A 57,671-nucleotide genomic window follows, 5' to 3' on the forward strand; every position below is an offset into this window, starting at 1 on the left:
GGCGCGTCCGCGGCGGGCGGCCCGCCGCCGCAATCGCCGCCGCGGCCGGACGCCGCCTGCGGCGTGCTGCTCGCGCTCGCGTACCCCGACCGCATCGCGCAGCGGCGCGGCGACGGCCGCTTCCTGCTCCGCAACGGGCGGGGCGCCGCCGTGCAGGAGCTGCAGCCGCTGTCGGCCGCGGCGTACCTCGCCGTCGCCGAGCTGGAGGACAGCGGCAGCGACGGCCGCGTTCAGCTCGCCGCGCCGCTCGGCTTGGACGAGCTGGAGACATATTTCGGCGACCAGCTGCTCGTCGAGGCGGAAGCGAGATGGGATCGCCAGGCGGAAGCCGTGCGGGCCCGCCGACGGGTTCGGCTCGGGGCGCTCGTGCTGAAGGAAACGCAGTGGGCCGACCCCGACCCGGCGCTCGTGCAGGCGGCGCTGCTCGGCGGCATCGCGGAACAAGGGCTCGGGCTGCTGCCGTGGTCCAAGGCGGAGAAGCAGCTGCGGGACCGGATGAACTTGATGCACGCGCATAATCCGGAATGGCCTGACGTGTCCGACGAAGCGCTGCTCGCGGCGCTGCCCGAGTGGCTCGGCCCTTACGTCGGCGGCATGCGCGGCCGGGGCGATCTGGCGCGGCTCGATATGGTCGCGATTCTGGAGTCGCTGCTGTCCTGGCAGGACCGCCAGCGGCTGGAGAAGGAAGTGCCGACGCATCTGACCGTGCCGAGCGGCTCGCGCGTTCCGGTCGACTACGCGGATCCGGCTTCCCCCGTGCTGGCGGTCCGCCTGCAGGAGCTGTTCGGACTGCGGGAGACACCGCGCATCGCCGGGGGCAAGCTGCCCGTCACGATTCACCTCCTGTCGCCGGCGCATCGGCCGGTGCAGGTCACGCAGGATCTGGCCAGCTTCTGGGAACACGCGTACTTCGAGGTGAAGAAGGACCTCAAGGGGCGGTACCCCAAGCATTACTGGCCGGACGACCCGCTCGAAGCGCCGGCAACCAGCCGGGCCAAGCCGCGTCCGCCGCGTTGAGCCTGCCATTATTATCGGCCTCGTACGTAACGGCGAGGTGCCGCGGCGTTCGGTGCCTTCGCAGCCGACCGCGCTTGAGGCGCGCCGCTCGACGGCGCCGCCCGGAACAGGCGGCCCGCGATTTGAGCCCCGCCAAGCTAAAGGAGAATGGCTATCCATGCCGACGATTGAAACGATCGCCGCGCTCTACTTGCTGATTATCAACCTCTATGCGTTCGCGCTCATGCGCATCGACAAAATCAGGGCGGTCAAGGACCGCCGGCACCGCATCCCGGAGCGCAGGCTGCTCGGAACGAGCGCGGCCGGCGGCGCGCTCGGCGCGTTCGCGGCCATGCGATTGTTCCGGCACAAGACGAAGCATGCCGCCTTCGCCGCGGGCATTCCGGCCATGCTGCTTGCCCAGATCGCCATCATCGTTTGGCTGGAGACGTTGTAAGCCGGCCTTTCGGGGATGCCCGCGCGGAAGGCACGCGGCCGAAGAACCGTTCACGGCCGAGCGGCTCGCGCCTAATCCGCAGGCGGAATGGCATCGATTGACAGTTCTTCGCCGCTTATGCTATATTGGGCAATGCTCCTAACGGACGCACCGATCACATTTCTTATACGAACAGACCGAGCCGCATGCGAATGCGGCTTTCGCCGCCTTCATGTTCGAGTTCCGCTGCCGGAATGCTCGAACCGGAGGCCGGCGCCGGCCGCGTCGTTCGCATCGGCATGCGTCGAAGAGGGAGGTAACTGACTTGACCGTTCAAAGTGCCTTTCAAGAAGAGGCGAAGCGCATTGACGAAGTGTTGGCCGACATCCGCAAGCAGCTGCGCGAGATCGGGCCGCGCTATACCGGCAACGATTTTACGGAGCAAATGCTCGAACAGCAGCGCGAGCAGCGGGAGCAGCGGCTGAACGTCGCGGAGCGCGAGCCGTATTTCGGACGAATCGATTTCCAGGAAGCCGCGAAGCCCGCGCCGAAACCGCTTTATATCGGCAAGGCCGGGGTGGCCGACCAGCGGACCAACGATGTGCTGGTCGTCGACTGGCGCGCGCCGGTCGCGAGCTTGTTTTACGCTTTCAGCGGCGGCGAGGCGCCTATCTCCTATGAGTCGCCGGACGGCGAGGTGGAAGGCACCGTCCACCTGAAGCGCAACCTGCTCGTGCGCGAAGGGAAGCTCGAGCGCGTCGTCGACAGCTACGTCCGGGGACAGGAGGACGAGAGCGTCACCGACGAATTTTTGCTGTACCGGCTGGGCGAGAACAAGGACAACAAGCTGCGCGACATCGTCTCGACCATCCAGCAGGAGCAGGACCGCATCATCCGGACGGACAAGAACAAAGCCGTCTTCATCCAAGGGGTGGCGGGGAGCGGAAAAACGACCGTCGCGCTGCACCGGCTCGCCTACCTGCTGTACCGGTACGCGGGCACCGTTCGCGCGGACCGCATGGTCATTTTCGCGCCGAACCGGATGTTTCTCGATTATATTTCCGGCGTGCTGCCGGAGCTCGGCGTCGGCGACATTTTGCAGACGACGTTCGCGGATTGGGCGCTCGATCAGCTGGGGCAGGCGGTCCGGCTCGACGAGGCGTATGACCCGATGGCGTACTGGTTCGAGCAGCCGCGCACGCGCGAGGAGCTGCTCGCGTCGACCGGGCGCATCAAGGGAAGCCTCGCGTTCAAGGCGCTCGTCGACGCGAAGCTGGCGCTGACAGAGGCGTCGCTCATGCCGAACGAACCGTTCGAGCCGATGGCCGGGTGGCGCGTGACGCCGGCGATGATTGCCGAGTGGCTCGCGACCGACGACGTCGGAGAGCCGTACATGAAGCGCCGCGCCCGGCTCGTCAGCCGTCTGAAGCGCTGGCTGGAATCCGAATGGAAGGCGCGCCGCCAGACGGATGCCAAGCTGAAGACCAAGCTGAACGCGAAGCTGAACGCTTATGCCAAAAAAATCCCGGCGCCGACGGCGGCCCAGCTGTACGCGGCGCTGCTCGCCGAGCCCGCTGCCCAGTCGCTGCTGCCGGCCAAAAGCGCCCCCGCGACGATCAAGCAGCTGAAGGCCGCGCTGATCCGGCCGGAGGACCTGGCGCCGCTCGTCTATATTCAGGTGCGGCTGAACGGCTTCGAAGGGTCGCCGTACGATCATATCGTCATCGACGAAGCGCAGGACTACTCGCCGTTCCAGCTGGAAGCGCTGCGGCTGTGCCAGCGCCAGCCGTCCATGACGGTGCTCGGCGATCTGCAGCAGGGCATTCACGGCTACGCCGGCATTCACGGCTGGGCGGAGCTGACGTCGCTGTTCCCCGAGGCGGATACCGGCTACTTCGAGCTGGACCGCAGCTACCGTTCGACGATGGAGATCATCGAGTTCGCCAATCGCGTCCTCGGCGGCATGGGCGACGGCGTGAAGCCGGCCGTGCCGGTGTTCCGGAGCGGCGAGGCGGTGGACGTCATCCGGGCCGCTACCGACGAACGGCGCCTCGACGACGTCGCGGAGACAATTATGGACTGGCGGCAGAGCGGCGAATACCGCACGATCGCCGTGCTCGGCCGCAACATCGCTTCGTGCGAAAGCATCGCGGAACGCCTGCGCGAGGCCGGCATCGAGGCGGCGCTCGTGCAGAGCAAGCAGGAAGCTTACGGCGGCGGGCTGACCGTCGTGCCGGCGTACTTGGCCAAAGGGCTCGAGTTCGACGCCGTGCTCGTGGCCGACGCCGACGGCGTCAGCTACGGCGGCAACGACGCCAAGCTGCTGTACGTCGCCTGCACCCGCGCGCTGCATAAGCTGAAGCTGCTCTACTGCGGCGAGCTGACGCCGCTGGTCGCCGAGCCGGCGGCGGTGTGACGTTCTGTTAGCGAACCATCCGTCTGCGCGCGCAGACGGATTTTTTGATAGGCGGCGCGAGCGTGTTCGGCGGCGTCGCGGGCGTCGCGAAGCGAGCTGCGAACGACGCCGCCGGGCTGCGTTGTTACTTCTGCGCATTATGGGCCAGCGCCAAGGCTTGCCGTCGCATCCGGTCACGACAGGGCGCGCCGTTTATGCTATGCTAGACGTTCGAGCGCCGCTCTCGGCGGGCTCGCAGCATTTCGCAAAAAGGAGCTCGAAGACCGGCATGGATTTTATCGTGGACTATTTATCGTTCTTCGTCATTCAAGGAGAAGGCGGCGACAACAACGCAGCCAAGTCGTTTACCCATTATCAGACGATGGACCGGGAGGACTACGCGGACAGCGAGCTGAAGTCGTTCTTAGACGGCGAGTTCGCGCGAATCGTGAAGCGCAAGGCGGAGCGCCACCCGAGCACGGACGCCGCGCCGACCAAGATCGGCCGGTTCATCGTAGAGCCGGGCTACGAGCTCGACAGCAACCCCAATTACAATATGTTTCAGCGGCTGCGCAACGCGGCGGACGCGACGGAGTTTCACGGCAGCGCCGACGAGCTCGTGCGCCTGTACATGGACGCCGCCGCCGTGCGCGGAGGCGCGTTCATCGTCGTGCACGCCACGCCGAACCGGTATACGGACCAGCCGATCCTGTTCGTGCTGAAGTGCGATTTCGAGCCGAAGATTGCCCGCATCACCGACGAGCGCAATCTGATCTCCCGCGTGGAGATGGCCATCAGCGCCCGCAACATGAAGTCGATCCAATACCCGTACATGCCGGAGGAAGGGATGCTCGAGTATTGGGAGCTGAAAATCCACCAGGCGTCGCACGCGCGCTACTTCGAGGATTTCCTCCGGTTCGTCAGCTACGAGAAGGCGATGCCCGAGCTCATGAACGAGCAGGTGCTGACGATGGTGCACGAATACATGGAGGACAAGTGGCAGGGCCGCGAAAGCGAGGAGCGCGAGCAGGAGGCGCATCAGTTCGAGGCCTGGGCGGCAAGCGAGAAGCGGGAGCTGCAGGAAGCCTGGTCGCACGATCAGGTGGTCGCCGCGGCGGATAGGCTCGTGGAGCAGCAGCCGAACCTGACCGTGGCGTTCAAGCTCGGCGACGTCTCGGTGAAAGGGCCGCTGGCGGAATTCGGCCGATCGGTTCATTTCGCGACGTACAACGGCCGTTACGTGGCGCTGCTCGAAGGCGATTTCTTCCAGTTCGACCGCAGCGTGTCGCCGGTCGAGCTGCTGACGCCGCCGGATCTGCTCGAGGTGCTGGAGGTCGTCGGCCGAGGCAAGGAGAAGGACGGCGAGCCAAGCGGCAACGGCAGCGGCAGCCCAAGCGGCAACGGCAACCCGAACGGCAACGGCAGCCCGAGCGATAATCTGCCGTATTGATCGCCTGCGCGCCGGGAGAGGAGAGGTTCGATATGCGCGCTAGAAACACGCGGGCGCGGGCCGGCTATGCCTGCGCGACGGCTGCCGTCGTCCTGCTCGGCCTTGCCTCCAGGCGGTATGCCGGCGCGCTGCCGGCTTGGCTGGCGGCTCACGCGGGGGACGCGCTTTGGGCGGCGATGGTTTATGTCGGCTTCCGGACGCTCCGCCCGGGCTGCAAGGCCGGGAGCGCTGCCTGGACCGCGCTCGCGGCGCTGCTGTTCTGTTACGCCGACGAGTTCGGCCAGCTGTACCGGGCGGCTTGGCTCGACCGGCTGCGGGAGACGACGCTGGGCGGACTCGCGCTCGGCCATGGCTTCCTGGCCGTCGACCTGCTGCGTTACGCGGCCGGCGTCGGCCTCGCCTGGCTGGCGGACCGGACGCTGCGCGCGCGCGGCCGCTGGACGTGAACGCGGCGTGCCGACCGGGCGGACATCCGCTTGACTTCGGCGAGTCGATTGTCTATGATTTACAATAACTTGGAAAATCCGCAAAGGCGAAGAAGAGAAAGAGTACCCGCATGCCGTCTGTCGACAGAGAACCCCGGGAGCTGAGAAGGGGCGAAGACGATCCGGGGAACATGGTCTCCGAGCCGCGCACCGAAGCCGTCCGCCGGACGTAGGCTGCGCCGGGTTCCGCACCCGTTACCGTGCTGGGTACGCGCCGCAGGCGCCGTACCCGCAGAGGCGAATGCCGCGAGGCATTGGCGAATTTGGGTGGTACCGCGCGAGCATGCAGCTCCCGTCCCTTGGGGACGGGGGCTTTTTTGGCATTTCGGAGCCGAACGGCGGCGGAGCAAGCTCCGAATCATCGAAGGAGGGGATCGAAATGGCAACGATATTCATCGGCGGCGCGTGGCCGTACGCGAACGGCTCGCTGCATCTCGGACGGCTGGCCAGCGTGCTGCCGGGCGATGTGCTGGCGCGGTATTTTCGGCTGAAGGGCGGCCGCGTGCTGTACGTGTCCGGCAGCGATTGCCACGGAACGCCCGTGGAGGTGCAGGCGATCCGGGAGGGCGTCGAACCCGGCGACATCGCGGACCGCTATCATGCGGAATTCGCGGAATGCTTCGCGCGGCTCGGGTTCTCGTACGACCTGTATACGCGCACGGATCAGCCCGTGCATCGGCGCGTCGTGCAGGAGCTGTTCGGCAAGCTGCTGGCGAACGGGCGGCTGTACAAGAAATCCGCGATGCAGACGTACTGCGAGACGGACCGGCGTTTCCTGCCCGACCGGTACGTCGAGGGAACATGCCCCGTCTGCGGGAACCGGGCGCGCGGCGATCAATGCGACTATTGCTCGACCTTGCTCGATCCGTCCGATCTGCTCGACCGGACTTGCAAGCTGTGCGGCAATCCGCCCGTCGAGCGGGAGACCGACCATTATTATTTGGCGCTGTCGCGGTTCCAGGAGGCGCTCGCTGCCTATGCGGCGCGATCCGAAGGCTGGAAGGACAACGCCGTGCAGCAGACGAAGCGGTATTTGGAGGAAGGCCTTCAGGACCGCGCCGCGACCCGGGATCTCGCCTGGGGCATCGACGTGCCGCTGGACGGCTTCGAGGGCAAAAAAATTTACGTCTGGATCGAAGCCGTAATCGGGTATCTGTCCGCGAGCCGGCAGTGGAGCGAGGAAACGGGCGGCGGCTGGGAGCCGTTCTGGCTGGACGGGCAAGACCCGATAACGGCGTATTACGTCCACGGGAAGGATAACATTCCATTCCACACGCTCATCTGGCCGGCGCTGCTGATGGGCGCGGGCGGCCTGCATCTGCCGGACCGCATCGTGTCGAGCGAGTACATGACGCTGGAAGGGAAGAAATTCTCGACCAGCAACAATTGGGCGGTGTGGGTGCCGGATGTGCTGAGCCGGTATCAGCCGGATTCGGTGCGGTATTTCCTGCTCGCGAACGGCCCGGAGAAGCGCGACGCCGATTTCTCGTGGCGGGAGTTCATCCACAGCCATAACGGCGAGCTGCTGGGGGCGTTCGGCAATTTCGTCAACCGTACGCTGGCGTTCGTGGCCAAATCGTTCGACGGCCGCATCCCGGACGGCCGCCTCGACCCTGAATGGGCGGACGTCATCGCGCGGCTGTACGCGGACGCGGGAGCGCTGATCGAGGAGGGCCGGTTCAAAGAGGCGCTGGAGTCGATCTTCGCGTTCATCCGCAGCGCCAACAAGTATTACGACGAGCGGAAGCCGTGGGCGCAGATCAAGACGAGCCGCGAGGATTGCGGCGAGACGCTGCACGCCTGCACGCAGATGATCGTCAACCTGTCCCGGCTGCTGGAGCCGTTCCTGCCGTTCGCCTGCGGCAAGATCCGCGGCTTCCTCGCGCTGGACACGCCGGCCTGGCACCCGGCGTCCGTGCCGGCCGGCCGCCCGGTCGAAAGACTGGAGCTGTTGTTCGAGCGGATCGACCCGAGCAGGATCGAGGAAGAGACCGAGCGGCTGGAACGGAACATGAAGGAAGGGTGAGGGCGGTCTTCGGCTGCCCGAGCGCGCAGCGGCCGAAGCGATCCGTCCGCGCGGCTCGACCATCCGCCGCTACCGGCGTCGTCCGCGCCCCGTGTTCATATTCCGTTCACGAACTGGTCCTATAGTGAATGTGCAAGGACCGCCATAGGCAGGTCCGACCAAGATTACGAGCGGAGATGATGGCCATGACGACATTGCTGGTCGTAGACGACGATCCCCATATTCGCGAGCTCGTGCGGCTGTTCCTCGTCCGCGAGGGCTTTCAAGTCGTCGAGGCGGAGGACGGCGAGGAAGCGCTCCGCATGCTGGAGACGGCCCAGCCGCAGCTCGCGATTCTCGACGTGATGATGCCGAACATGGACGGCTGGGAGCTGTGCCGGGAGCTTCGGCGGAATACGGAGCTGCCGGTCCTCATGCTGACGGCCAAAGGCGAGACGAGCCAGAAAATCAAAGGCTTCGAGCTCGGCGCGGACGATTACCTCGTCAAGCCGTTCGAGCCGCTCGAGCTCGTGGCGCGCGTAAGGGCCTTGCTGAAGCGCTACCGGATCGCCACCTCGCAGAGCGTGCAGGCGGGCAAGGTCTCGCTGAACCGGGAGACGTACGCGGTGACGGTCGGCGACGAGACGGTGTCGCTCCCGCTCAAGGAGTTTGAGCTGCTGTTCAAGCTGGCGAGCTACCCGGGTAAGACGTTTTCCCGCGAGCAGCTGATCGAGCAGCTGTGGGGCTTCGATTACGAGGGCGACGAGCGCACGGTCGACGTCCATATCAAGCGGCTGCGCGAAAAATTCCCCGAGGAGCGGTGCAATTTCCGCATCCGGACGATCCGGGGACTCGGCTACCGGCTGGAGGTGTGACGCCCGTGGATCCTACTAACAACGATCGTACTGCCGGCGGGAAGCGGGGCGCTGCCCCATCCGGCCCTTCGTCCGGCGCGAAGCGAAGCGCCAAATCCGGCTTCAACTCCCGAGAGAACTCGAAAGCAGCGGGCGCCCGGCCTGGTTACGCATCCCGGCCGCCGATCTGGCGGCAAGCCTTGAAGGTTATCGCGGGCATTCTGCTCATGAACCTGTTGACTTACACCTGCTTCGCCGCGTCGTACACCGTCATTGGTTTCGTCAAGGAGCGCCGCGGGTACGCGGCCGTGACGGAACGGCTGGCGCAGGACGGCCGCCTGATCGGTGCCGCGCTGGCGGGCCGCCCGCCCGCGGAGCGGCGCCCGGCGCTGGAGGCGGCCGCGCGGGAACGGGGTTATGCCGTCGTGCTGGCGGATGCGTCCGGCGAGCGGATCGCGGCGTCCGGCGGCGGTTCGGGCGCTTCCGCCGACCCGGTCCTGAGCCCGGCCAGCCTCCAATCGGTGCTGGCCGGAGACACGATGGAGCGGGTCGAGCGGAAATATCCGTTCTCCAAAGGCACCGCGACGGCGGCCGTGCCGGTCTCGCTCGGCGGCAAGCCGTACGCGCTCTTCCTGGAGCAGCCCGCGCCGAGCTTATACCACGATTTCTGGCAGCAGGTCATGACGGTATTCTTCGGCTTCCTGCTCATGTTCGTGCTCATGCTGCTCATCGGACGGCCGTGGCGGGTGCAGGGCGGCTTCTCCGTTTATATATCGGCGATCCGCCGGATGTCCAAAGGCGACTTCACGGTGTCGATCGACAAGGCCGACCGGATGCGCGGGCATTTAGGGGAGCTGGCGACGAGCATCAACGACATGGCGGCCGAATTGAATCAAATGGAGCAAATGCGCCAGGCGTTCATCTCGAACGTGTCGCACGAAATCCAATCGCCGCTCACCTCGATCCGCGGCTTCGCCCTTGCGCTGCAGCAGGAGGGGCTGGACGAACGGCAGCGCCAGCATTACGCCGGCATCATCGAAGCGGAGAGCGTACGCATGTCCCGGCTCAGCGACAACCTGATGAAGCTGACGGCGCTGGAGGCGGATCAGCAGCTGCTGCATCCGAGGACGTACCGGCTGGACCAGCAGCTGCGGTCGACGATTCTAGCCTGCGAGCCCCTTTGGTCGGAGAAGGATATCTTCATGGACGTCAATCTCGACGAGCGGGTACCGGTGACCGGCGACGAGGAGCTGCTGTCCCAGGTGTGGATGAATCTCTTGACGAACAGCTTGAAGTTCACGGCGGAGGGCGGCACCGTGTCCGTGGAGGCGAAGCGCACCGCCGGCGGCGCGGTCATCTGCGTGTCGGACAACGGCATCGGCATTTCTGAAGAGGATCTGCCGCATATATTCGAACGGTTCTTCAAGGCCGACAGGTCCCGGACACGCCGGCTGAACGGCAGCGGCAGCGGGCTCGGGCTGTCCATCGTCAAGGTGATCGTCGACCTGCACGGCGGCGAGGTGAAAGCAAGCAGCAAGCTAGGCCTGGGGACGACCATTACCGTAACACTGCCGGACCCCTCCTCCGCGGACCGCGAGGCTCAGCCGCCCGCGCAGCAGACGCGTACGTCTTAGGCGGCCGGCAAGCGGCTTGGGATCGTTCGAAAGATCGCACGCTGCGGGCGGGCATGCGCGTCTTGCCTGCGTTTCCTGTCCGCATCTTGCTTATCGCAACCAAGGCCGTCCCGAACCGGGACGGCCTCTTCGCCGCGTTTGGACTCATGCCGCACGCGACTGTTTACAGCTTCGCGCTTCCAAGCAACAGCATGTCCGGTCTGGCTTTAACGCTTTTTTAAAATGTGTTCGCTTGTCGGCGGCCTAGGCGGTACCTACAATAAATAACAATCATTTAATAATCCCAATCTCGAAATAATAGTAATGGTATAAGAAATGATTATGATTGCGAACGTTCGACCGGACGGCCGGCAAGCGAGGGGACAGGCAGAATGAACTTATACGGATTGATCGTCTTTCACCATGTGGCAGCTTCGGGCAGCGTCACGAAGGCGGCTGAAGCGCTCGGCATCAGCCAGCCGGCGGTGACGGCGCATGTGCGGAATATGTCGGCCGAGCTCGGCCTGACGCTGCTTGCGCCGAAGGGCCGGGGGATATTTCTGACGGAAGCGGGCGAGCGGCTCGCGGCGCATGCGGCCCGCTTATACGCGCTGCAGCACGAGATCGCGCGCGACATGGACGCCTACGTTGCGGGAGCCGCCGGCGATCTGCGCTTGGCCGCGACCCCGCTGCCGGCCAGCTTCCTGCTGCCAGAGCTGCTGGCCGCGTACCGCGGCGCGAATCCCGGCGTCGCGATCGCGCTGCGAACGCTGGGCGCGGACGATGCGCTCGCAGCGCTGCAGCATTACGACGCGGACGCCGCTTTCGTCAGCGGCGGCAGCCGCAGCCACCCGGGCCTCGCCGGCAAGGTGCTGCGCGAGGACGAGCTGTGGTTCGTCGCCGCGCCGCATCACCCGCTGGCTGGCCGGCGTGTCCCATTCCGGACGATAGCGGCCGAGCCGTTCGTCCTGCGGGAAGCAGGCTGCGATGCGCGCGAGCAGCTCTTCGTCCTGTGCGAAGCGCGGGGCGTGCCCGTGCCGGAGGCGGCCATTCAGGTCAGCGGCTCCCATGAAGCGCTTCATGCGGCGGCCGCCGGAATCGGACTCGCGCTCCTGTCCGCGCTCGAAGCCCGCAAGGCGGTCGCCCGGGGCGAGCTGGCCCGCGTGAAGGCCGAAGGCGTCGAGCTTCGCAGCCCCGTCATGCTGTACACGCGGGCGGAGGAGGAATTGCCGCCGCAGGCAGCGCGTTTCCTCGGTCTGCTGAAGGACGATCCGTCCAGCCGGCCGGCTTGACGCGCGGGGGAAGTGGCATATTCGTTCAGACTATGCTATAACAATAAGACGGCAAACCGGAACAGGTTGACGGACGCCGTCCGAGTACACGATTTTCGACTAGTTTTCGCCGATTCGCCGGGCGTTATGCGCTCGAACCGTCCTTATGCCTTGGTCCCCGTTTGGGGCAATCAAGCAGGCCGCCCAACAACATTCGCGCGGCTGCGCGCGTTCCCGTTACATGAACCTCTTCGCGGCGGCGCACCCTATAGGGCGTGTCAATCAACTTTAACGAAGAGGCAGGGATCGCATTCGACCATGGCGAAACTATTGTATATTACAGCGCATCCGCACGATCATTCCAAGTCGTTCAGCATGGCAGTGGGACAGGCCTTCATCGACGCGTACAAGGACGCCCATCCGCAGGATGAAATCAAGCATTTGGACTTATACAACATCCAGATTCCGCATATCGACGCCGACGTCTTCAGCGGTTGGGGCAAGCTTCGGGAAGGGAGCGAGTTCACAGCGCTGTCCGCCGGCGAACAGGCGAAGGTCGCGCGTCTGAACGAGCTGGTGGACGAATTCGTGGCCGGCGACAAGTACGTCTTCGTCTCGCCGATGTGGAACTTCTCGTACCCGCCGATTCTCAAAGCTTACATCGACGCGATCTGCGTCGCCGGCAAAACGTTCAAGTATACGTCGGAAGGCCCTGTGGGGCTGCTGCCGGACAAAGCCGCGATTCATATTCAAGCGAGCGGCGGTATATATTCAGAAGGTCCGGCCATGGGCATGGAGAGCGGACACCGCCACCTGAAGAGCATCATGTCCTTCTTGGGCGTGACGGACTTCAAGGGCATTTTCTGCGAAGGCATGGCGGCGATGGCGGACAAGGCCGAGCAGATCAAGGCCAAAGCGATCGAAGAAGCCAAGCAGGCGGCCAAAACATTCGGATATAGCAAAGTCAACGCATAACCATACACGGTGCACCGGCTCCCCTTCGATTCCGTCGTTCGCGCGAACGGCGGTTGAAGGGGAGCCGCATGTCTACATAATGATTGTGGCATTCATGGGGAAAGGGTGATGAAGGTGAGCGAGAGAGAGCCCGATTGGGCGGCCGAGCAGCTGCGCGTCGACGAGGTCGTCCGGCAGGTCGACCGGAGCATCGAAGCGCTGGAGCTGCAAACGTCCGATACGCACCTGGAAATGGTCGATATCCGCAAAAACTTCTGGGACGACGTGACCGTCAATTTCGAGGACTCGGCCGAGATGGCCGAGACGTTCGCGAGCTTGAAGCAGCAGGCGGAAATCCTCTCCGAGCGGGAACGCACGCATGGTCAAGCCGCCCGGCAGCTACAGACGCTGCGCAAGCTCAAGTCCTCGCCCTATTTCGGACGCATCGACTTTCTGGAGAACGGCGAGACGCAATCGGATCAGGTCTATCTCGGCATCGCCTCGCTGCGCGACCGGGCGGACGAAAACTATCTGATCTATGACTGGCGGGCGCCGATCGCGAGCTTATACTATGATTATCCGCCGGGGCCGGCCGAGCTGAAGACACCGTCCGGCGTCATCGCGGGCGAGCTGCTGCTGAAGCGTCAATTCGTCGTCCGGGAGGGCGATATCGTCAGCATGTTCGATACCGGCGTCACGATCGGCGATGAACTGCTGCAGGAGGTGCTCGGCCGTCAGTCGGACGCGCAGATGCGGAGCATCGTCGGGACGATCCAGCGGGAGCAGAACCGCATCATTCGCAACGAGCGGAGCCGCCTGCTTATCGTGCAGGGGGCCGCGGGAAGCGGGAAGACGTCCGCTGCGCTGCAGCGCGTCGCTTACCTGCTTTACCGCTTCAGGGGGACGCTGAACGCGGATCAGATCGTGCTGTTCTCGCCGAACCCGATGTTCAACAGCTACGTCTCGACGGTGCTGCCCGAGCTCGGCGAGGAGAACATGCAGCAGACGACGTTCCAGGACTACCTCGCGGCGCGCCTCGGCCATTCCTTCAAGCTGGAAAATCCGTACGCGCAGCTCGAATACGCTTTGCGCGCCGAGCTCGAGCCCGGTTACGCCTCCAGGATGGAAGGAATCCGCTATAAAGCGACGACGGGCTTCGTGCGGTTGATCGACGGCTTCCTGGGCGTGCTCGGCCGGGAAGGGCTCGTATTCCGCGACGTCCGGTTCCGCGAAGAGACGCTCGTGTCCGGCAGCGAGATCGGCGCACACTTCTATGGCCTGGACCGTTCGATCTCCGTACCGAACCGGGTGCGCCTGACGGCGGATTGGCTGCTGCGCTTATTGAAGGAACGCCAGAAGTCGGCGCTGTCGGAGCCATGGGTCGACGGTGCGTTCGAGCTTCTGGACAAGGAAACGTACCTGAAAGCCTACCAGACGCTGCGCCGCCAAAACCGGCAGCTGAAGGACGAATCCTTCGACGACTTCGACCGGGAGCGCGAGCTGCTCGGGCAATACGTCGTCATGGAGGCCGTCAAGCCGACGCGTTCGCGCATCAAGAAACTGACGTTCGTCGACGTGCGCTCGACGTTCCTGAAGCTCTTCCTCGATTCGGAGATGGCTGCGGCCGCGGCCGCTCAGGCTGGCATCGAGCTGCCCGAGCAGTGGGAAGCGATCTGCAAGGACACGATCGACCGGCTGCTCGTCAAGAAAATGGCTTACGAGGACGCGACGCCGTTCCTGTACGTCGTGGAGCGCATCCGCGGCTTCCAGACCAATACGTCGGTCCGGCACGTGCTGATCGACGAGGCGCAGGATTATACGGCGTTCCAATTCGCCTACCTGCAGCGGCTGTTCCCGTTCAGCCGGATTACGGCGCTCGGCGATTTGAACCAATCGATTCAGGCGCACGCCGCCGAAGAGGCGAGCACCGGCTTCACCGCGTTGGCGTCGCTCTACGCATCGGAAGAGACGGAGACGATCGTGCTGCGGCAGAGCTACCGCTCCACGCGGCCGATCGTGGAATTCACGAGCCGGCTCATCCCGGACGGCGACCGGATCGAGCCGTTCAACCGCGGCGGCGACAGGCCGGCGCTGACCGTCGCGGCCGACCCGGACACGCTGAACGGATTGATCGAAGAGCGGCTGATGAGCCTCGCGGCGCACGGCAACCGGACGATCGCGGTCATTTGCAAGACGGGCGCCCAGAGCAAGGCGGTCTACGAATCGCTGCGGGACCGCGTGCCGCTGCGGCTCGTGCAGTCGGAGACGTCGACGTTCGAACCGGGCATCGTCGTCATCCCGTCGTACTTGGCCAAGGGGGTCGAGTTCGACGCGGTGATCGTCTACGACGCGTCCGGCGAGCCTTCAGGCTACGGCAAGGAGAGCGAGCGCCGGCTTTTCTATACGGTGTGCACCCGCGCGATGCACGAGCTGCACCTGTTCGCGCTGGGCGCCGCAGGCCCGTTCCTTCGAGGCCCGATCGAGGATTATTACGACGCGGCCGGGCAGCAGGCGGATTTGCAGCCCAACGCAAACGGAATCATTGACAACGGAAAGAGGTAGACGTTATTTTATGGAAATCATGCGAGTCGATACGCCCCAACTATTAGAAGAAGCCATTGAAGTCCGGTTTACCGTCTTCGTCGAAGAGCAGAAGGTACCGCCCGAGGAAGAGCGGGATGAGTACGACGAGACGCCGGCCTCGTGCCATCATTTCGTCGTGAAGGATAACGGCAAAGCCATCGCGGCGGGCCGGTGGAAGGAATACGAGCCGGGCGTCGCGAAAATGCAGCGGATCGCCGTGCTGCTCCCGTACCGCGGCACGGGCGTCGGGCGGAAGCTGCTCTCGGCGATGGAGGAAGACGCCAAGGCGTCGGGCTACTCGGCCGCCGTGCTGGGCGCGCAGGTGACGGCGGAAGGCTTCTATCACAAGCTCGGCTACGTGACCGAGCCAGGCGACGTGTTCCTGGACGCGGGCATCCCGCATGTGAACATGCGCAAAGCCTTGTAAAACGAAGCTATCGAACGAAGGGGTGAACCGGCGCTGGCCGGTTTGCCCCTTTTTGCGCGGGAGGTCCTTCGGGACCTCTTTTTTCGGTCGTTTTCCGGCATGTTTCTGAAGATTCCGGTATGGCGGCTCCACGCAAGCTCTATTAGAGTGAGACATGTATGACGAGAACGCGCACATGCGAAGGAGATGACGATGATGAGAACGCTTTCGAAGATCGCGGCCGTGCTGCTGGCGGCCAGCTGCATCGGTTACGGTGCAGGCTCGCTTCCGACGCTGAAGGCCGATCCGGCGGAGGCGGACGGCGCCCGGCAGATCGTGCAGGCCGTCGAAACGGCGGCGGACGCGCCGATCGGCAGCTACGAAGCCGAAGCGTCCGGCAATCCGCTGACGGGCAACGCGTCAGCGGCCGACTGCGCGGCCTGCTCGGGCGGGAAGAAGGTCGGAGGGCTGTACCAAGGCAGCAGCATGCGCTTCACGGACATCGAAGCGACGGAGGCCGGCCAATACGACGTCGCGTTCGCCTACATTTCCGGCGACCCGCGCGGCGCCGACATTCGTGTCAACGGCGGTGCGCCGGAGCACTATGACTTCGCCAAGACCGCCGATTGGGACACGCTCGGCTCGAAGACGATCCGCATGACGCTGAAGCAGGGCGCCAATACGATCGATATATCCGACGGCGGCGGCTATGCGCCGGACTTCGACAAGATCGACGTCAAGCCCGCGAACGACGGCTTCGAAGCCGAGGATCCCGGGAATACGCTGACGGGCAATGCATCTGTGAACGATTGCGGCGGATGCTCGGGCGGCAAGAAGGTCGGCAACCTGTACCAGGGCGCCTCGCTGCAGTTCAACGGCATCCAGGTGCCGGCCGCGGGCAGCTACACGGTGACCGTGCACTACATTTCGGGCGACGCCCGCGCAGCCGACGTCAGCGTGAATGGCGGCGCGGCGCACAACATCCTGTTCCCGGCGACGGGGGATTGGAACACGACGGGCACGTACGCGTTCGCCGCGCAATTGAAGGCGGGCGACAACGCCATTCTGTTCTCCGACGGCGGCGGCTATGCGCCGGACTTCGATAAGCTCGTCGTCACCGTAGACGACGGCAGCGCGGTGCAGCCGTGCGAGCGCGCGGCCGAGACGCCGGCGCAGCCAGGCGCGAGCGTCGCGAGCAAGAAGGAGCAATCGATCACCGTCAAGCAATTTGCCGGCGCCGTGGTCGCGGATAACGGCAAATACGCCGTCACGGTCGATCTGAAGACGGGCTTAGCGTCCTACGCGTGGCAGGGCAAGACGGTCGCGAAGGGCGTCTACAGCAAGTTCGGCGATCAGGCCAGCAGCTGCTACGGCACGCATACGTTCGCGATGGCCGACGTGAAGCCGATCAAGGACGGCTTCGGCAAGGGAATCTCGCTTAAGATCGTGAACAAGCAGGAAGGACAGCCGGATTTGACGCAGATCTATCAGATCTACGCCGGCGAGACGTACTTCCTGACGCGGACGGAAGCGCAGGGCACGGCCCCGGTCGCGGCCAACCGGTTCGCGCCGGTCGTCACCAATACGGCCGGAGGCATCGACGCCGGTGTAGCGAGCGACGGCCGCGTGCTGACGGTGCCGTACGACAACGACATGTGGATCCGCTCCCAAGGCGTGCCGATCAATTCCTCCGACACGAGCTACGAAGTGTCCGCGGTCTACGACAACGCGAGCCGCAGCGGCCTCGTCGTCGGCTCCGTGACGCACGATACGTGGAAGACGGGCATCCGCTTCGCCGGCGCGGACAACAAGCTGAACGCGCTCGAGGTGTACGGCGGCGCCTCCTCCGCCAAGACGCACGATTCGCAGCCGCACGGGACGGTAACGGGCACGCTGGTGCGGTCGCCCATGGCGTTCGTCGGCTACTACGAAGACTATCGGACGGGCATGGAAGCCTACGGCAGGGCGAACGCGGTCATCGCGCCGCCGCTCGCATTCGGCAAGGACGTACCGCAAGGCGTGCCGGTCGGCTGGAACAGCTGGGCCGCTTACGAGAGCCGGCTGACGTTCCAGGACGTCATCGACACCTCGAATTTCATCAAGGCCAGCCTGCAGAAGCACGGCTTGAACAACGACGGCACGACGTATGTGAACATGGACTCGTATTGGGACAATCTGTCGGACGCCCAGCTGAAGGACGCGGTGGCGGCGATCAAGCGCAACGGGCAGAAGCCCGGCATTTATTGGGGGCCGTTCGTCTATTGGGGCGACAACATGGACCAGCCGGTCGAAGGCTCGGCGACGTACAAATACGGCGACATCATCCTGCGCGACGCGGAAGGCCGGCCGCTGCCGAAGCTCGACGGCGCGTACGCCATCGACCCGACGCATCCCGGCGCCAAGCAGAGGATGGATTACTACCTGAATAAATTCAAGCAGCTGGGCTTCGAATACATCAAGCTGGACTTCCTGACGCACGGCGCGCTCGAAGGGAAGCATTACGATCCGAACGTGCTGACGGGCACGCAGGCGTACAACCAAGGCATGGCCTACGTCGACAAGCTGGTCGCGGACCGGATGTTCATCAGCGAGTCGATCGCGCCGTTGTTCCCGAGCCAGTACGCGCACAGCCGCCGGATCGCGACCGACACGTTCGGCAGCATCTCCGACACGGAATTCGAGCTGAACGCGCTGACGTACGGCTGGTGGCAGAACGGGACGATCTATCATTACAACGATCCCGACCATATGGCGCTGACCCGCGCGGGCTCGCTCGAAGAGGCGCGTTCCCGCGTGAACTCCGCCGTCATCTCGGGCACCGTGTTCCTCGACTCCGACGACGTGCACGACGCGCGGGCGCAGGAATACATGAAGGCGCTCTTGACGAACAAGGCCGTGCTGGCGCTCGCGAAGAAGGGCGAATCCTTCCGGCCGGTCGAAGGCAACACGGGCGCGAGGGCGGCGGATGCGTTCGTGTTGAAGGATAAGAACACGTATTACTTGGCCGTGTTCAATTATGCCAAGACGGCGGCCGGCAAGACGATCGACCTGGCCCGGGCGGGCTTGAACGGCGCGGCGTCCTACAAGGCGACCGACCTGTGGACGAATGCCGTCTCGACCGCATCCGGCCAGCTGACGGTGCAGCTCGGCGCCGCGGAATCGAAGCTGTTCAAGCTGGAACCGGCAAAATAGACCGGATACGGGGAGAAGGCCGCGAAACGCATAGGCGCGACCGAAAGATCCGAGGGGGAATCGTCCCTCGGGTCTTCCTGCGTTACGGGTTGCGTAGGATTATAGCGGGCCGTTCAGCGGCATCCGCAGCTGGAACGTTTTGCAGATGCTGATCCGGCTGTAGATCCGGACGCCGTACGCGTCGCCGAATGTCATCCGGGTGCGCCGATCGACGTTAAGGGTGCCGTAGCCGCCGCTCGCAGCGCCGCCCGAGCCTCCCGGCAACGTCGCGTTCGCGGCGATGCTTATGCCCGCGCTGCAGGCGGGCCGAGATGAAAGCGGCGGGCGACGAGAGCATCGAGAAGGCGATCACGTACAATTACCAAACCCGCCTGGAGCGTGGAAATAACGGGGCAACGAAGGGGGGCTGCGAAGCTCCCTCTTATCCATCTATACGGAGGAGATGCGAAATGAAGAGTGAACAAACGCGGATCGCGGCGGCGATCGGAGAATCGGCGCTGACGATCGATAACGGCGCGCTGACGCTGACCGTGGACCTGGCCGCGGGCACGTACGGCGCCGTCTGGCGCGAGGGGGCGTCGCTGGCCGGCGCGGCGGCGGCGTTCCGGCTGGGCGGCCGGCTGCTGAGCACGGAGACGGATTACCGGACGCGCGCGATCGAAGGCGGAGCGGTCCGGGGCGTCGAGGACGCGTTAGGACGCGGCGTGCGGGCGACCGTCCGGCATGAGGCGGCGGGCTTGCCGATCGTCAGGCAGCATTTCACGGTGTACGAGGCGCAGCCGTGCTTCGTGGCGTCGTTCGAGCTGGAGGCGGCGGGCGGCGCGGAAGCGGCGGTGGCATCCAATTATATGGCGCCGCTGTCCGCAAGCTCCCCTGCCGGCGCGCTGTACGCGGGGCCGGACGGCGAACGGGAAGCGCTCGCGGTGCTGCGCGTGCCATTCGATAACGACAAGTGGGTGCGCTACGAAGCGGTCGCGCTGCCCGGCGCAGCGGCGAGCTACGAGGCGGCGGCCGTGTACGAGCCGGCGTCCCGCCGAGGCGTCGTGCTCGGCTCGATCCGCCACGACGCGTGGAAGACGGGGCTGACGCTCTCGAGCGGCAGCGCGACGGCCGTCGCGTCGATCGCCGTCTTCGGCGGCGCCGCCGACGAGCTGACGCGCGACAGCATCCCGCACGGCGCGCTGTCGGGCCGGTCGATCGCCTCGCCGGACATCTGGATCGGCGCTTATGCCGATTACCGCCGCGGCCTCGAGGCGTTCGGCCGGGCGAACGCGGCGATCGCCCCGGCGCTGCCGTGGACGCACGGCGTGCCGTTCGGCTGGAACAGCTGGTCCGCGGCCGCTGACAAGCTCGACTACGACCTGTACGCGTCAGCCTCGGATTTCCTGCGCGAGATGCGGGCACAGGGATTCCATAACGACGGCGTCCTCTATATCAACTTCGATTCGTTCTGGACGAACTTGACGCCGGAGGAGCTGGAGCGGGCGGTCGCCCGCGTCAAGAGCAACGGCCAGAAGGCGGGCATCTATTGGACGCCGTTCGCGTTCTGGGGCAAGGATACCGGCCGCGCCGTCGAAGGCACCGACGGCCGCTATACGTGCGGCGAGCTGCTGCTGCGCGACCGCGAAGGGCGGCTGCTGCCGGACCTCGACGGCGGGCTCGCGATCGACCCGACGCATCCGGGCAATCTGCAGCGGACCGCGTATCACCTGAACCGGTTCGTCGAATGGGGCTTCGACTACGTGAAGCTCGATTTTCTCGGACACGGGGCGCTGGAGGGCCGGCACTACGACGCGTCCGTGCAGACGGGCATTCAGGCGTACCATGTCGGCATGGATAATATCCGCATGCTGCTCGATCCGGTACGCATCGGCCGGCCGTTCCATATCAACCTGTCGATCGCGCCCCTCTTCCCGTCGATATACGGGCACAGCCGGCGCATCTCCTGCGACGCGTTCGGCCTGCTGTCGGACACGGAATACATGCTGAACGCGCTGACCGGCGCCTGGTGGGCGAACGATGCGCTGTACCGGTTCAACGATCCCGACCATACGGTGCTGTACAAGAGCTTCAACCAGGATCCGACAGGCCTCCATGAAGGGCGCAGCCGGCTCAACGCGTCGGTCGTCAGCGGCACGGTGCTGCTCCTGGGCGACGATTTCCGCAAGCCGGAAGCGCGCGAGCGGGCCTCCGAATGGCTGCCGAATGCGGAGGTGCTGGCGGTCGCCCAGCTCGGCCGGACGTTCGTGCCCGTGGAGGGGCATACCGGGTCAAGCGCGGCGGACGCGTTCCTGCTGGACATGGAAGAGGACGGGGCGCGCGTCGTGCTGCTCGCGGTATTCAACTTCGACAAGTCGTCGCCGGCGGTGAAGACGATTCCGCTCGGCCGCGTCGTGCCGGGCGGCGATGCCGTCGATTGGCAGGTCAAGGAGCTGTGGTCGGGCGCCGTCTCCGAAGCGCGCGGCGAGCTGAGGGTACCGCTCGAGGCCGCGGAATCAGTGCTGCTGAAGCTGACGGCGCGGTAATCGGGGAAGGTTGGCCGGCGACTGGCCGAACGGGGACGTTGATTCCGCGTTCGGCGGTTTCTCCCGGCGTGGAATGACGCTATAATGGGAGGTAACTTAAGGTGCGGGACGGTTGGACAAGCCGGCTTCATCCCGCACGCTGGCGCAAGGAGCAGAAACCGACATGGAACGATTCTCAAACGGCGGCGCGGCCGCCTGGAAGCGCTGGCTGCCCGTGCCGGCCTATCTCGCGCTGCTGGCGGCCGTATGGACGAACCGAGCGGCGCTGCTGGCCTGGATGCAGTCCGGCGACGCGTCGCCGCTGCTGATGCTGCTGCTCGTGACGGGCCTCGCGTTCGTGCCCGTAATCCCGTTCAGCGTTGTCATCGGCACGATGGGCTATCTGTACGGCGCGCTCGCCGGGGCACTGATCAGCCTGACTGGCGCCTGGCTGGCCGCCTTGGTCATGTACGGATTGTTCCGGTACGTGCTGCGCGGCCGAGTCCGCCGGCTGCTCGGCAAGCATCGCGCGACGGAACGGTGGACGGCGCTCGTCGAGCGTTATCCGTTCCGCGCGATCGTGCTGGCGCGGCTGCTGCCGGTCGTCCCCCAGCAGGCGGTGAACGTGTATGCCGCCGCTCTGCCGATTCCGTTCGCCGCGTACGCCTTAGCGTCACTGCTCGGGAAAATACCGGGGATGCTCGTCTTCGCCTTTATCGGCGGACAGATCGCGGGGGACCGGCAGTCGCTCGTCGCGGCGGCCTGCGTATACGCGGCATTTTTGCTTGCCGTGTATGCGGGCAACCGCGTCTGGGCTCGAATAGGCGAGCGCGGCCGGGCCGATTGAGCCGAACGAACGCGTTTTAGGAAGAAAAAAGGAAGGCTGAACTGCCAATTTTGGACAATTCGGCCTTTTTTTGTTTTCCAATATTTAGAATGCCGTTATAATGGGAGAGGACGCGCAAAGCGAGGTGAACGCGATGAAACGCATGCTGATGGGCGGCTTCCTGCTGATGGGCGGTATTCTGCTGTACGTCGGGACGGCCATTGCGGCGGCCGTCTATGCTTCGAATCTTACGTTCTGGGAGCCGGCGGCCGGGAGGTTCAGGACCGCGCTCCACGAGACGGGCGGCGCCTGGGCGCACGGGCTGGCGATCGGCCTCGCGGTGATCGGATTGGCCATTCTCGTCTATGAAAGCCGGTTATTACTAGGGATCATTCGCCGCTATTCCGGCGTAGTAAAAGAAAGAAACGCTGAATTCGACCGGAAGTATAAATGAGCCGGTTTGGCAGGAAGCGGGCAGGGGGACAGCGCATGAGGCGGATCACGAAATGGAGATCGCCAACGTAGACGCCGGCTGGGCACCCGCCCATTGCGAAGCTGCAACCTATTCATCGAAACGGGGGGATGACATGATGGAAGCCAAACCCGCCAGCTTGCCGGGCAGCGACTTGCCGGCCGGCTTGTCGAAGCCGGCGCAGCGCGCGCTGGCAAACGCGGGCTTGACCGGCCTGGCGCAGGTGGCCAAGCTGTCCGCCGGCGAGTTTCAAGCCTTGCACGGCATCGGGCCGAAAGCGGTCGGCTTGATTCGCGAAGCAATGGCCGTTAAGGGCTTGGCGTTCAAGGGCGAGGCATGACCGTGTTCGCGGAGGGGCCGCTGCACAACGCGGAACCGCGGCTTCCTGCCGCCAAGGCATCGTCCGGTTAGCGAAAGCGCCGATTGCCGGCGAATAACGTCAAGTAAGGGAGGCAACGCGGCATGCTGTTTAAGATCGTCGTCGTGGCGCTGCTGGCCGTCATCGTGCTTCAGTTGGCGGAAGTGCTTCATCGCCTGCCGCGCCGGAACTTGGCCAAGGAAGCGATGGAGCGCGACGGAATCTCTGGGAAGCCGGCAGCCGGACCGCGGGACAACGATTCATGACGAGTCTCCATTCACGCACCCCATTCTTTGCTGGAAAATTGTAACCCTTTTCAATGTATTGCCGTCTATGATATCGGCCTTGCTACGCAAGGACAACGCGATGGCCCCCGAGAAACGAGAGCGAAGGAGGCTTGGCCGGAAGGTCGAAGGCGCCGTCATTCGCTTGAACAGGCGCGGAACGTAATCTTGCTTGGGCGTGATCCGGTACAAGCCGATGGATAAAAAAGGAGGAGATCGTGCTGGCTGCATGGAATGCCATTCATTATCCGACCTTATCCGGCCCGGTCGATTGGGGACCGGTGACGGGACGCTTCGTGCGGGCCGATACCCCCGGGGACTTGTCGCTCGTCAGCAATGTCAGTCTCGTGCCGCATATCGGCGACCGCGTGGTCATGATTCGGTTGGATAACGGCCGCTGGGAGCTGCCCGGCGGCACGCTCGAGGAGGGCGAGCCGCATTCGGACGGCCTTCGGCGGGAATTGCTGGAAGAATTAGGCGCGGAGCTCGTGTCCGATTTTCAGGTATTCGGTTACTTCGATTGCCGTTCGAGCGCCCCGGCGCCGTACCGGCCGTACATACCGCATCCCCGGTTCCGCCGGCTCGTCGGGCACGGGGAGGTCGAATTGGTCGGGCTGCCGCTGAACCCTCCGGACGGCGAGCGGGTGGTCCTCGTGGAGCCGGTTCCGATCGACGAAGCGGTCCGGCGGTTTATGGAGGGCGGCAGGCAGGAATTGGCCGAACTGTACCGGCTGGGCCATGCACTTCGCAGGCTTGGCAGCCCAGGTGCGTAGCCCGATCGCTGTTTGCCGCGGCGCGCGATCAATCGGCGTCTAATCGAATGGCTGCAAGCCTGCCGTCCGCGTTTGCAAGAACGTGCATCACCTTGGTTTCGGCGCAAAACATCGGCGTTTCCTTATTTGACGTTCATCCGCGAAAGGGGAGATTGATCATGAAGTTGCGTCTGCTGCTGAAAGGAATCGGCATTTCCGCCGTTATGCCGTGGTTTGTCTACTTTATCGCGTTGGGGCTGCAAGCCCGTATGCAAAGCCAGCAAAGCGATTTTCAGTATCACGACAGTTATTTCCTGGTGCTGAACGTCGGCTGGAAGGGCTACGCGATCGGATTCGCCGTCTGCTTCGTGCTGCTGGCGATCGGTTATGCGTTATACATGGCCGCCAAGAAGGTGAAATCATGAGGGAGCCCGTCGTTATTATGCCGTTTGACGTGAACTGGCGGTCGGAATTCGCCGAGATCGGCGGAAGCTTGAGACGGGCGCTCGCGGACCGCGCGATGCGCATCGACCATATCGGGTCGACGTCGATCGCCGGCCTGGATGCCAAACCGGTCATTGACGTGCAAGTTTCCGTCCGCGCGTTTGCCGACGTCGAGGAGATATCCGCAACGCTGGCCGGTCTCGGGTACGTGCTGCGCGCCGATAATCCGGATCTGACGAAGCGGTATTATCGCGAATCGGAGGGCATGCGCCGGACGCATCTTCACGTTCGCGAGCATGGCAGCGTCTCGGAGCAGCTCGCGCTGCTGTTCCGCGATTACATCCGCGCGCATGCGCACGAGGCCAAGCGGTACGCCGCGATCAAGCATTCGCTCGCCAAATCGCATCGCCACGAGCGGGACCGCTATGTGGCAGAGAAGGATCCGTACATCTGGGACATCTTGCGAAGCGCGAGCAAGTGGAGCCAGCAAACCGGCTGGCGGCCCGGCGCTTCCGATATGTAGGCGGCCGAATCGGACCTAAGCCAAAGACAGAAGGATGTTAGTACGCATGACGCATACGAAATTGCAGCGCGCGATCGCGCTGCGCGAACAAGGCGAGCCGGAGGCCGCCATGCGCCTCCTCGAAGACGTGGTCCGGAAAGAGCCCGGCCATGCGCAAGCCTGGTACCAGCTGGCTTGGGTCCACGATGTCCTGGGGCTGGAACGGGAGGCGGTGCCGCACTATGAACGGGCGCTGCGCTGCGGACTCGCCGGGGAAGACCGGGCGGGCGCGCTGCTCGGCTTGGGCAGCACGCTGCGGACGCTGGGCCGGTACGAAGAGTCGCTGGTACTGTTCGAGGAGGCCGTTAGGGAGTATCCCGGCCGGCGGGAGTTTCAGACGTTCCGGGCAATGACGCTGCATAACCTGAACCGGCACGCCGAAGCAATGGCCATCTTGCTGAGTCAGCTCGCGGAGACGAGCGGGGATTCCGGCATCGCGGCGTACCGGAACGCGATCGGCTTCTACGCGGACCAGCTGGACCGCGTGTGGGAAGCAGGCGCGGAGGAAGCGGCGGGCACGATAACCTTGCGTAAGGGCGTGCAGGAACACCCTCGCGAAGAGGAGAAGCGAACGATGGACTTGCCGAAGCCCGAACCGGCCCTATCGGCGGAAGAGAGCGGCTACGTCCGCAACCGGCTGATCGCGTATAACGCGAGCCGGCTGCCGGAAGCGTATCGCGACCGGTACGAAGAGATCAACCTGGTCCAGCGGGAGGCGGACGGCCGGATCATCGGCGGCGTCTTGAGCGTCTGCTGCTGGAACTGGCTCGAAATCGACATTCTCTGGGTCGATGACGCCTATCGCGGCCGGGGCGTAGGTTCCGCGCTGCTGGAGGCGGCGGAACGCGAGGCGAGGAAGCGGGATTGCGCGTTCGTGAAGCTGAACACGTTCTCGTTCCAGGCGCCGGCGTTTTACGCGCGACACGGCTATGCCGAGCTGGCCGTCATCGAGGACGCGCCGGCCGGACACCGGCATTATTATTTCATCAAGCCATTGCGGCATGAAGGGGATAACCGATCGTGAGCCGGTTCTTGGCGGCCTTTCCAGCCGCGTTCGGGGCCGAGCCCGAACGGGGATCGTCGGCGTGCGGCCTTCACTTTCGATCGACCGGAGGCGTGGGGAATGCAAGCGCATAAGCAAGAGACGGTCAGTCGACCGGTTTCAGCGGCAGACGCCGATCCGGATGCTGCGGCGGAACGGGAGCAAGCACGGATTGCCTTGATCCGCGAGCAGGAGAAGAAGTATCACGACGATTGCTACCGGAATCACGGTCTGTTCGAGCCCGGCTCTTGGCTGCATCGGCCCGTGCGGACCGTGATGGAGCTGCTCGCGGCGTTCGACGGCCGGGAAGAGCTGAGGGTGCTCGACCTCGGCTGCGGCGTCGGCCGGAACAGCATCCCGATCGCGGAAAAGCTGGCCGGACGGGAGGGTGCCGTCGTCTGCGTGGACCTGCTGGAGTCGGCGATCGCCCGATTGGCCGAATACGGCCGGATGTACGGCGTCGAAGCCCGCCTTCGGCCCGTGCTGTCGAGCATCGAATCGTTCGCGATCGAACCGGGCGGGTACGATTTCATCATCGCCGTATCGGCGCTGGAGCATCTGCGGTCGGAGACGGCATTGGCATCGAAACTCGGCGACATGGTCCGCGGCGTGCCGGCGGGCGGCATCGTCTGCATCATCGCCGGCACCGGCAATACGGAGACGGATGCGCGATCCGGGGAGCTGCTCGAGCCGATGTTCGAGCTGAATTTGCCGACGCCGGATATGTTAGCGCGGTTGGACGGTCATTTTGCCGGGTGGGACGTGTTGATGCGGTCCGTCAAGCCGCTTGCGTTCGACATCGAACGAAGCGGCCGCCCCGTCAAGCTGGCGACGGATTGCGTTACGTTCGCGGCGCGCAAGCCGGGCGGCGTACAGCGCCGTCCAACGCCGCGCGCTGATTAATCGCATCTATAGATAGCCAAAGGCCGAATACGGCGCTTCCGGGACTTGCCCGGGAGCGCCGTTTTTGCGTGGGGCGTTATGGGCGGCGCCCCCAGCGGCTCCCGGACGATGGATGCGGTGCTCGCGGCGGTGTGAGGAGGGAGAATTTTATCCGCAGTCGTCCCGCAACCGTCCCGCAGTCGTCGCCAACCGGAGAGAAATATGTCGTCAATCCGTCTATAATTCCTGAATATGGTTCTTTTGGATGATATATTCCGTACAAATTTCCCCCTTTCTATTCTCGCAATGTAACTTATAATGTAAGGAAGTTTTATTTCAAAAACATTTACAAACCATTCATATTCATCAGGAGGCACCAATGAACGGCATGCAACCATGGCTGCAGCTGATCGAGAAAGCTTCGCTCCGCATCCTGCAGCATGATCTACATCGAAGAACGGAGCTTCAGCAGCGCGAACGCGTCCTGCCGTTTTACGTCGTCGCCTTCGTTCGCGAAGGCGCCTGCCGCCTTCGCATCGGCGGCAAGGACTATTGCGCGCGGCAGGGAGAGGCGCTCTTCGTCCCGCCGAACGCGCTTCACGATCTCGTGAAAGATTCGGACGAGCCGGCGGCTTTCCTCACTTGGCACTTCACGCTCACGATCGCGGATTGCATCGACGCGCTGCAATGGTTTCAGCTCCCGCCGACCTTCCGCCTGCCCGAGCCGGAGCGGTTCGAAGCGATATTCCAACGGTACCGGCAGTGCGCGGAGCAGCCGCGGTCGCTCGCGGACAGCTTGAGCACGGGGGCCAAAGCGCAGGAGCTGGCGGCGATTCTGATTGAGAGCGCGCTCGCCCGGCCGGAAGTCCGGCTGAAAGCCGTCTACGCCGACGCGTTCACGGCGATCCTGAACGAACTGCTGGAAGCTCCGGAGGCCCGCATCGACCTTGCCGGGTTGGGGGAACGGTACCACATGCATCCGACGTACATTTCCAACCAGTTCAAACGCATCTTCTCGATCACGCCGATGCAGCTGCAGCTGCGGCTTCGCCTGTGCAAAGCGAAGCAGCTGCTCGAAACGGAGAAGCGGCCGATCGCCGAGATCGCCAAACTGACGGGATACGAGGATGCCGACGATTTTTCGCGCTTCTTCAAAAGCAAAACGGGCGTCTCGCCGCTCAAATACCGTAACGCATGCGATCAGGATCCGTACTGCTGACGGTCGCGGCCGCATCCTTCGCCGATTCCGCCAAGCCGCGCCGGCGTTCTTTGTTCTGAAACGTCGCCAAGATGCAGTGTACGTCTTGACTTGTCCGCTTTATAATGAATGAGTAGAACGGACAAGGCTGCCCGCATGGCACGCGCGGTCGGGCAGGCTGGTGCGGCGCCGCAGGCCGGCTGTCGCAGCCGGTTCGCAGTCTTTCGGCCCGCGGAGCGCATGGCGTTAGCCGGCCGGGCGGGACGGTGAGACGCCGAGCCGCGATTGACGCGAGGCGCCGCAGCCGCCGCCGCGGGAGCTCGCGGCAAGAGCCGCCAAGGAGACACGTCCTTGGCGGTTTTTTTCGTGCGGTTTCTTGCCCGGCCGGCTGGTTCTGGCAGCTGCTTTTTAGCCCTGTCACCAAACGCCGGCCTTAACGCGCATGCTCGAAATAAACGGATTCGTATGCGGCCAGCTCTTCCTCCGCGGCGGGCAGCGGATTGGCCCGGATGTTCGCTTTCAGGCCGTTGATCAGGCCAGGCTTGCGGAGCAGCAGGCGCAGCCGGTCCGCCAAATGCCGCGCGTCTCCGACCCGGAACGTATAGCCGTTCTGCCCGTCGACGATTTTCTCGGCCATGCCCCCGACGTTGGAGGCGACGACCGGTACATCCGAAGCCAGCGCTTCGTGCAGCGCGAGCGGGTAATTCTCGAACCAGACGGAGGGCATGACGGCGAGATCGGCCTCCTGGTAGATGCGGGCGAGATCCGATTCCGCATACGCGCCGTGGAACGTGATGCGCCGGTCGCCAGCGGCCCGCCGCCGCAGCGCGGCCTCGTACTCCGGCTTGCCTTCGCCGTAGATGCGGAGCCGGAGCCGGCGTGACGGCGCGAGGGACATCGCTCGGACGAGCACGTGCACGCCCTTGTGCTCATTCAGCGATCCGCCGTAGACGAGCGACAGCGGCGCGCCGGTCCGGTACGCGCGGACATTGGCGGCGAGCGTGCCGCGGCTCATGCCGTGCGGCAGCACTTCGACGTTCAACTCCGGCAGGACGCGCCGCACGTAAGCGGCGAGAAGAGGCGCTGCGCGCCTTGAAGCAGGGGGGCCATCGCCTGCAGCCGTTCACCGGCCTGCGGAATATGGCAGCGGGTCTGGCAAGCCGCGCCGCCTTCGGGTCCCCCGCACAGCTGCTTATCGACCCGAACCAGATTGAGCCGGGGGCAGACGGACCAATAATCCGTCAGCGTCATTACGTACGGGATGCCGAGCCGGAGCGAAGCTTGCACGAACGCGACGCCGCGCATCGCGTGCGCGACATGGACGAGATTCGGCTGCTCTCGGAGCAGCACCGCTTCCGCCCAGGCCGACAACCGGGGATTCTCGTCGATCGAGGACGATCCGGCCGGATCCTCGCGGACGTCCCGGTAGGCCAGAACGGGCACGCCGTCATACTCGTAGGCGCGACTGGCGATGCCGTCCGCATCCGCGGCGTCCTCGGGGAGCCGTTCGGCGTACGCCGCGACCGTCACGCGATGTCCACGCGCGATCATGCTGCGGGCGAGATTCAAGACGAATTTCTCCGTGCCGGTATACGATTCGGGATAGAAAGCATGAACGACGTACAGGATCGACAGCCGTTCGCCCGAGAGCATGCGCGCATTCGGCGGCTGCGGAACGTACGGACGCGCCTCGGGCAGCTGCAGCGCCGGCACTTGGAGCGTGGCAGCTCTCTCGCCGGCGGCTCCGGCGCTGCGGCGCGAGCGCGGGCTGCCTGCCGCGCGGCGGCGGCCGCGGGAATGTCCCGCACGCGCGGGGCGGCGCGATGCCCGCGCGCGCTTAGGCGCCCGGGCCGCGCCGCGCGCGGACTTCTTGCCCGACTTGCTCGCGGCGGCCGGTTTGCTCCGTTTGACCCTGGACGGGCGCAAGGTTCGTTTCCTCCTCAAGACGCACCTCCGATTGGCGGAATGATCAAGCTGGCTTGCTGGGGTATTCTATGACGGCGCGAACGCGTTGTCGAGGGCGTGCCGGCGCCCGATCTTTCGCCCCGAGGCAGGAAGGCGGGCCGACGGAAGCGAATGATGATGAGAGCATGACCGCGTAACGGCGGGTGCCGAGGGCCGTCGGGGAATGAGGAAGCGCGGCTCCAGACGGTCCGGCCATGGATTTCTATAACGTCAAGGCTAGCTTTGCGAACAGGCGGCGGGGAGCCATTTAGCTTCGAATGGGATGAAGCGGAAGCGCGCTATAACGGGCTGCGGCCCGCGATTTTGGAATGGTTTTGAGGTGAAATCGACTTGGAACGGCAATGGCAAAATTGGAAAGCAGCCGATGCCGAGGCGGCCGGGACCGGCCGGGACATCATCGGCTTGTACGCGCAGGCGGACGGCGATGCGGCGGCGTTCGGCCCGCAGGCGGAGGACGAGCTCACCGCCGCGCTGCGGGACGCGCTCATCGCGCTCGACGCCCGTTGGGCGGCCGGGACGAAGAGCGCCGCTGCGGCGATTCGCCGGGACAACGCGCTCGTCGTGACGGCCCGCGCTTCGAACGCGGTCCGGCTGGCGTCGGCGGGCACGGCGGATCTGTTCGGCGTCACGCCCGCGACCGGTGCCGCCGGCCGGTTGTTTGAACTGTTGGAGGCGGCCGGCGGCGGGGTGACCGATGCTTTGCGGGCGCGGCTGCGGGAGCTGCGGGCGCCGGCCGTGCTGGCCATCGGCCGGCTGGCGGAAGCGCTGTCGCGGCCGGAGGCGCCGGTCGTCTTTGAATGGGCGGCGCCGGCCAGCGGCCGCCGCGCCGCGGAATTGGATCCGCGCCTGCTCCAAGAAATGAGCGCCTATATCGACGCGGCGGAGACGACGTCGATCTTCGTCCCGGTCCGCGGCAGATTGACCGCGCTGAACGCCGCCGGCCGGTCGTTCCGGCTCGAGGGTGACGACGGACGAAGCTATGCCGGCAAATTATCCGGCGAGCTCCGGCGCCGGTTCCTCCGCTCTGAGGCGGCGCTGCCCGTCCTGCCGGCGGCAGCGGAAGCGCTCGTCGAGCGGCGGACCATCTACCGGGCGAGCATCGACGAGGAGACGACCGTCGACGTGCTGACGGAGCTGGACACCGACCCGGGGCTGGACCGGCACGAGACGCTGCAGTCGCTCCGGGAGCTGCGCGGCCGCTTGGACGCCGCGCTGGAGCAGGATGGCGGCTACGAGCAGCCGTTGCCCGTCGCCGCCGGCGATTACGCGGAGCTGGCGGACTTCGCGGAGCGCCTGGCCGGCAGCAATCCGCTGAAGGGAGCCCGGCTGGCGCTGCGGACCGCGGACGTGGCGGAGCTGCAAGCGCTGCTCGCGGAAGGCCGGCCGATCGGAAGGCTGGCGGCAGCGGACGGGTTCGTCCATGCGGCCGAAGACGACGGCGGAGACGGCTACGACGAGGAACCGGCGGCGCGGGCCGCGAGGCAGAGGGCCGCCGCGGAGCGGCAGAAGCTGGCGGCTGCGGCTTATGCCGATAGCGTGAAGCTCGCGGGCCGCCTCGCGAACATGATCGGCGATCTCGAGCGCGAGATGCCCTGATTCCGCGTGCCGAAGGCAGCGACAAGCGCACGTTGGCAGCATACGTTTCGGCAAGGCAAGGCAAGGCAAGCGTGCGAGTCCTTTCGAAGGACTTGCTTTTTTGGGTTCCGCGCGCGGCGGACGCCGGCCGGGAGGCGCGGTTTCGCCCGGGCGAGCCGGGAGCCTCTTTCCGATATCGCCGATCCCTTAACGTCAACTCCCTGAAAACTGCCGGACGGCTCGCCGTCCGGCGGTTTTCGTTTTCCCGGGCCGCGCCCGAAAAACGCTATTGTACGAATCCCGGGAGCGTTATATAATCTATGTGCCCGAGCACGACATTCATGTAACCGCTGTCATACGGCGGTTCGATGCAAATCCGACGAATAAAGGAGGGATGCCGAATGCACCGATACGCAGCAACGGTACGCGACGAGGACGGCATGTCCGTCCTCGTGCTGACGGACGGGGCGGCCGGCGCCGAGGCCAGGCTGCTTCCGGAAGCGGGCAACAACTTGTTCGCCTTCGCGAGCGGCGGCCGCGACGCGATCCGGACGCCGGTCTCGCTCCGGACGCTTCGGGACGAGGCCGGCTCGAAGTACGGCACGCCCGTGCTGTCGCCGCCGAACCGGATCCGCGACGGCTGCTTTACGTTCCGCGGCCGCGATTATCGGCTCCCGCTCAACGAGCCGCCGGATCATCACCTGCACGGCGAGCTGTGCCGCCGCGCATGGGAGATCGTCGGCTTCGGCGCCGACGGGGAGGGGGCGTGGGCGACCTGCCGGTTCCGGTATGCGGATCACTCCGATATCTTGGCCTATTTTCCGCACGCGCTGACCTTTACGGTCACGTACCGGCTGCAGGACGGCCGGCTGCGCATGGAGAGCGTCATCCGCAACGAAGGCGCGGACGAAGCGCCGTTCGCCTACGGGCTGCATCCGTATTTCGCGGTGCCGGGAGGCAGCGCTTCGAGCGCGGCACTCAGCCTGCCGGCGAGCGAACAATGGCCGATCACGAATTTGTCGTTCGTGACCGGCAAGCCGTCCGCCACCGCGTACAGCCGGACCGTCGCCGGCGAGGGCGGCGCCCCGCTCGCGGAGATTCCGCCGCTCGGCTGCGCCATGCTGACGCTTGATCCGCAGGCCGACCCGGTCTGCCGCATCGCGTTCGGCGATGCCGGCTATTCGGTCCTGTACCGGCTCGACCGCGCATTCCGTTTCGTACTGCTGTTCCGGCCGGATTGGGACGACGCGTTCTCGATCGAGCCCTACACGTACGTGACGGACGCCTTCAACCTGCCGTACGAGCAGGAGCTGACGGGGGCGCAGGGCATTCCCGCAGGCGAGGAACGGCGCCTCGAAACGGGCATTTGGATCGAAGACCACCCATCCTAAGACGCGAAGGAGGAGGAACGCATGGAGCCTATCGATTTCGAATCGATCATCGCACCGGAGCTTCCGAAGCGCATGGATTACCGGATCGGCTGCATCGGTTCGGGCTTCATCATGCGCGACTGCCATCTGGTCGCCTACCGCGACGCCGGCTTCAACCCCGTCGCCATCGCCTCCCGTACGTACGGGAACGCGCAGGCCGCCGCCGAGCTGCGAGGCATTCCCAAGGTACACCGCACGTGGGAGGAGCTCGTCCGGGATCCGGACATCGAGATCCTCGACGTCGCGTACCCGCCGGACCGGCAGCTCGAGATCGTGCGGGAAGCCGTCAAGCAGCCCCACATCCTGGGCATTCTGTGCCAGAAGCCGCTGGCGATGAACGCGCGCGAGGCGCACGAAATCGTGGCGCTGTGCGAGGGGGCGGGCATTAAGCTCGCGGTCAATTCCAACATGCGGTACGATCAGTCCATCCGCGCCTTGAAAGCGATTCTCGAACGCGGCCTTCTGGGCGAGCCGGTGCTTGCGACGATCGAGATGCGGGCCATTCCGCATTGGCAGCCGTTCCTGGAACAGTACGACCACATCGAGCTGCTGAACATGGGCATCCATCACATCGACGCGTTCCGCTACCTGTTCGGCGACCCGGAGACCGTCACGGCGGTCGCGCGGCGCGATCCGCGCACGGCGTTCCCGCATCTCGACGGCATCACGCAGTACACGTTCGCGTATGCGAACGAACTGCTGGCGACGAGCCTCGACGACGTCTGGGCGTGGCCGGGCGAAGGCACCGAGAAGGACCTGTACATCAAGTGGCGCGTCGAAGGTCTGGACGGCATGGCGACGGGCACGATCGGCTGGCCGCTGTACCCGGAGCGCTGCCCGAGCACGCTGGCGTTCACGACCCGCCGGGCGCCGAACGAATGGATTCGCCCGCGCTGGGACCGCGTCTGGTTCCCGGATGCGTTCCAGGGCACGATGGCGCAGCTGCTGCGGGCTGTTGAGACCGGCACCGAGCCCGAAATCGGCGGGCGGGACAACTTGCGCACGATGGCCGCGGTCGACGCTTGCTACCGGTCGATCGCCGAAGGCAGGACGATCCGGTTCGCCGACGTGCTCGGCGAACACTAACCGTTACGGGAGGTTATGCTTCATGCTTTCAGTAGGCATTTTCAACGCGTATTATCCGTACACGCTGCAGGAGTCGATCGCGCGCATCCAGAAGGACGGATTCTCCTGCGTGCAGCTCGACTTGGCCTTCAAGGACATGGACCTGTCTCCGGAATCGCTGACGCGGGACAAATGCCGCGTGATCCGCGACGCTTTCCGAGACGCCAATCTGCCGATCGTCTGCATCTCCGGCTACACGAACCTGATCCATGCCGATCCGGTCAAGCGCCGGCAGAACGTGCAGGGCGTGAAGAATATCCTGCAGTTCGCCCGCGAGCTCGGCAGTCCCTACGTCGTCAGCGAGACGGGCACGTTCAACACTGAAAGCGACTGGGTGTGGGATCCCCGCAATGGCACCGAGGAGGCGTACGAGGAGACGTGCCGGCAGATTGAGGAACTGGCCAAATTCGCGTACGACCACGGCGCGGTGTTCCTAGTCGAAAACTACGTGAACAACGTCATCGGCTCCGTCGACCAAGTCGCGCGTCTGTTCGCGGACGTGAACCATCCCGGCCTCGGGCTGCTCATGGATCCGACGAATTATTTCACGGACGACAACATCGACCGGATCGACGAGACGCTGCACCGGATATTCGATACGCTTGGGGATCGAATCAAAATCGCGCACGCCAAGGACTGCAAGCGGGCCGAGGACACCGGCGAGAAGCACGCCGCCATCGACGCCTCGGAATCCCATTCGTTCCGCGGCGCCGGCGCCGTCGAGCTGCCCGCGCCGGGGCTCGGGAACCTGAATTACGACCTGTACCTGCAGCGGCTGGCGAGGCTGCATCCGAACATCCCGATCATCATCGAGCACTTGGACGAGGCGGACATTCCGCGCGCGAAAGCGTTCCTCGATGGGAAGCTCAAGCAGGCCGGCGTCTAGCTTCGCCCCGCATTTCATAATCGCTCCGGACGATCTGCACGGTTAGCCGCGCGATCGCTTGACGCGCATCCGCTCGTCGCGCATTCAGCCGGACGCCTCCGGACAGACAGTCACATCCGCGAGACGCTTCCGATCAGGCAAGCTTGGCCGCAATAAGGGCTTGTGAGCGCCGGCGATTCGCTTTATAATGAGAAGTGTGCCCGAGCACATTACCAGGATTAGGAGCGAATCATGACCGTAACCATCAGGGAAATCGCACGAAGAGCGGGCGTCTCGCGGGGCACGGTGGACCGGGTGCTGAACGGCAGGCCGGGCGTGAAGCCGGATGTCCGCGACCGGATCCTCGAGATCGTGAACGACTTGCAGTATGTGCCGAATTTAGCCGCCAAGGCGCTGGCTTATCAGAAAAATCCGATCGTATTCGGCATCGTGATGCCGCCGAAGGACATCCGGTTCTTCGATTTCATCCGCAGCGGCATCGGCGACGCTGCCGAGGAGCTGAAGGATCTCGGCGTCCGCCTCGATTACCGCTACGTGGACAACGAGCGGCCCGACGAAGGGGCCGCCGCGATCCGCGAGCTGGTCGAGGCAGGCGTCAGCGGCATCCTGTTCTCGGTCATGGACGACGATCTGATCCGGGCGAGCATCGACTTTGCCGCGGAACGCGGCGTCCCCGTGGTCACGTTCAATTCGGACGTCGAGGGGAGCAAGCGGCTCTGCTTCGTCGGCCAGGATCTGCGCAAGAGCGGCCTCGTCGCGGCCGGGCTCATGACCCGCGTGCTGCAGGCGGAAGCGAAGGTCGCCATCGTCACGGGCAGCCTGAAGTTCCACGCCCACCGCTCGCGCGTCGAAGGCTTCAGGCAGGGGCTCGCCGAACGGGGCAGCCGGCTGGAACCGGTCGCCGTGATCGAAGGCTTCGACCGCTACGCCGATACGTTCGAACGGCTGGACCGCGTCCTCGCCGAGCATCCGGACCTCGCCGGCATCTACATGGCGACCGGCGACGTCGCCGCCTGCGTCGACGCCATCAAGCGGCATGGCAGGGAAGGCCGGGTCCGCGTCGTCTGCAACGACCTGCTGCCGGCGGCGGAGCAGGGGATGCGCGAGCGGATCATCGATTTTACGATCGTCCAGAACCCGGAACGGCAGGGCTACTTGTCGCTGCGGATCTTGTTCGATCACGTGTTCGCCGGCAAGCAGCCCGAGGCGGAGCATCATTTTACGGAGACGCACATTTATATTCCCGAAAGCCTGTAAGGCTTTCTTTTTTGGGCATGTCCGTGCCCGGGCACAGTACAGCTTTGGAAAGGGGAGTCCGAAACGATGGCTGTTGTCGTACAGCGAAGGGATTACGGCTTGCAGGGCACCGAGAGCAAGCGGGCGGAGGAGAAGGGGCTGGCGTCGGCGGAATGGTACGCGACGCCGATTCCGCGGACGAAGATGAAGGAGCTGATGAAGCGCAAGGACGGGCCGGCGATTCGGGACACGCTGATCTGGTTCGGCGGCCTGATCGCGCTCGGCTATCTCGGTTATCTCTCCTGGGGGACGTGGTGGGCGGTTCCGGCGTTCTTCCTCTACGGCCTGCTCTATGCGACGCCCGGCGATTCGAGATGGCATGAATGCGGGCACGGCACCGCGTTCAAGACGCCATGGATGAACGACGCCGTCTACCATATCGCCTCGTTCTGCGTGCTGCGGTCCGCCACGCCGTGGCGCTGGAGCCACGCCCGCCATCATACCGATACGATCATCGTCGGCCGGGACCCGGAGATCATTACGCCGAGACCGCCGATCTGGAAAATCCTGTACATGCAGCTGTTCCATCTCTACGGCGGCCCGGTCGAGATCAAGCGGTTCGCGCTTCACGCGGCCGGCCGGATGGAAGCGCAGGAGAAGACGTATATCCCGGCATCCGAATATCCGAAAGTGTTCCGCGAAGCCCGCGTCTACCTGCTGATCTTCCTGGCCGTCATCGCCGCTTGCCTCTTCACGGGGAGCATCCTGCCGGCGATGTACGTCATCCTGCCGTCGTTCTACGGCGGCCTGCTGGTGCTGCTGTTCGGCATCACGCAGCATCTCGGGCTTTACGAGGACGTGCTGGATCACCGGCTGAATACGCGGACGATCTACATGAACCGGATTTTCCGTTACTTGTACTGGAACATGAATTACCACGTCGAGCATCATATGTTTCCGATGGTGCCGTTCCATGCGCTGCCGAAGCTGCACGAAGCGATGAAGCACGACTGCCCGCCGGCGCGTCCGAGCTTCGCGGCGGCGCTGAGGGAAGTGTTCGCCGCGCTGCGCAGGCAGAAGCACGACCCGGCGTACGTCGTCGTCAAGCCGCTGCCGGTCACGGCGCAGCCGTACCGGTACGGCCCCGAACGCGCCGCGGAAGCGGACTATTTGTCAAGGAGCGAAGCGTAATGGCAAACGGAGAATGGGTGGAAGTATGCGGGGCGGGTAAGATCGAGGCCGAGGACGTGATCCGCTTCGACCTCGCCGAACGGAGCTTCGCGGTCTACCGGACGGAGAAGGGCGGCTATTACGCGACCGATGGCTTCTGCACGCACGGCCGGTTTCATCTGGCGGATGGCCTCGTCATGGGGAATCTGATCGAATGCCCGAAGCATAACGGGCGTTTCGATATTCCGAGCGGCGCCGCGGTCCGCGTACCCGCGTGCAAGGATTTGCAGACGTATCCGGTCAAAGTCGAAGCGAACAAGGTGTTTATTCAGCTGTGAGCGAACCTGGGGGAGCCGCGCGATTCGCGCGGCTTTTTTGGCATGCGCGGCGGCTTGGCCGCCTGCATTGCAATGAGAGCGCAATATTTCCAAATCCGCCTCGTGGTATAACGGAAACGGGCGGGCGAGGACCCGCCGACACGAGAGGAGCTGGGAGCATGAACAGACTGGAAGGGAAAATCGCCGTGGTGACGGGCGCGAGCCGCGGCATCGGCCGCGCGGTCGCGCTGCGGCTCGCCAAGGAAGGGGCGCTGACGGCCGTGCACTACGGCCGGAACCGGGATCGCGCGGAAGCGGTCGTCCGGGAGATCGAACGGGAGGGCGGGTCGGCGTTCGCGGTCGGAGCCGATTTAAGCTCGGCGGACGGCGCGCTCCGGCTTTGCGAAGCGCTGGATCGGGCGCTGGCAGCGCGGACGGACGACGTCCGGTTCGACATTCTCGTGAACAACGCGGGGATCGGCCTGCCGGTCGCCATCGGCGATACGACGGAAGCCGCGTTCGACGAGCTCATGGCGGTGAACGCCAAAGCGCCGTTCTTCCTCATCCGGCAAGCGCTGCCGCGGCTTCGGGACGGGGGCCGCATCGTCAATCTGTCGTCCGCGGTCACGCGCATCTCCTTGCCGGCCGTTCCGGCGTACAGCATGACGAAAGGGGCCGTCAACGCGCTGACGCTCGCCTTGGCCACGCAGCTCGCGCCGCGCGGCATTACGATCAACGCCGTGCAGCCCGGCTTCGTCGCGACCGATATGAACGCCGGGATGCTGCAGGATCCCGAGGCTGAGCGGTTCGGCGCCGGCTATGCCGCGTTCGGCCGGTGGGGCCAGCCGGAGGACGTCGCGGACGTCGTCGCCTTCCTGGCGTCGCCGGACAGCCGGTGGGTCACCGGGCAGTTGATCGACGCGAGCGGCGGCTCGCATCTGTAATTCGGCGGCGACGATGCATGAGCCGGTTCGGCCGGCGAGGCGGGGGGGACATCGAGTTGCGGCCAAGCCCTATCCGTGTAAGGGTTTCCATGATAGAATAATGGCAGGTTTTACAGCACTTATTCGGAGGGGATTGCAATGACATGGACCGTCATGACGTTTAACCTTAGGAATTCCGGGGCGAAAGACGGGGATAACGCATGGCCGAATCGCATCTCGGCGGTGGCGGAGACGATCCGGACGCATGCGCCCGGCCTGTTCGGCATTCAGGAAGGGTTTCTGCATATGCTCGAGGAGCTAAACGCGCTCCTGCCGGACTATGCCTGGATCGGCGAGGGCCGCGGCGGCGGCACGGAGGACGAGCACTGCGCGATCTTTTATCGCAAGGCCGACTTCGAAGTCCTCGAGCAGGGACAGTTCTGGCTGTCCGAGACGCCGGAGATGGCGCGCAGCATCAGCTGGGACAGCTCGCTGCCGCGCATCTGCACGTGGGGCCGTTTCCGCGAGATCGGGGCGCCGGAACGCGAGATCACGGTGTACAACACGCATCTCGACCACATCGGGGAGCGGGCACGGGAGCAGGGGATGCGCCTCGTGCTGCGGAGCATGGCGCGCGAGGGGCAGGAGCGTCCGGCGGTGCTGATGGGCGATTTCAACGCCGAGCCGGGCGACCGCGTCATCCGCTTCCTTCGCGGTCAGACCGACATCGACGGTGACCGTTCCGTCCTGACCGATGCGTACTCCGTGCTGAATGAAGCGCCCGGCCGCACGTTCCACGACTTCCGAGGCGGCATGGAGGGCGGGCCGATCGATTATATTTTCGTCAACGCGCCGCTGACGGTGACTGCCGTGCAGGTGGATCGCGGCCTGACGGACGGCCGTTACCCGTCGGACCATTATCCCGTCGTCGCGCGCATCGAGCCGCGGGCGTAAGCGGCCGCGCGCGCAAACGAACCGTACGGGCGAAGAGGCGGAGGAGGCAACGAATCCGCGAGTTCCGGGTGGTACCGCGAGCATAGCAATCTCGTCCCTGAGACTACGATATTCTTGGGGGCGGGATTTTTTTATTTGGCGGGTTAGCCGGGGGACCGCTCGGGAGCACGGGGCAAGCATGCGTTGCGGACACAACAAATGAGGGTTGTCAGCGATGACAAGATTGAAAGCGGCCGTCGTCGGCGCGACGGGCATGGCGGGCCAGCAGTTCGTGCAGGCTTTGTCCCAACATCCGAATTTCGAAGTGGTGCAATGCGTGCCGGCGACTGGGATATTGAGGATTAATGCCGTTATTTCTATCATTAATTATTCATGGCGTTAAATTATTTGTTTCGCGGACTTTTTTCACTTGGCGTCCGGCTGGCGTCCGATCGGCTCACGCCGCGGCGGCACGAAATCGCCGGATTCGGACACCGAACGACGGAATTCGTGTATAATAGAGGCTCGTCATTACAGGATCGTACACAGAAGTTCGTTAGAAGCAGGGCCTGTCGGCCGCTCGTCCGGACAGCCCGATCGATGGGAGGAAGCTTGCGCGCCCTATGCGACACCCGCATACCGCGTGCGAAGCGTGTCATGATGAACCGGAAAACCGTTCGCGTGCCGATCAAACGAATCAAAAACAATGCGCTGGTCCTGTCCGTCCTCGGCGCCACCGCCGTATCCGTCTACGCTTCGAAGAAGCTCGGGCTCGGCCTCGGCACGTTTCTCGTCCTGTTCGCGGCACTGTGGCTCGGCATTTTCGTCCTTGCCTTCACCTTCATGCTGCGCAGCGAGATCGGCAAGCGCAATTAGCGCCGCGCCTGCCGTTCGGCGCGTGAACAGGCTGCCGAACGCAGGGGGGGTTCCTTGCGAGAGGCGTCCATAGGCTTTACCTGCTCCATGGTCCGTCGGCTCCTGCCGGCGGTTTTTTGTGTCCTGCAGGCGGACAAGCCGCGATTCCCTGCAACAATCTCGTTCCAGCTGCGTCCATGATTGGGAAGGATTATGAGAAATGATAACGATGCCAAGGAGATGGACTCATGAAGAAACGGTTGTTAACGGCGCTCGCGTGCGCGGGCTTGATAAGCGGCGCTGCCGGATTCGCGCCAAGCGGCGCGTCGGCGGATGCCCCGAGCAAGGCGGCGCTGCCCGAGGCGTTCGACCGGCTGATCGTGCTGCCGTTCGATTATCACGACAAAGCGTTCCTGAACGGGCAGCTGACCGATTTCATGTACAGCGATTACGACATCGTGGAGCGAAACGGCCGCATTTACGTGCCGATCCGGCTGATGAGCACGCTCGCGACGAACGCCGATATCGGCAAAGGAGCCTGGGACGCGGTCTGGCAAGCCGCGCATCCGAAGGACGTGCTGCTGAGCAACGCGAACCTGCATAAGCGCGTCCAGTTCACGGTCGGCAGCAAGACGATGCTCGTCAACGGCGAGCCGGTCGTCATGGACGCCGCGCCGCTGCAGGTGGACGGCCGGGTCGTGCTGCCGCTTCGCAGCGCGGCGGAAGCGCTGGACAAAGAGATCGATTGGCTCGACGGCCTGATCCTGATCGGCACGGAGCATGTCGATCTGACGAGCCCGCGGACGCTGGAGGTCAAGGACCGCGTCAAGCAGGTGCTAACCGATCCCCGCAAGCCGGTCGCGTACGAGAACGCGCCGGTACCGCTTGGCAGATTCGGCCATGCGGCCTACTATTACACGACCGCTTACCGATCGAACGGTTCTGTCGAGACGCTGTTCCGTCAGCCGGACGGCGGGAAGGCAGCCGAAGTCAAGCTTCCGGGGAATCCGCTGCTGCATGCCGCGAAGGCGATCGGCGGCAAGCTGTACTTCGTGACGGCGAATGGCGGCGCCGCCGAGCTGGCCGCCTATAATTTCGCTGATGGCCAGTCCCGGAAGATCGCCGCTATCCCGCAATGGAAGCCGGAGGACGGCTGGGTGACGGATATTCGCAGTGACGGCGGCGAGCTGTACGTCATCCTGCATACCGGAGATTTGACGATGGGCGGCGAGACGCTTTACAAGGTAAGCGGCGGAGCCTTGACGAAGGTCGCGGACGCGAAGAGCGTTATTCATTTTACGGCGAACGGCGGCTATCTCTACATGACGGATTTCCATCCGATGGCGGATGCGAGCAACAACCTCGTCCGTATCGACAGGAAGACCGGCGCATCCTCGGCGTTCGGACAACCAGGCTTCACGTACGGCATCTCCCGCACAATCAACGATCACGGCGTCGGGTTCGGAGGAGACGTTTCCATGATGATTCAGGACGGCTATCTCTACACGCTCGGCTACCTGGAGAGCGACCCGAAGGACGTCCCGGCCGTGTACAAAATCAAGCTCGCGGACGGAACGCAGGTCAAGCTGACGGGCGCGGCGAGCTCGTTCTGGCTGGCAGACGGCCGGATCGTGTACGTCGACGGAGCCTCGGGCGGCTTGAAGAGCGTCGACCCGAGCGGCGGGAACGCGCGCACGCTCACGGCTCGCAAGGCGGAGAACGTCCGGTTCGCGAACGGCGGCTTCTATTATACTGAGGGTACGGCGAACGGCGCCGCGCAGGATCCCGGAACGCTGTACAGCTACGATCTCGCGGCCGGCCGCGAGGTACGGCTGAGCGATCGGCCGGCCGCTTCGTACGAGGTCGGCGAGGCGGGCGTGTATTATGTCGCCAAGGGCTATGAACCGGGCTTGTATAAAGTCGACGCCTCGGGACTGAACCGCCGTCTGGTAGCGGACAGCATCGCGTCCTCGGCGCTGACGGAAGCGGGCATGACGTACACGCTGACGTACAAGGCAGGCGTCTATACGGCCCAATAGCCTCGCGGATGGCGGATGCCGGCGCGAACCGCGGCGCAGCAGGGAAGCGAAACCGGCGATCTGTGCTATAATAAGGGTCAACGCGATGCGGCGGCATCGGCGCGAGGCGCCGGCCGGCCGCATCCTGAAGCGGAAGGAGGTGCCGTACGGTGGCGGAAGACGGACTGTCCAAGGCATCGATCCTGGATGCCGCCGAAGGCGCGCTGCGGAAATTCGGGCTCGCGAAGACCAATATGTCCGACGTCGCCCGAGCGCTCGGCGTCAGCCACGCGGCGTTATACCGGCATTACGAGAACAAGGCAGCACTGCGCCTGGCGGTCGTGGAACGATGGATGGGCGGCGTGTTCGAGCCGCTCGGCGCCGTGCTGGCCGAAGAAGCCCCGCCGGAGACGAAGCTGTACCGTTGGTTGTCCGCGCTGCGCGAATTCAAGCGCGAACGCGCCCGGCAGGATCCCGAATTGTTCGCGATGTACGCCGCGCTGGTGGCGGAGACGGAAGGCGCGCTGGAGGGCCATGCCCGGCTGCTCGCGGATCAGCTGGCTGGAATCATCGAGGCGGGCATGGCATCGGGCGCCTTCGCATGCAAGGATGCGCGTCGAGCCGCGGCGGGCGTGTTCTTCGCGTTCACCCGGTTCCATCACGCCGCGCATGCCGCGGAATGGGACAAGCCCGAATCCGAGGACGGATTCGAGGCTGTCTGGCAATTGACGCTGCACGGCCTCGGCGCGGGTAGTCGAGGATAGCGGGCGGGAGCGAGGCAAGCTTGCCGCGAAACGTATGATATTGCTTGGGATATAGCCGTTGGCGGCTGCGTCGTGGAGACGCGGCCGTCAGCGGCTATTGTTTTGCCCTAGTGTTTCAAGTTACAAATTATAAAATATGTAACTTGAAATATGTAAATAATCATGCTAAGATGAACGCAAACGACAAAGGAGGCAATCATCGATGTATACGATTATGGGAGTAACGGGACAAGTCGGAGGCGCAGTCGCGAGACGCTTGCTGGCGGAGGGCCATCGGGTCCGGGCCGTCATGCGCGACGAACGGAAAGCGGACGAATGGAGAGCGCGGGGCGCGGAGGTCGCCCTCGCGGATTACCGCGACGCGGAGGCGCTCGAGACCGCCTTCGCCGGGTCGGACGGCACGTTCGTCATGCTTCCGCCGCTCTTCTACCCCGAAGCCGGTTTTCCCGAGACGCATGCGTTCGCGAGGGCGATCGGAACGGCGCTGCTGGCGGCTGGAGTGCCAAAATTCGTTGCGCTCTCGTCCGTCGGCGCTCACCGCGACCGCGGGCTCGGCATTATCGAATCGCTGCATATTTTCGAGCGGGAGCTCGGCCGGCTGCAGATGCCAGGAGCCTTTTTGCGCGCTGCCTGGATCATGGAGAACGCGCTGTGGGACATCGCGCCCGCGCGCGAACGCGGCGCGATCGCGCATAGCCTTTATCCGCTGGATCGGAAGATCCCGATGATCTCCACGGCGGATATCGGGGCGATCGCGGCCGGCACGCTGCGGCAGCAATGGAACGGCACGCGCTATCTGGAGCTGGAAGGGCCGGCAGCGTATTCGCCCGCCGATCTGGCCGCCGCGCTGGCTTCGCTGCTGAACCGCGACGTGCGCGCCGAAGCGATTCCTCGCGCGGAGTGGGCGGATGCGTTCATACGTTTAGGCGCGCCGGAGGACCGGCTGAGCGGCAGGCTGGCGATGCTCGACGGCTTCATTTCGGGCTGGATCGATTTCGAGCGGACGGGAACCGAATCGTTGAAAGGCGAGGTCACGCTCGAAGAAGCGTTGAAGAAGCTGGTATAAACGCGCCTGCTGCAGGTCTAGCGACAGCAGCAGCTCTATAGAAGCTTCTGCAGAAGACGCTATCAGAAGCCACAATAGAAGCCGCTTTAGAAGCTGCAATAGAAAAGAAGCATGGCACGGCTCCGGCCGGCCTGCAGGCAAGCAACTCCATTACGAGGACATCCGATACGCGATGTCCTCTTTTTTATGGGCCTGGGATCGTGCCGGAGACATGCAAGCGCTTACCGAATATTCACGTTAGAAAAACGAATGCAAATTCCGTTTGAACAGTTGACCAGCTCCTTGTCGTGCCGTACTTTAATAGCATAGTGTTACTCATTAGGCGGTTTTGGATGTTATTAGGATGGATTAGATGCGTAAATTTCATGCTATTAAGTCAGAAGTCATAATTGTAAATCGCCAATTGGTCGATTTGGACGGCCGCATCGTCGCGCATCGAGCTTGCACTGGGAACGTTCGAATTTACTTCCGGAAGCGCTCGTCGAGGCCGTCGCGTCCGCCGTCCGCAAGCTGACGGACGAGCAGAACATGGATGCGTCCAAGCTCATCGGCGGCGGTATGCCGGGCGAAATTGGCCATTCGACGATCGATCCGAACGGCAAGCTCTGCGAATGCGGGAAGCGGGGCTGCCTGCAGACGTATATCACCGACCTCGCGCTGCTGCAGGAGGCTGGCCAGATCAAGCCCGTCGGCAGCGTGGGGGAACTGTACCGGCTGATGCATGACGGAGAGACGTGGGCCTTCAACATCATCGACAGGGCCTGCACCTATATCGCCATCACGATCAACAACGTCGTCTGCACGTATAATCCGGACACCATCGTCATGGCCGGCAGCTTCATCGATATCGATCCCGCTATTCTCGAACGGGTGAAGGGGAAGCTGGAGGAATTCATTAGGGAGCCGTTCGTCGGCACGTTCAAGCTGACCCGCTCGCAGCTCGGCGAGCAGGCAATCATGATCGGAGCGGCCAAGCTGGCGCTGCAGCGTTACTTGGGCAATGGTCTTCAACAACAGTAGCAGGGAGGAGTAATCCATGGAAGAAGCGTTGGTCAGGGAATACCGCGGGGGCATCGAAGAATGCGTGCATGCCGGCCACCTATGCGGCGTGAACGATAAAGGGGAAATTCTGTACCGGGTCGGCGACCCGAAGGCGGTCTCGTTCCTTCGCTCGGCGGGCAAACCGTTCCAGGCGATTCCGGTCGTGCGGCACGGCGCGGACGCGGCGTTCGGTTTGACCGACGCCGAGGGCGCGGTCATGATCGGGTCGCATCGGGCCGAACCGTTCCACGTCGAGGCGCTGGAGTCGATCATGCGGAAGACGGGCATCGGCGAGGATCGGCTCATCTGCCATCCGACGTATCCGCTCAGCGCGTACGCGACGGAGCGGCTGCTTCGGGCCAACCTGCCGAAGCGGGCCATTTATCATAACTGCTCGGGCAAGCATCTGGGCATCCTCGCCCTGTGCAAGGCGATGGGGTATCCCATGGAAAGCTACGGCGAACCGGATCACCCGGTACAGCGCGAAATTCTGGAGACGCTCGCGTACTTTGCCGGCATTTCGGCGGAATCGATCGGTCTCGGCACCGACGGCTGCGGCTTTCCGGTATTCGCGATGCCGCTGGACGCGCTGGCGACCGCGTTCCTGAAGCTCGCCTGCCCCGATCTCATCGAGGACGCCGGCATCCGGACCGCCGTCGAAACCATCGTGCGCCGCATGAACGCGCACAGCGAGATGGTCGCCGGCACGGACCGCATCTGCTCGAGCCTGCTGCTCGACCCCAACATCGTGGCCAAGGGCGGCGCTAAAGGGGTGTACTGCTTCAGCCTGAAGCGGGAACGCCTAGCCTTCGCCTTCAAGGTGCTGGATGGGTCCGAAGACGAATGGCCGCTTATTACGGCTTCCATTCTGGAGCAGATCGGCTACGGCAGCCGGGAGACGATCGACCGCATGTACGCCCTCGCGCCGCTCGACATCCGCAACGACAACGGGATCGCCATCGGGCGCAATCAAGCCGTATTTACGCTGCAGCTTCCATAAATCGCGTAGTGAGTCGCCCGTCAGACGGAGCGGCGACAATAGGAGCAGCGGTTCATCGTGGCCGGGTTGTCCCAAGGCGCGGTGAAAGGGAAATGGAGATTCGGACATTGCGAAAGGGGAGTAACGAGACATGCTGCTTGAAGTCATCGCGACATGCGGGGAAGACGTGCTCCGCGCCTGCTCGGGAGGCGCCGACCGGATCGAACTCGTGTCGGGCATCGGGGAAGGCGGCTTGACGCCCAGCATCGGGCTGCTCGATTATGCCGTGAGCCACGCCGATATTCCCGTTCATGTCATGATTCGGCCGCACAGCCGTTCGTTCCGCTACGACGCGTCCGACCTGCTCGTCATGCGGCGGGATATCCGGGAAGCGCGCCTCGCCGGCGCGGCGGGCATCGTCATTGGGGCGTTGACGCCGGAAGGACGCGTGGACCGGACCGCGCTGCTGCCGCTGCTGGAGGAGGAGGCGGAAGGCATGAACGTCACGTTCCACCGGGCGTTCGACGAGGCGCGGGATCTGGATGAAGCGCTGGAGGACGTGCTGCTGCTGCCGCGGGTCAATCGGATCCTGACCTCCGGCGGGCGGCAGAGCGCGGCGGACGCGCCGGACGTCATCGCGCGCTTGTACGGGCGGCTCGCGGGCTCCCCCGTGCGGCTGCTCGCCGGGAGCGGCCTGACGCCGGCCTCGATCGGCAGCTTCATGGAGCGGACGGGCGTGCGCGAGGTGCATTTCGGCCGCGGCGTTCGAACGAACGGCTCGTACGCGGAACCGATCGATCCGGCGATCATCCGAAGCATGAAGCGGGGAGCGGGCGGGCCGGAGTAATCCCGCGCGCGCAGGCGCAGCGTTCCTCGTCAAGGCCGGATCAGCAACCAGAAGGAAGGTACATCGGCAATGGAAAGCATCTATATCGGAATCCGAAGATGGTCGTCTTGGGCGGCGGCGTGTCCCGTTCGGGGCCGCTGCTGCTCGAACCGATGCGGGCGGCCGTGCGCAGGTTCGGCATCCCGGGCATGGTCGACGGCGTGACGTTCGAGACCGCGAAGCTCGGCGACAATGCCGGGGCGGTCGGGGCGGCGCTTTGGTGGCGCTGCGCGGATCAGCCGGTTTCCGTATAAGGCCGTACGAATTCATGACCCGGCAGGGAGCGCGCATCCGGCGTTCCTGCCGGGTTTTTGGCTTGCGCCACGATTACCGTCAAGCGCTGCCGCCGCTGCCGGGCGCTCGGCTACGGCTTGCATGCGATGAACCTTCCCCGAAGATTGCCAGTTTTTCGCCGCCTCGGCAGGAATTCGTCGCCTGTTGTTGAAATATTTAACGTATTGGTCCGGTTGCAGGGGGATTATGCAGCGCACCGGGCGGAGAATTATCATAATGGAGGGATAGCATGACTTTGGAAACGTTGAAGTTCGCCCAGTACGCGTACGAACGGCCTGACATGAAGGTGATCGGGGAACGGTACACCGCGCTGATTCGCCAATTTAACGAGGCCGGCAGCGCCGAGGCGCAGATCAGCGCGATGGAAGCCGTCAACAAGCTGCGCAGCGAATTCGAAACGCAGTGCCAGCTCGTCGAGATCCGGCATTCCATCGATACGAACGATGCGTTCTACAAAGCGGAGCGCGAATACATCGACGAGATCAAGCCGGTCGAGCAGGAATACGCGACGGCTTATTATCGCGCGCTCGTCGAGTCGCCGTTCCGCGCCGATCTGGAGGTCCGCTGGGGCAGCCAGCTGTTCCGCCTGGCCGAGGTGTCGCTTAAGACGTTCGCGCCGGCGATCATCGAAGACCTCCAGCAGGAGAACAAGCTGGTCTCCACTTACGCCCGCCTGATGGCGTCGGCGAAAATCCCGTTCGAGGGCGAGGAGCGGACGCTCCCGCAGCTCATTCCGTTCGAGCAGTCGACCGACCGCGACACGCGCCGCCGTGCCGCGGATAGCCGCTACGCGTTCATGGCCGCGCACGAGGCGGAGCTGGACGACATCTATGACAAGCTCGTGAAGGTGCGGACGAAGATCGCCCGCGCGCTCGGCTACGGCAGCTTCACCGAGCTCGGCTACGCGCGGATGAGCCGCACGGATTACAACGAAGAGATGGTGAGCCGCTTCCGCCAAGAGGTGCTGACGCATATCGTGCCGGTCGCCACGAAGCTGAAGGAGCGGCAGCGCCGCCGCATCGGCGTGGACCGGCTCCGGTATTACGATGAGTCGTTCAGCTTCCCGTCGGGCAATCCGACGCCGAAGGGCGACCCGGATTGGATCGTCGCCCAGGCTAAGCGGATGTACGCGGAGATGTCCCCGGAGACGGACGCATTCTTCCGGATGATGATCGACCGCGGGCTGATGGATCTGGTCAGCAAGAACGGCAAGCAGGGTGGGGGTTACTGCACGAACCTGCCGAAGTACGGCGTGCCGTTTATATTCTCCAACTTCAACGGCACGGCCGGCGATATCGACGTCCTGACGCACGAGGTCGGCCACGCGTTCCAATCGTATGAGAGCCGCGACCTCGGGGTGCTGGAGTACCTGTTCCCGACGTCGGAAGCCTGCGAGATTCATTCCATGAGCATGGAGTTTTTCGCTTGGCCGTGGATGGAGCAGTTCTTCAAGGAGGATGCCGAGAAATACCGCTTCAACCATCTCGCCAGCTCGCTGCTCGGCGTCGCCTACATCACGGCGGTCGACGCGTTCCAGCACGAAATCTACGCCAACCCGGACGCGTCGCCGGCCGAGCGCAAGCGCATGTGGCGCGACATCGAGCGGGCGTACCTGCCCCACCGCGATTACGAGGGCAACGATTTCTTGGAAAACGGCGGGTACTGGCAGCGCCAGCTGCACATCTATCATTATCCGTTCTATTACATCGACTACGCGCTCGCCCAGCTGTGCGCGTTCCATTATTGGAACCGGATGCGGGCGGATTACCAGGAGGCGTGGGCCAGCTATCTGAAGCTGTGCCGCGCCGGCGGCAGCTGCTCGTTCCTCGAGCTTGTCGCCTCCGCGGGCCTGCCTTCGCCGTTCGAAGCGGGCAGCGTCCCGGCCGCGATCACGGGCATTGCGGCTTGGCTGGATACCGTAGCGGACGAGAACCTGTAACTCCTCCGCCGTCGCATCGTTCGAATGGGAAAGCCGCGCTTGCGCGGCTTTTTCTTATGGCGGCGCTTCCGCATCCGTGTGCGGACCCGCCGCTTCCGACGGCGGACGACTCGTCACGGGCGCGCCGAAGGCGGCCCGGAAGGGTCCGGCACGGTTTGCCCTTCCTTGCGGTGGATCAGCATGCCGGCATAGATCGGCACGAGCATGGCCAGGCCGGCCATAAGCGTCGGGAAGGGCAGCCGGTTGGCGAAGATCGCGCAACATTCGCCGGCGAAGCCGCCGATCAAATATGGAATCGCCGTTCTTACTTTGTCGGCGCCCGGTTTGGCGTAATACCAAGCGTCCCAGACGGCGTAAGCGTAGAAGCCGGGGTAAAAGAGCATATACCCGAAATCGGTTGCATCCACTGCCTGCGCATGATGGCCGTTGAAGTCGAGGTGGATCGCGGAGTTAATGTGGCCGGCCATGTTGATGAAGTATTCAGTGAACGTGAAGATAATGCCTTTCAGGAACTGACGGTTATAAATCTGGCCGAATCCGGGCATCAGCGTGGAGAACAAGCCGGCGATGACTCTCATGGGGAGACTCCTTATGTCAGGATTTACATCTATTAGCTCTTAGTATGTGGGAATATTAGGAAATTATTCGTCGCGAGGCGAAGCGTGCTATAATGAGCCCTTGAACGGAACACGAAGGGCTGTTCCCAGCCTTCGCGAAGAGCAGACGATCATCGCAATATACGAACGGAGGCACTGCCATGAGCAAACGGTATCGCATCACGCGCGAAATGCAAGGCAACGGGGAGTCCATCACGCTGGAGGAATGCAAACGGTATTTCGCGGACAAGCCGGACTTCGACTATGCGCCGGAATATACGGTTCACGGGTCGGCGACCATGACCATTCCGGGCGAGTTTTTCCTCTGGCGCGTCGGCGCCGCCGTCATCCCGTTCCGCCATTACCAGGGGAACTTGTACGTATCCGGCACGAACGAAGCCGTCATTCCGAAGATGATGGACGTTGCCGCCGACCTGCGGGCGGACGTCGTTGAAGGATAACGGCGGAAGAGCGGGACGACCGGATCGATTTTCGGTACCGGCCAAGCGCGAAAATACTCGCCTGCCCCGCCGTTTTACGCACCTTACGGGCACTGAAAACAAGCCGCCGACCTCGCTGTCGGCGGCTTGCTTTTTGCGTTCTCTGAAAAATAGGATCAGAAAAAATAGGGAGATCGCACATAAAATGCCGTTCCGATGGGAATAATTTGGTAGTCCATTCATTCACCGAATTACTCCGGAGGAACCAGTTCATGTCGATAACGATTGAGAAAATAAGCCAGCACGCGCACGAGCTCGCGCTGCTGCAGCACATCAAACCCGCCGCCGGCCAGCCCGGCTACCTGCGCCGGCAGTTCGAGGCCGACACCGCGGGCTTGCGGGCGTTCGTGGCGCGGCTGCAGGACGGGCCGCCCGGCTGCGGGCAGCAAGCGGAAGAATGGCTGCTCGACAACGCGGAATTCATCGAGGAGCAAGCGCTCGACGTCCGCCTGCAGCTCGCCAAGCAGGCGTTCCCGCCCATGCCCCGGCTGCGCGGAGGCGGCAAGCTGCGCATTCACGCGGTCTGCACGGCCTATCTCGACCAGGTGGACGGCGTCCTGAGCGAGGAGACGCTCGCGGCCTATTTGAACGCGTACCAGGAAGTGTCCGTGCTGACGCTGGCCGAGACCCGTTCGATTCCGCTTATGCTGAAAATCGCGCTGGTTGGCCGGCTCGCCGAAACGATGGCGATGGTCCGCGACCGGCGCGAGGTGTGCGGCCAAGTGCAGGAGCTGCTGGATCGGATCGAGCCGGCCAAGCTGAACGCCGAGATCATCGGCAAGGCACTGGAGGAAGCGGGGCAGAGCGAGCCGTTGTCCGGTCCGTGGGCGGCGCATCTGATCAGCCACTTGCGGGAATGGTCCGGCGACACGGCGGCCGTGCGCGAGTGGCTCGTCTGCAAATACGAGAACGGCTCGGAGGACCTCGACCGCGTCGTTACGTACGAAGCCAAGCTGCAGACCGCGTACCAGGCTAAGGCGGGCAATCTGATCACGAGTCTGCGGCGCAACGAGCGCCGCGACTGGAACGAGCTGTTCGCGACGATCAGCCTGCTCGACCGCACGATGCGCGAGGACGTCTCCGGCCTCTACGTCCGGCTGGATGCGTCCAGCCGGAACGAGCTGCTGAACCGGATCGCGGAGCTCGCACGGCGGATGCGCGTCCCGGAAACGCTGGTCGCCGCACAGGCGCTTGCGCTATCCAAGCATGAATTCGAACGCCGCGGCGGCGCACCGGCGCCCGCCGGCGGCCCGGCCGAGAGCCAGGCGCCGGCGCCGGACGCCGCTGCCGAGCGCGACGGCCGCATCCGCGGGGATCTCGCCCGCGAAGCGTTCGCGGCGTTTTACCTGTTCGAGCCGAAGGGCGTCGAATCGCTCGTCCGCTCGCTGAAACAATGCAGCAGCCCGAAGCGCATGCCCGGCGCGAGCGTTGCCAAACGCGCGCCTATGGGCTATTTTGCGTCTCTGCTGGTCTTGTTCGCGCTGTTGACGGCAGCGGCGGCGGTCTGGATCGGCGGCGGCCGGACCGGCCTGACGGCGGCGGGCGTCGTCGCGATCGTCGCGGCGCTGCTCTTCCCCGTCAGCGAATGGGTCACGACCGGGCTGCACTTCGGCATTGAGCGGCTGTTCCGGACGCGGCCGCTGCTGCGGTACGATTTTTCGAGCGGCGTTCCGGCCGAGGCCTCGACGATGGTGATCATTCCGGCCATCTGGTCGACGGCCGAGGAAGTGGAGGAGCTTGCCGACCGGCTGGAGATCCACTACCTGGCCAACCGGGACCGGAACGTCCACTTCGCCCTGCTGGGGGATTTCGCCGACGCGCCGGAGGAACGGCTGGCGGCCGACGACCGGCTCGTCGCCGCCGGCAAGGCGAAGATCGACCGGCTGAACGACCAGTACGGGGGCGGCGAAGACGGGCCGACCTTCCATTTCTACCAGCGCCGCCGTCAGTGGAACCCGGGCGAAGGGGTATTCATGGGCTGGGAGCGCAAACGGGGCAAGCTGGTCGAATTCGTCGAGCTGCTGCGCGGGAGCGCGGAGACGAGCTACGACATCCGGCACGGCGACGCGGGCGTGCTGCCGGGTATCCGGTACATCATCACGCTCGACGCCGACACCCAGCTGCCGCTCGGCAGCGCGCAGCGGCTGATCGGCACGCTGCATCTGCCGTATAACCGGCCGCGGCTGAACGCGGCGGGGACGCGCGTCGTCGAAGGCTACGGCGTGCTGCAGCCGCGCGTCGGCACGAGCCATAATTCCGCCATGCGCTCGCGACTCGCGTATTATTGGTCCGATCCCGGCATCGATCCGTACGCGTTCGCCGTGTCGGATCCGTACCAGGACGCGCTCGGGGTCGGGATCTTCACGGGCAAGGGCATCTTCGACGTGGACGTGTTCGGCCGCCTGCTCGGCGAACGGATTCCCGACAACACGGTGCTGAGCCACGACTTGCTCGAAGGCGGATTTTTGCGCGCAGGGCTCGTATCCGACATCGAGCTGATCGAGGAGCATCCGTCGACGTTTCTCTCGTTCCAGAAACGGCTGCACCGCTGGGTGCGCGGCGACTGGCAGCTACTCTGCTGGCTGCGGGCCCGGCTGTGCGACCGCAGGGGCGCGCTGCAGCCGATCGATCTGTCCTTGCTCACCCGCTGGCAGATCGTCGACAACCTGCGCCGCAGCCTGCTGCCGGTCGCGCTCTTCGTCCTGTTCGCGCTCGCGGTCACGGTGCTGCCCGGCTATGCATGGCGCTGGCTGACGGTGCTGTTCCTGACGCTGCTGCTGCCGCTCCTGAGGCAGTTCGCGGCGCTCGATCCGGCGGATCCGCGGCCGCGGCGGCTGTGGGCGACGCTCGTGCTGGCGGTTATCGGACTGTGGACGCTGCCGTTCCAGACGGCCGTCCTGCTGGATGCCGTCCTGAAGACCGTCTATCGGATGTTCGTCAGCAAGCGCCGGCTGCTGGAGTGGACCAGCTTCTCGCAGACGGAACGCAGCCAAGGGAACGCGCGGCGGCCGGCGATGCTCGGCGCGGGCGGCGGCTACGCGCTCATCGTACTGTTCGCGGCGGCCGCGGCGACTGGGGCGTCCGGCGGCATCCTCTGGTTCGGGCTTGCCCTGAGCCTGTTCTGGGCGCTCGCCCCGCTCGCGGTGCGGTGGCTGGACGGGCCGGCCATGGCGGAGAGCCGGCCGCTTCAAGCGGCGGAGGCGGAGCGGCTGCGCGGACTGGCCAAGGAGATTTGGCAGTTCTACGAAGACTACGCCGGCCGCGAGGATCATTACCTCCCGCCGGACAACGTGCAGATCGATCCGCCGAACGGCGTCGCCCACCGGACCTCGCCGACCAATATCGGCTTCCTCCTGGCGGCGGCCGTCGCTGCGAGGGAGCTCGGCTTCATCTCGACGCCGGACATGATCGATCGGCTCGAGCGGACCGTCGGCGTCGTCGAACGGATGGAGAAGTGGCACGGGCATCTGTACAACTGGTACGACACCAAGTCGCTCGAGCTGCTGCGTCCCGCGTACGTCTCGACCGTGGATTCCGGCAACTTCGTGGCCAGCCTCATGACGGTCAAGCAGGGCTTGCTCCGCTGGCTGCGGGCGGATGGCTGGCAGGCCAAGGGCGCCGCGCCCGGGCCGCTCGCGGCCGTCGGCGCGGAATTCGCGCTGGAGCTCGACCAGACGCGTCCGGACGAGCTGTACGACGCGAAGCGGCGGCAGCGGAACCCGGACGGCCGGACCCAGCCGGGCGCGGCGGTGTGGATCAGCCGCGGCTACGAGCTGGCCGAGCGGCTGGAGCGGCTGATCGTCGCGACGGACTTCCGCGAGCTGTACGACCATAAAGCGAAGCTCTTCGTGCTCGGCTATCACGCCGATTCGGGGCGGCGGGACGCGATTTTGTACGATTTGCTGGCGTCGGAGGCGAGGCAGACGAGCTTCGTCGCGATCGCCCTCGGCCAAATTTCCGTCGCCCACTGGCTCGCGGTCGGCCGCACGGCCAAGAAGCAGGGCAGCGAGACGGCGCTCATATCGTGGTCGGGCACGATGTTCGAATACATGATGCCGTGGCTGATCATGCGGACGTATCCCGGCACGATCTGGGACAGCACGTACCGCGGCGTCGTGCGGCGCCAAATCGAATACGCGAAGGAGCGCGGCGTGCCGTTCGGCATATCGGAATCGGGCTATTACGCCTTCGATTACCAGCTCAACTACCAATACCGGGCGTTCGGCGTGCCGGGACTCGGCTTCAAGCGCGGGCTGCACGAGGATCTGGTCGTCTCGCCGTACGCAACGATCATGGCGCTGCCGTACGCGCTGCGGGAAGGGCTGGACAGTCTGGACCGGATGGAATCGCTCGGGGCGCGCGGCCGGTACGGCTATTACGAGGCGATCGACTTTACGGCGGGACGGATGCCGCAGGGCGAATCGCACAAGGTCATCCGCAGCTTCATGGCGCATCACCAGGGCATGAGCCTGCTGACGCTCGCCAATCTGCTCGCGCCGAACTGCATGATCGATGATTTCCATGCCGACAGGCGGGTCCGGGCCGCCGAGCTGCTGCTGATCGAGCGCATTCCGCCGAAATCGGCGGTTCTGACGCGGGAGCTGCCCGGCCGGTCGCGCGGCGGAAGCGAGCCGAAGCCCGCGCAGAACGCGCCGCTGCGGGAGTTCGGGGCGGTGCCGGCGCCCGCGCCGGAAGCGAACGTGCACGGCAACGGGGCGCTGACGACGGTCGTCACGGAGACCGGCGCGGGGTTCATCCGCTACAACGGTCTCGACGTGACCCGCTGGCGGGAGGATCCCGTGCTCGATCCGTGGGGCAATTACCTCTATATTCGGGACGCGGCCCGCGACGTCTGCTGGTCGCCGTCCTATCAGCCGTGCCGCGCGCCGGCGGACAAGCAGCGGGTCCAGTTCATGCGGGAGCGGACGACGTTCCTTCGCGAGGACGCGGGCATCGAGACGCGGCTGGACGTCACCGTGTCCGCGGAGCATAACGCGGAGCTGAGGCGGCTCACGCTGACGAACGGGTCGCGGGAAGCATGCGTCCTCGAGGCGACGACGTTCCTGGAGCTCGCCATGGCGGCCCACGACGCGGACAAGGCGCATCCGGCCTTCACGAAGCTGTTCCTTCAGACGGAATACGCGCCGGAAGCGCAGTGTCTGCTCGCGCGCAAGCGGCCCCGCAGCGAAGGCGAGCGGTCCCTGTGGGCGTTTCACGCCTTTGGTGGAAGCGGGAGCGGCCTCGGCGAGCCGGAGTTCGAGACCGACCGCGCCGCCTTCATCGGCCGGGGGCACACGCTCGCGCGGCCCGCGGGTCTGGATGCGCGCCTCGGCGGGGCGACCGGCTCGGTCGCGGATCCCGCGTTCATCCTGCGCCGGCGCATCCGGCTCGAGCCGGGCGAGCAGGTCAGCCTGACCGCGGTGACCGGCGTCGCCGACAGCCGGGAGCAGGCGCTCGAGATCGCGGCGTCGCTGACGACGGAAGAGCAGGCGGAGCGATCGTTCCGGCTCGCCTGGACGCGGAGCCAGATCGACCTGCAGCATCTGCGGATCACGGACGCGGACGCGGCGGCCTACCAGCTGCTGGCGGGACGCGTGCTCTATCCGTCGGCGCTGCGGCCCGAACAGGAAGCGAGCATCGCAGCGAACGCGCAGGGCCAGCCGGGCTTATGGGCGCACGGCGTCTCCGGCGACCGGCCGGTCGCGCTCGTGCGCATCGCCGACACGTCGAACCTGCCGTTCGTTCACAAGCTGCTGGTCGGATACGAATATTTGCGGCAGAAAGGCGTGCTCTTCGACCTCGTCGTCTGGAACGAATCGGACGGCGGCTACCAGCAGGAGCTGCGGGAGGCGATTCTGCGGCTGATCGAGCAATTCGCTCCGAACCGCGACGGCGGGGCGGGCGTTCATATCGTGGCGGCGGAGGCGCAGGCCGAGGCGGACAAGCATCTGCTGTTCGCTGTCGCCCGCCTGGTGCTGGAAGCGGACGGCCCGAGCCTGCGGGCGCAGCTGCAGCCGCACGAGCCGAAGGGCGGCGGGCAGCCGCCAGAGCTGGCGCCCGCGGCGGCGCCGAACCGCTATCCGTCGTCCGCCGCGGCGGCCGACGACGCAGCGGGCTTGGCGTTCTACAACGGCTACGGCGGCTTCGCGGAGGACGGCTCGGAATACCGGATCGTGCTGCGCGGCGGCCAGCATTTGCCGGGGCCGTGGATCAACGCGATCGCGAATCCGACGTTCGGCTGCCTGGCCTCCGAGCTCTACACCGGGCATACGTGGTGGCGCAACAGCCGGGAGTGCAAGCTGACGCCGTGGTCCAACGATCCCGCGCTCGATCCGCCGGGCGAGGCCGTTTTCGTCCGCGACGAGGACAGCGGCGAGTACTGGGGGCCGGCGCCTTCCCGCAAGCGGGAGACGGAGCAGGCGTACGCCGTGGCGCACGGCCAAGGCTACTCGCGCTATGAGACCGAGCGTCTCGGCATCCGGCAGGACATGACGGTGTACGTTCCGCCGGAGGATGCCGTGAAGATCGTCCGGCTGCGGCTCAAGAACGTCACGGACGATGCCCGCAGGCTGTCCGTGACGTATTATGCCGAATGGGTCATCGGCGTCCACCGCGAAGGGAACGCGTCCCATATCCTAACGGAATGGGATGCGGAGGATGCCATCCTGCTGGCCCGCAACGGGTACCAGGATACTTTCCGCGAGGCGACGGCGTTCCTGGCCGTCAACCCGCCGGCGGGCGAAGCGGACCGTTCCTGGACCGGCAGCCGGCTGTCGTTCGTCGGGCGCAAGGGCGATCTCGAGGAGCCGGACGCGATGCGCCGGACGCGGCTGTCCGGGGAGACCGGCCCGTCGTACGACGCGTGCGGGGCCGTCCAGGCGTCCGTCGCGCTCGGGCCCGGCGAGGAGCGCGTCGTCTATATCCTGCTCGGCTGCGCGGATTCCCGCGAAGCCGCGGCCCGGCTCGCCCGCAAGTACCGCGAGCCCGAAGCCTGCGACCTGGCGCTCGAAGAGATGCGCGCTTATTGGAAGGGCATCAACGGCACGATCCGGGTAAAGACGCCGTCGGCCGAAATGGATTACATGCTGAACAACTGGCTGCTGTACCAGTCGCTGTCCTGCCGGATGTGGGCGCGCTCCGGCTTCTATCAGGCCGGCGGCGCCTTCGGTTACCGCGACCAGCTGCAGGATTCGCTGTCGATGCTGCACA

The 57,671-nt window shown here is 64.8% G+C and carries 48 protein-coding genes (1 of these 48 running past the window's edge); 45 read left to right on the forward strand and 3 right to left on the reverse strand.

Features of this window, described 5'->3' with window-relative positions:
• From ACFPB1_RS13815 to ACFPB1_RS13930, 24 genes are all read left to right on the forward strand, one after another.
• Positions 1-1,017: ATP-dependent helicase C-terminal domain-containing protein (locus ACFPB1_RS13815; protein ID WP_379226172.1), on the forward strand; the 1,017-nt coding region annotated here is incomplete at its 5' end.
• A gap of 157 nt (positions 1,018-1,174) precedes the next feature.
• Positions 1,175-1,453, forward strand: a complete 279-nt coding sequence (locus ACFPB1_RS13820) for a DUF1294 domain-containing protein (RefSeq protein WP_379226174.1) — start codon at positions 1,175-1,177, stop codon at positions 1,451-1,453.
• Positions 1,454-1,757: 304 nt separating this feature from the next.
• The gene (locus ACFPB1_RS13825) at positions 1,758-3,848 is read left to right on the forward strand and encodes a HelD family protein (RefSeq protein WP_379226175.1); all 2,091 of its coding nucleotides are present in this window, start codon (positions 1,758-1,760) and stop codon (positions 3,846-3,848) included.
• A gap of 268 nt (positions 3,849-4,116) precedes the next feature.
• Positions 4,117-5,277: a DUF3900 domain-containing protein gene (locus ACFPB1_RS13830; RefSeq protein ID WP_379226177.1), complete on the forward strand. Its 1,161-nt coding sequence runs from the start codon at positions 4,117-4,119 to the stop codon at positions 5,275-5,277.
• A gap of 32 nt (positions 5,278-5,309) precedes the next feature.
• A complete protein-coding gene (locus tag ACFPB1_RS13835) occupies positions 5,310-5,723 on the forward strand; it encodes a DUF2809 domain-containing protein (protein ID WP_379226178.1) in 414 nt (137 codons plus the stop codon).
• 418 nt (positions 5,724-6,141) lie between these two features.
• The gene (gene metG, locus ACFPB1_RS13840; protein WP_379226180.1) at positions 6,142-7,788 is read left to right on the forward strand and encodes a methionine--tRNA ligase; all 1,647 of its coding nucleotides are present in this window, start codon (positions 6,142-6,144) and stop codon (positions 7,786-7,788) included.
• 185 nt (positions 7,789-7,973) lie between these two features.
• Positions 7,974-8,642 (forward strand): response regulator transcription factor, encoded by a 669-nt coding sequence (locus tag ACFPB1_RS13845; RefSeq protein WP_379226182.1) that lies wholly within the window; start codon positions 7,974-7,976, stop codon positions 8,640-8,642.
• Between the two features lie 179 nt (positions 8,643-8,821).
• Entirely contained in the window at positions 8,822-10,255 is a 1,434-nt protein-coding gene (locus ACFPB1_RS13850; RefSeq protein ID WP_379226184.1) for a HAMP domain-containing sensor histidine kinase, read from the forward strand.
• Between the two features lie 371 nt (positions 10,256-10,626).
• Positions 10,627-11,526 (forward strand): LysR family transcriptional regulator, encoded by a 900-nt coding sequence (locus ACFPB1_RS13855; protein WP_379226186.1) that lies wholly within the window; start codon positions 10,627-10,629, stop codon positions 11,524-11,526.
• A 297-nt stretch (positions 11,527-11,823) separates the two neighbouring features.
• Entirely contained in the window at positions 11,824-12,480 is a 657-nt protein-coding gene (locus ACFPB1_RS13860; protein WP_379226189.1) for an FMN-dependent NADH-azoreductase, read from the forward strand.
• Positions 12,481-12,588: 108 nt separating this feature from the next.
• Positions 12,589-15,021: an RNA polymerase recycling motor HelD gene (gene helD, locus ACFPB1_RS13865; RefSeq protein ID WP_379226191.1), complete on the forward strand. Its 2,433-nt coding sequence runs from the start codon at positions 12,589-12,591 to the stop codon at positions 15,019-15,021.
• A gap of 10 nt (positions 15,022-15,031) precedes the next feature.
• Positions 15,032-15,469, forward strand: a complete 438-nt coding sequence (locus tag ACFPB1_RS13870) for a GNAT family N-acetyltransferase (RefSeq protein WP_379226193.1) — start codon at positions 15,032-15,034, stop codon at positions 15,467-15,469.
• Between the two features lie 192 nt (positions 15,470-15,661).
• Positions 15,662-18,640, forward strand: coding sequence for a carbohydrate-binding protein (locus ACFPB1_RS13875; RefSeq protein ID WP_379226195.1), 2,979 nt, complete (start codon positions 15,662-15,664; stop codon positions 18,638-18,640).
• A gap of 449 nt (positions 18,641-19,089) precedes the next feature.
• Positions 19,090-21,165: an alpha-galactosidase gene (locus ACFPB1_RS13880; protein WP_379226197.1), complete on the forward strand. Its 2,076-nt coding sequence runs from the start codon at positions 19,090-19,092 to the stop codon at positions 21,163-21,165.
• Between the two features lie 163 nt (positions 21,166-21,328).
• Positions 21,329-21,991, forward strand: a complete 663-nt coding sequence (locus ACFPB1_RS13885; RefSeq protein WP_379226199.1) for a TVP38/TMEM64 family protein — start codon at positions 21,329-21,331, stop codon at positions 21,989-21,991.
• Between the two features lie 133 nt (positions 21,992-22,124).
• A complete protein-coding gene (locus tag ACFPB1_RS13890) occupies positions 22,125-22,424 on the forward strand; it encodes a hypothetical protein (protein ID WP_379226201.1) in 300 nt (99 codons plus the stop codon).
• A gap of 133 nt (positions 22,425-22,557) precedes the next feature.
• Positions 22,558-22,782 carry a hypothetical protein gene (locus ACFPB1_RS13895; protein ID WP_379226203.1) on the forward strand — a complete coding sequence of 75 codons (225 nt, stop codon included), beginning with the start codon at positions 22,558-22,560 and terminating at the stop codon, positions 22,780-22,782.
• Positions 22,783-22,904: 122 nt separating this feature from the next.
• Positions 22,905-23,066, forward strand: coding sequence for a hypothetical protein (locus tag ACFPB1_RS13900; protein ID WP_379226205.1), 162 nt, complete (start codon positions 22,905-22,907; stop codon positions 23,064-23,066).
• Positions 23,067-23,302: 236 nt separating this feature from the next.
• The gene (locus tag ACFPB1_RS13905) at positions 23,303-23,857 is read left to right on the forward strand and encodes an NUDIX domain-containing protein (RefSeq protein ID WP_379226206.1); all 555 of its coding nucleotides are present in this window, start codon (positions 23,303-23,305) and stop codon (positions 23,855-23,857) included.
• Positions 23,858-23,904: 47 nt separating this feature from the next.
• Entirely contained in the window at positions 23,905-24,261 is a 357-nt protein-coding gene (locus ACFPB1_RS13910; RefSeq protein ID WP_379226208.1) for a hypothetical protein, read from the forward strand.
• On the forward strand, positions 24,258-24,803 hold the full coding sequence (locus ACFPB1_RS13915) for a GrpB family protein (RefSeq protein ID WP_379226210.1): 546 nt from the start codon (positions 24,258-24,260) through the stop codon (positions 24,801-24,803). The genes ACFPB1_RS13910 and ACFPB1_RS13915 overlap by 4 nt, the downstream gene beginning before the upstream one ends.
• A 46-nt stretch (positions 24,804-24,849) precedes the next feature.
• Entirely contained in the window at positions 24,850-25,866 is a 1,017-nt protein-coding gene (locus tag ACFPB1_RS13920; protein ID WP_379226211.1) for a tetratricopeptide repeat protein, read from the forward strand.
• 99 nt (positions 25,867-25,965) lie between these two features.
• A complete protein-coding gene (locus ACFPB1_RS13925) occupies positions 25,966-26,787 on the forward strand; it encodes a class I SAM-dependent methyltransferase (protein ID WP_379226213.1) in 822 nt (273 codons plus the stop codon).
• A gap of 358 nt (positions 26,788-27,145) precedes the next feature.
• Positions 27,146-27,985 carry a helix-turn-helix transcriptional regulator gene (locus ACFPB1_RS13930; RefSeq protein ID WP_379226215.1) on the forward strand — a complete coding sequence of 280 codons (840 nt, stop codon included), beginning with the start codon at positions 27,146-27,148 and terminating at the stop codon, positions 27,983-27,985.
• A gap of 412 nt (positions 27,986-28,397) precedes the next feature.
• Here ACFPB1_RS13930 and ACFPB1_RS13935 read toward each other — a convergent pair whose 3' ends face one another.
• Positions 28,398-29,006 carry a glycosyltransferase gene (locus ACFPB1_RS13935; RefSeq protein ID WP_379226217.1) on the reverse strand — a complete coding sequence of 203 codons (609 nt, stop codon included), beginning with the start codon at positions 29,004-29,006 and terminating at the stop codon, positions 28,398-28,400.
• On the reverse strand, positions 29,003-29,890 hold the full coding sequence (locus ACFPB1_RS13940) for a glycosyltransferase (protein ID WP_379226219.1): 888 nt from the start codon (positions 29,888-29,890) through the stop codon (positions 29,003-29,005). Before ACFPB1_RS13940 ends, ACFPB1_RS13935 begins: the two co-directional genes overlap by 4 nt.
• Before the next feature lie 369 nt (positions 29,891-30,259).
• Here ACFPB1_RS13940 and ACFPB1_RS13945 point away from each other — a divergent pair, with 369 nt between their 5' ends.
• The 19 genes from ACFPB1_RS13945 (at position 30,260) to ACFPB1_RS14035 (ending at position 49,366) form a co-directional block, all read left to right on the forward strand.
• Positions 30,260-31,525, forward strand: coding sequence for a hypothetical protein (locus ACFPB1_RS13945; protein ID WP_379226221.1), 1,266 nt, complete (start codon positions 30,260-30,262; stop codon positions 31,523-31,525).
• 380 nt (positions 31,526-31,905) lie between these two features.
• The gene (locus ACFPB1_RS13950) at positions 31,906-32,895 is read left to right on the forward strand and encodes an aldose 1-epimerase (protein ID WP_379226223.1); all 990 of its coding nucleotides are present in this window, start codon (positions 31,906-31,908) and stop codon (positions 32,893-32,895) included.
• 21 nt (positions 32,896-32,916) lie between these two features.
• Positions 32,917-34,020 carry a Gfo/Idh/MocA family protein gene (locus ACFPB1_RS13955; RefSeq protein WP_379226225.1) on the forward strand — a complete coding sequence of 368 codons (1,104 nt, stop codon included), beginning with the start codon at positions 32,917-32,919 and terminating at the stop codon, positions 34,018-34,020.
• 22 nt (positions 34,021-34,042) lie between these two features.
• Complete coding sequence (locus ACFPB1_RS13960; protein ID WP_379226227.1) at positions 34,043-34,945, forward strand: sugar phosphate isomerase/epimerase family protein; 903 nt, start codon at positions 34,043-34,045, stop codon at positions 34,943-34,945.
• A 231-nt stretch (positions 34,946-35,176) separates the two neighbouring features.
• A complete protein-coding gene (locus ACFPB1_RS13965; RefSeq protein ID WP_379226229.1) occupies positions 35,177-36,202 on the forward strand; it encodes a LacI family DNA-binding transcriptional regulator in 1,026 nt (341 codons plus the stop codon).
• Positions 36,203-36,268: 66 nt separating this feature from the next.
• Entirely contained in the window at positions 36,269-37,372 is a 1,104-nt protein-coding gene (locus ACFPB1_RS13970; RefSeq protein WP_379226231.1) for a fatty acid desaturase family protein, read from the forward strand.
• On the forward strand, positions 37,372-37,689 hold the full coding sequence (locus tag ACFPB1_RS13975; protein ID WP_379226233.1) for a MocE family 2Fe-2S type ferredoxin: 318 nt from the start codon (positions 37,372-37,374) through the stop codon (positions 37,687-37,689). Before ACFPB1_RS13970 ends, ACFPB1_RS13975 begins: the two co-directional genes overlap by 1 nt.
• 158 nt (positions 37,690-37,847) lie before the next feature.
• Entirely contained in the window at positions 37,848-38,612 is a 765-nt protein-coding gene (locus ACFPB1_RS13980; protein ID WP_379226235.1) for an SDR family oxidoreductase, read from the forward strand.
• A 138-nt stretch (positions 38,613-38,750) separates the two neighbouring features.
• On the forward strand, positions 38,751-39,545 hold the full coding sequence (locus ACFPB1_RS13985) for an endonuclease/exonuclease/phosphatase family protein (RefSeq protein WP_379226237.1): 795 nt from the start codon (positions 38,751-38,753) through the stop codon (positions 39,543-39,545).
• A 214-nt stretch (positions 39,546-39,759) separates the two neighbouring features.
• Positions 39,760-39,927, forward strand: coding sequence for a hypothetical protein (locus ACFPB1_RS13990; protein ID WP_379226239.1), 168 nt, complete (start codon positions 39,760-39,762; stop codon positions 39,925-39,927).
• A gap of 254 nt (positions 39,928-40,181) precedes the next feature.
• Positions 40,182-40,400: a hypothetical protein gene (locus ACFPB1_RS13995; RefSeq protein WP_379226241.1), complete on the forward strand. Its 219-nt coding sequence runs from the start codon at positions 40,182-40,184 to the stop codon at positions 40,398-40,400.
• 227 nt (positions 40,401-40,627) lie between these two features.
• Complete coding sequence (locus tag ACFPB1_RS14000; RefSeq protein ID WP_379226243.1) at positions 40,628-42,418, forward strand: stalk domain-containing protein; 1,791 nt, start codon at positions 40,628-40,630, stop codon at positions 42,416-42,418.
• A 149-nt stretch (positions 42,419-42,567) separates the two neighbouring features.
• Entirely contained in the window at positions 42,568-43,161 is a 594-nt protein-coding gene (locus tag ACFPB1_RS14005; protein ID WP_379226245.1) for a TetR family transcriptional regulator, read from the forward strand.
• A 202-nt stretch (positions 43,162-43,363) separates the two neighbouring features.
• Positions 43,364-44,227 (forward strand): NmrA family NAD(P)-binding protein, encoded by an 864-nt coding sequence (locus ACFPB1_RS14010; protein ID WP_379226247.1) that lies wholly within the window; start codon positions 43,364-43,366, stop codon positions 44,225-44,227.
• 441 nt (positions 44,228-44,668) lie between these two features.
• Positions 44,669-45,247, forward strand: coding sequence for an ROK family protein (locus ACFPB1_RS14015; RefSeq protein ID WP_379226249.1), 579 nt, complete (start codon positions 44,669-44,671; stop codon positions 45,245-45,247).
• Between the two features lie 16 nt (positions 45,248-45,263).
• Positions 45,264-46,268: an asparaginase gene (locus tag ACFPB1_RS14020; protein ID WP_379226251.1), complete on the forward strand. Its 1,005-nt coding sequence runs from the start codon at positions 45,264-45,266 to the stop codon at positions 46,266-46,268.
• 130 nt (positions 46,269-46,398) lie between these two features.
• A complete protein-coding gene (locus tag ACFPB1_RS14025; protein WP_379226253.1) occupies positions 46,399-47,094 on the forward strand; it encodes a copper homeostasis protein CutC in 696 nt (231 codons plus the stop codon).
• Positions 47,095-47,192: 98 nt separating this feature from the next.
• Positions 47,193-47,387: an ROK family protein gene (locus ACFPB1_RS14030; protein WP_379226255.1), complete on the forward strand. Its 195-nt coding sequence runs from the start codon at positions 47,193-47,195 to the stop codon at positions 47,385-47,387.
• A gap of 269 nt (positions 47,388-47,656) precedes the next feature.
• Positions 47,657-49,366, forward strand: a complete 1,710-nt coding sequence (locus ACFPB1_RS14035; protein WP_379226257.1) for a M3 family oligoendopeptidase — start codon at positions 47,657-47,659, stop codon at positions 49,364-49,366.
• 113 nt (positions 49,367-49,479) lie between these two features.
• On the opposite strand, the gene ACFPB1_RS14040 is transcribed toward ACFPB1_RS14035, so the two are convergent.
• On the reverse strand, positions 49,480-49,944 hold the full coding sequence (locus tag ACFPB1_RS14040; protein ID WP_379226259.1) for a hypothetical protein: 465 nt from the start codon (positions 49,942-49,944) through the stop codon (positions 49,480-49,482).
• Between the two features lie 179 nt (positions 49,945-50,123).
• On the opposite strand from ACFPB1_RS14040, the gene ACFPB1_RS14045 reads away from it, so the two are divergent.
• On the forward strand, positions 50,124-50,423 hold the full coding sequence (locus tag ACFPB1_RS14045) for a hypothetical protein (RefSeq protein ID WP_379226260.1): 300 nt from the start codon (positions 50,124-50,126) through the stop codon (positions 50,421-50,423).
• 251 nt (positions 50,424-50,674) lie between these two features.
• On the forward strand, positions 50,675-57,671 hold the 5' portion of the coding sequence (locus ACFPB1_RS14050; protein ID WP_379226262.1) for a GH36-type glycosyl hydrolase domain-containing protein. The gene runs 1,346 nt beyond the window's last position; the window shows 6,997 of its 8,343 coding nt (coding positions 1-6,997); the start codon lies at positions 50,675-50,677; the stop codon falls past the right edge of the window.

This window comes from Paenibacillus sp. GCM10023250, assembly GCF_042653205.1.
Lineage (GTDB): Bacteria > Bacillota > Bacilli > Paenibacillales > Paenibacillaceae > Paenibacillus_Z.

Excerpts from the sequence above, each read along its gene's own strand:
- ACFPB1_RS13820 (WP_379226174.1), top strand. The coding sequence starts at position 1,175 with ATGCCGACGATTGAAACGATCGCCGCGCTCTACTTGCTGATTATCAAC.
- ACFPB1_RS13830 (WP_379226177.1), top strand. The coding sequence starts at position 4,117 with ATGGATTTTATCGTGGACTATTTATCGTTCTTCGTCATTCAAGGAGAA.
- ACFPB1_RS13835 (WP_379226178.1), top strand. The coding sequence starts at position 5,310 with ATGCGCGCTAGAAACACGCGGGCGCGGGCCGGCTATGCCTGCGCGACG.
- metG (WP_379226180.1), top strand. The coding sequence starts at position 6,142 with ATGGCAACGATATTCATCGGCGGCGCGTGGCCGTACGCGAACGGCTCG.
- ACFPB1_RS13845 (WP_379226182.1), top strand. The coding sequence starts at position 7,974 with ATGACGACATTGCTGGTCGTAGACGACGATCCCCATATTCGCGAGCTC.
- ACFPB1_RS13855 (WP_379226186.1), top strand. The coding sequence starts at position 10,627 with ATGAACTTATACGGATTGATCGTCTTTCACCATGTGGCAGCTTCGGGC.
- ACFPB1_RS13860 (WP_379226189.1), top strand. The coding sequence starts at position 11,824 with ATGGCGAAACTATTGTATATTACAGCGCATCCGCACGATCATTCCAAG.
- helD (WP_379226191.1), top strand. The coding sequence starts at position 12,589 with ATGAAGGTGAGCGAGAGAGAGCCCGATTGGGCGGCCGAGCAGCTGCGC.
- ACFPB1_RS13870 (WP_379226193.1), top strand. The coding sequence starts at position 15,032 with ATGGAAATCATGCGAGTCGATACGCCCCAACTATTAGAAGAAGCCATT.
- ACFPB1_RS13875 (WP_379226195.1), top strand. The coding sequence starts at position 15,662 with ATGATGAGAACGCTTTCGAAGATCGCGGCCGTGCTGCTGGCGGCCAGC.
- ACFPB1_RS13880 (WP_379226197.1), top strand. The coding sequence starts at position 19,090 with ATGAAGAGTGAACAAACGCGGATCGCGGCGGCGATCGGAGAATCGGCG.
- ACFPB1_RS13885 (WP_379226199.1), top strand. The coding sequence starts at position 21,329 with ATGGAACGATTCTCAAACGGCGGCGCGGCCGCCTGGAAGCGCTGGCTG.
- ACFPB1_RS13890 (WP_379226201.1), top strand. The coding sequence starts at position 22,125 with ATGAAACGCATGCTGATGGGCGGCTTCCTGCTGATGGGCGGTATTCTG.
- ACFPB1_RS13895 (WP_379226203.1), top strand. The coding sequence starts at position 22,558 with ATGATGGAAGCCAAACCCGCCAGCTTGCCGGGCAGCGACTTGCCGGCC.
- ACFPB1_RS13900 (WP_379226205.1), top strand. The coding sequence starts at position 22,905 with ATGCTGTTTAAGATCGTCGTCGTGGCGCTGCTGGCCGTCATCGTGCTT.
- ACFPB1_RS13910 (WP_379226208.1), top strand. The coding sequence starts at position 23,905 with ATGGCTGCAAGCCTGCCGTCCGCGTTTGCAAGAACGTGCATCACCTTG.
- ACFPB1_RS13915 (WP_379226210.1), top strand. The coding sequence starts at position 24,258 with ATGAGGGAGCCCGTCGTTATTATGCCGTTTGACGTGAACTGGCGGTCG.
- ACFPB1_RS13920 (WP_379226211.1), top strand. The coding sequence starts at position 24,850 with ATGACGCATACGAAATTGCAGCGCGCGATCGCGCTGCGCGAACAAGGC.
- ACFPB1_RS13925 (WP_379226213.1), top strand. The coding sequence starts at position 25,966 with ATGCAAGCGCATAAGCAAGAGACGGTCAGTCGACCGGTTTCAGCGGCA.
- ACFPB1_RS13930 (WP_379226215.1), top strand. The coding sequence starts at position 27,146 with ATGAACGGCATGCAACCATGGCTGCAGCTGATCGAGAAAGCTTCGCTC.
- ACFPB1_RS13950 (WP_379226223.1), top strand. The coding sequence starts at position 31,906 with ATGCACCGATACGCAGCAACGGTACGCGACGAGGACGGCATGTCCGTC.
- ACFPB1_RS13955 (WP_379226225.1), top strand. The coding sequence starts at position 32,917 with ATGGAGCCTATCGATTTCGAATCGATCATCGCACCGGAGCTTCCGAAG.
- ACFPB1_RS13960 (WP_379226227.1), top strand. The coding sequence starts at position 34,043 with ATGCTTTCAGTAGGCATTTTCAACGCGTATTATCCGTACACGCTGCAG.
- ACFPB1_RS13965 (WP_379226229.1), top strand. The coding sequence starts at position 35,177 with ATGACCGTAACCATCAGGGAAATCGCACGAAGAGCGGGCGTCTCGCGG.
- ACFPB1_RS13970 (WP_379226231.1), top strand. The coding sequence starts at position 36,269 with ATGGCTGTTGTCGTACAGCGAAGGGATTACGGCTTGCAGGGCACCGAG.
- ACFPB1_RS13975 (WP_379226233.1), top strand. The coding sequence starts at position 37,372 with ATGGCAAACGGAGAATGGGTGGAAGTATGCGGGGCGGGTAAGATCGAG.
- ACFPB1_RS13980 (WP_379226235.1), top strand. The coding sequence starts at position 37,848 with ATGAACAGACTGGAAGGGAAAATCGCCGTGGTGACGGGCGCGAGCCGC.
- ACFPB1_RS13985 (WP_379226237.1), top strand. The coding sequence starts at position 38,751 with ATGACATGGACCGTCATGACGTTTAACCTTAGGAATTCCGGGGCGAAA.
- ACFPB1_RS13990 (WP_379226239.1), top strand. The coding sequence starts at position 39,760 with ATGACAAGATTGAAAGCGGCCGTCGTCGGCGCGACGGGCATGGCGGGC.
- ACFPB1_RS13995 (WP_379226241.1), top strand. The coding sequence starts at position 40,182 with ATGATGAACCGGAAAACCGTTCGCGTGCCGATCAAACGAATCAAAAAC.
- ACFPB1_RS14000 (WP_379226243.1), top strand. The coding sequence starts at position 40,628 with ATGAAGAAACGGTTGTTAACGGCGCTCGCGTGCGCGGGCTTGATAAGC.
- ACFPB1_RS14010 (WP_379226247.1), top strand. The coding sequence starts at position 43,364 with ATGTATACGATTATGGGAGTAACGGGACAAGTCGGAGGCGCAGTCGCG.
- ACFPB1_RS14020 (WP_379226251.1), top strand. The coding sequence starts at position 45,264 with ATGGAAGAAGCGTTGGTCAGGGAATACCGCGGGGGCATCGAAGAATGC.
- ACFPB1_RS14025 (WP_379226253.1), top strand. The coding sequence starts at position 46,399 with ATGCTGCTTGAAGTCATCGCGACATGCGGGGAAGACGTGCTCCGCGCC.
- ACFPB1_RS14030 (WP_379226255.1), top strand. The coding sequence starts at position 47,193 with ATGGTCGTCTTGGGCGGCGGCGTGTCCCGTTCGGGGCCGCTGCTGCTC.
- ACFPB1_RS14035 (WP_379226257.1), top strand. The coding sequence starts at position 47,657 with ATGACTTTGGAAACGTTGAAGTTCGCCCAGTACGCGTACGAACGGCCT.
- ACFPB1_RS14040 (WP_379226259.1), bottom strand. The coding sequence starts at position 49,944 with ATGAGAGTCATCGCCGGCTTGTTCTCCACGCTGATGCCCGGATTCGGC.
- ACFPB1_RS14045 (WP_379226260.1), top strand. The coding sequence starts at position 50,124 with ATGAGCAAACGGTATCGCATCACGCGCGAAATGCAAGGCAACGGGGAG.